The sequence below is a fragment of the Variovorax sp. YR216 genome, assembly GCF_900107745.1.
GTDB lineage: Bacteria > Pseudomonadota > Gammaproteobacteria > Burkholderiales > Burkholderiaceae_C > Variovorax.
On sequence record NZ_FNRO01000001.1, the window covers coordinates 902,216 to 957,227 of the forward strand.

General features: G+C 67.5%; 59 protein-coding genes (2 of these 59 cut by a window edge). 25 read left to right on the forward strand and 34 right to left on the reverse strand.

The annotated features are described in order from the left end of the window. The 3 genes in view from BLW05_RS04225 to BLW05_RS04235 are tightly spaced (at most 15 nt apart) and all read right to left on the reverse strand, a layout consistent with a single transcriptional unit that may run on beyond the window. A protein-coding gene (locus tag BLW05_RS04225) for an efflux RND transporter permease subunit (RefSeq protein ID WP_093160011.1) crosses the window boundary here: on the reverse strand, positions 1-180 show its 5' portion. The gene continues 3,084 nt to the left of window position 1, outside the view; 180 of the gene's 3,264 nt are visible here — the first part of the coding sequence; it begins with the start codon at positions 178-180; the stop codon falls past the left edge of the window. Between the two features lie 13 nt (positions 181-193). Next, a complete protein-coding gene (locus tag BLW05_RS04230; protein ID WP_143044767.1) occupies positions 194-3,352 on the reverse strand; it encodes an efflux RND transporter permease subunit in 3,159 nt (1,052 codons plus the stop codon). 15 nt (positions 3,353-3,367) lie between these two features. Then, on the reverse strand, positions 3,368-4,576 hold the full coding sequence (locus tag BLW05_RS04235) for an efflux RND transporter periplasmic adaptor subunit (RefSeq protein WP_371126911.1): 1,209 nt from the start codon (positions 4,574-4,576) through the stop codon (positions 3,368-3,370). A 301-nt stretch (positions 4,577-4,877) separates the two neighbouring features. Between BLW05_RS04235 and BLW05_RS04240 the strand changes: the two genes are divergently transcribed. Genes BLW05_RS04240 through BLW05_RS04265 form a run of 6 tightly spaced genes read left to right on the forward strand, consistent with a single transcriptional unit; the run spans position 4,878 to position 9,081 of the window. After that, positions 4,878-5,291 (forward strand): DUF2306 domain-containing protein, encoded by a 414-nt coding sequence (locus BLW05_RS04240; protein WP_093160016.1) that lies wholly within the window; start codon positions 4,878-4,880, stop codon positions 5,289-5,291. A gap of 52 nt (positions 5,292-5,343) precedes the next feature. Further along, positions 5,344-5,856, forward strand: a complete 513-nt coding sequence (locus BLW05_RS04245; protein ID WP_093160018.1) for a DUF6622 family protein — start codon at positions 5,344-5,346, stop codon at positions 5,854-5,856. Positions 5,857-5,883: 27 nt separating this feature from the next. After that, positions 5,884-6,168 (forward strand): 2TM domain-containing protein, encoded by a 285-nt coding sequence (locus BLW05_RS04250; protein WP_093160021.1) that lies wholly within the window; start codon positions 5,884-5,886, stop codon positions 6,166-6,168. After that, a complete protein-coding gene (locus tag BLW05_RS04255; RefSeq protein WP_256330017.1) occupies positions 6,165-7,202 on the forward strand; it encodes an alpha/beta hydrolase family protein in 1,038 nt (345 codons plus the stop codon). Before BLW05_RS04250 ends, BLW05_RS04255 begins: the two co-directional genes overlap by 4 nt. Beyond that, entirely contained in the window at positions 7,199-8,260 is a 1,062-nt protein-coding gene (locus BLW05_RS04260; protein WP_093160023.1) for a sensor histidine kinase, read from the forward strand. The genes BLW05_RS04255 and BLW05_RS04260 overlap by 4 nt, the downstream gene beginning before the upstream one ends. Continuing rightward, a complete protein-coding gene (locus tag BLW05_RS04265) occupies positions 8,257-9,081 on the forward strand; it encodes a LytR/AlgR family response regulator transcription factor (RefSeq protein WP_093160026.1) in 825 nt (274 codons plus the stop codon). The genes BLW05_RS04260 and BLW05_RS04265 overlap by 4 nt, the downstream gene beginning before the upstream one ends. A gap of 112 nt (positions 9,082-9,193) precedes the next feature. On the opposite strand, the gene BLW05_RS04270 is transcribed toward BLW05_RS04265, so the two are convergent. Next, positions 9,194-9,547: a hypothetical protein gene (locus tag BLW05_RS04270; protein ID WP_093160028.1), complete on the reverse strand. Its 354-nt coding sequence runs from the start codon at positions 9,545-9,547 to the stop codon at positions 9,194-9,196. Positions 9,548-9,684: 137 nt separating this feature from the next. On the opposite strand from BLW05_RS04270, the gene BLW05_RS04275 reads away from it, so the two are divergent. After that, complete coding sequence (locus BLW05_RS04275) at positions 9,685-11,490, forward strand: glutamine--tRNA ligase/YqeY domain fusion protein (RefSeq protein ID WP_093160031.1); 1,806 nt, start codon at positions 9,685-9,687, stop codon at positions 11,488-11,490. Between the two features lie 143 nt (positions 11,491-11,633). Here the strand turns inward: BLW05_RS04275 and BLW05_RS04280 are convergent, their stop codons facing one another. Beyond that, a complete protein-coding gene (locus tag BLW05_RS04280; protein WP_093160033.1) occupies positions 11,634-12,563 on the reverse strand; it encodes a M14 family metallopeptidase in 930 nt (309 codons plus the stop codon). A gap of 153 nt (positions 12,564-12,716) precedes the next feature. Between BLW05_RS04280 and BLW05_RS04285 the strand changes: the two genes are divergently transcribed. Then, complete coding sequence (locus BLW05_RS04285; protein ID WP_093160036.1) at positions 12,717-14,372, forward strand: HsdM family class I SAM-dependent methyltransferase; 1,656 nt, start codon at positions 12,717-12,719, stop codon at positions 14,370-14,372. After that, positions 14,369-15,547 (forward strand): restriction endonuclease subunit S, encoded by a 1,179-nt coding sequence (locus BLW05_RS04290; RefSeq protein WP_093160038.1) that lies wholly within the window; start codon positions 14,369-14,371, stop codon positions 15,545-15,547. Before BLW05_RS04285 ends, BLW05_RS04290 begins: the two co-directional genes overlap by 4 nt. A gap of 9 nt (positions 15,548-15,556) precedes the next feature. On the opposite strand, the gene BLW05_RS04295 is transcribed toward BLW05_RS04290, so the two are convergent. The 3 genes from BLW05_RS04295 to BLW05_RS04305 form a co-directional block, all read right to left on the reverse strand. Continuing rightward, positions 15,557-16,165 (reverse strand): TetR/AcrR family transcriptional regulator, encoded by a 609-nt coding sequence (locus BLW05_RS04295; protein ID WP_093160041.1) that lies wholly within the window; start codon positions 16,163-16,165, stop codon positions 15,557-15,559. A gap of 120 nt (positions 16,166-16,285) precedes the next feature. Next, positions 16,286-16,705, reverse strand: coding sequence for an ester cyclase (locus tag BLW05_RS04300; protein WP_093160043.1), 420 nt, complete (start codon positions 16,703-16,705; stop codon positions 16,286-16,288). Between the two features lie 93 nt (positions 16,706-16,798). Continuing rightward, positions 16,799-17,854 carry an aldo/keto reductase gene (locus BLW05_RS04305; protein WP_093160046.1) on the reverse strand — a complete coding sequence of 352 codons (1,056 nt, stop codon included), beginning with the start codon at positions 17,852-17,854 and terminating at the stop codon, positions 16,799-16,801. A gap of 144 nt (positions 17,855-17,998) precedes the next feature. Here BLW05_RS04305 and BLW05_RS04310 point away from each other — a divergent pair, with 144 nt between their 5' ends. Together BLW05_RS04310 and BLW05_RS04315 are read left to right on the forward strand one after the other, a co-directional pair. Beyond that, the gene (locus tag BLW05_RS04310; RefSeq protein WP_093160048.1) at positions 17,999-18,304 is read left to right on the forward strand and encodes a hypothetical protein; all 306 of its coding nucleotides are present in this window, start codon (positions 17,999-18,001) and stop codon (positions 18,302-18,304) included. Continuing rightward, on the forward strand, positions 18,285-19,208 hold the full coding sequence (locus BLW05_RS04315) for an RNA polymerase sigma factor (protein WP_093160051.1): 924 nt from the start codon (positions 18,285-18,287) through the stop codon (positions 19,206-19,208). Before BLW05_RS04310 ends, BLW05_RS04315 begins: the two co-directional genes overlap by 20 nt. Before the next feature lie 31 nt (positions 19,209-19,239). Here BLW05_RS04315 and BLW05_RS04320 read toward each other — a convergent pair whose 3' ends face one another. The 4 genes from BLW05_RS04320 to BLW05_RS04335 all read right to left on the reverse strand — a co-directional run bounded on the left by BLW05_RS04320 (position 19,240) and on the right by BLW05_RS04335 (position 23,234). Then, on the reverse strand, positions 19,240-20,193 hold the full coding sequence (locus BLW05_RS04320; RefSeq protein ID WP_093160053.1) for a beta-propeller fold lactonase family protein: 954 nt from the start codon (positions 20,191-20,193) through the stop codon (positions 19,240-19,242). Positions 20,194-20,221: 28 nt separating this feature from the next. Continuing rightward, positions 20,222-20,806: a cytochrome b gene (locus tag BLW05_RS04325; protein WP_093160056.1), complete on the reverse strand. Its 585-nt coding sequence runs from the start codon at positions 20,804-20,806 to the stop codon at positions 20,222-20,224. Between the two features lie 11 nt (positions 20,807-20,817). Beyond that, complete coding sequence (locus BLW05_RS04330) at positions 20,818-21,381, reverse strand: c-type cytochrome (RefSeq protein ID WP_256330018.1); 564 nt, start codon at positions 21,379-21,381, stop codon at positions 20,818-20,820. 116 nt (positions 21,382-21,497) lie between these two features. Beyond that, positions 21,498-23,234: a pyrroloquinoline quinone-dependent dehydrogenase gene (locus BLW05_RS04335; protein WP_093160061.1), complete on the reverse strand. Its 1,737-nt coding sequence runs from the start codon at positions 23,232-23,234 to the stop codon at positions 21,498-21,500. A gap of 230 nt (positions 23,235-23,464) precedes the next feature. Here BLW05_RS04335 and BLW05_RS04340 point away from each other — a divergent pair, with 230 nt between their 5' ends. Next, entirely contained in the window at positions 23,465-24,151 is a 687-nt protein-coding gene (locus tag BLW05_RS04340) for an ankyrin repeat domain-containing protein (protein WP_093160064.1), read from the forward strand. A gap of 202 nt (positions 24,152-24,353) precedes the next feature. Next, positions 24,354-24,554 (forward strand): GNAT family N-acetyltransferase, encoded by a 201-nt coding sequence (locus BLW05_RS36270; RefSeq protein WP_218135138.1) that lies wholly within the window; start codon positions 24,354-24,356, stop codon positions 24,552-24,554. 44 nt (positions 24,555-24,598) lie between these two features. Here BLW05_RS36270 and ylqF read toward each other — a convergent pair whose 3' ends face one another. Both ylqF and BLW05_RS04355 read right to left on the reverse strand, forming a co-directional pair. Next, complete coding sequence (ylqF, locus tag BLW05_RS04350; RefSeq protein ID WP_093160066.1) at positions 24,599-25,555, reverse strand: ribosome biogenesis GTPase YlqF; 957 nt, start codon at positions 25,553-25,555, stop codon at positions 24,599-24,601. Between the two features lie 55 nt (positions 25,556-25,610). Next, on the reverse strand, positions 25,611-26,507 hold the full coding sequence (locus BLW05_RS04355; RefSeq protein WP_093160497.1) for a LytTR family DNA-binding domain-containing protein: 897 nt from the start codon (positions 26,505-26,507) through the stop codon (positions 25,611-25,613). 148 nt (positions 26,508-26,655) lie between these two features. Here BLW05_RS04355 and BLW05_RS04360 point away from each other — a divergent pair, with 148 nt between their 5' ends. The 3 genes from BLW05_RS04360 to BLW05_RS04370 are packed head-to-tail and all read left to right on the forward strand — an operon-like array spanning position 26,656 to position 28,991. Next, positions 26,656-27,843 (forward strand): acyltransferase family protein, encoded by a 1,188-nt coding sequence (locus BLW05_RS04360; RefSeq protein WP_093160069.1) that lies wholly within the window; start codon positions 26,656-26,658, stop codon positions 27,841-27,843. Between the two features lie 60 nt (positions 27,844-27,903). Continuing rightward, positions 27,904-28,278, forward strand: a complete 375-nt coding sequence (locus BLW05_RS04365) for an HPF/RaiA family ribosome-associated protein (RefSeq protein WP_093160071.1) — start codon at positions 27,904-27,906, stop codon at positions 28,276-28,278. Further along, positions 28,275-28,991: a carboxypeptidase regulatory-like domain-containing protein gene (locus BLW05_RS04370; protein ID WP_093160074.1), complete on the forward strand. Its 717-nt coding sequence runs from the start codon at positions 28,275-28,277 to the stop codon at positions 28,989-28,991. The genes BLW05_RS04365 and BLW05_RS04370 overlap by 4 nt, the downstream gene beginning before the upstream one ends. Positions 28,992-29,017: 26 nt before the next feature. Here BLW05_RS04370 and BLW05_RS04375 read toward each other — a convergent pair whose 3' ends face one another. From BLW05_RS04375 to BLW05_RS04410, 8 genes are all read right to left on the reverse strand, one after another. Then, complete coding sequence (locus BLW05_RS04375; RefSeq protein WP_093160076.1) at positions 29,018-29,545, reverse strand: desulfoferrodoxin family protein; 528 nt, start codon at positions 29,543-29,545, stop codon at positions 29,018-29,020. Next, a complete protein-coding gene (locus BLW05_RS04380) occupies positions 29,542-29,916 on the reverse strand; it encodes a response regulator (RefSeq protein WP_093160079.1) in 375 nt (124 codons plus the stop codon). The genes BLW05_RS04375 and BLW05_RS04380 overlap by 4 nt, the downstream gene beginning before the upstream one ends. A 61-nt stretch (positions 29,917-29,977) precedes the next feature. Continuing rightward, positions 29,978-31,546 carry a sensor histidine kinase gene (locus tag BLW05_RS04385; protein WP_143044768.1) on the reverse strand — a complete coding sequence of 523 codons (1,569 nt, stop codon included), beginning with the start codon at positions 31,544-31,546 and terminating at the stop codon, positions 29,978-29,980. A 136-nt stretch (positions 31,547-31,682) separates the two neighbouring features. After that, positions 31,683-32,600 (reverse strand): SDR family oxidoreductase, encoded by a 918-nt coding sequence (locus BLW05_RS04390; RefSeq protein ID WP_093160084.1) that lies wholly within the window; start codon positions 32,598-32,600, stop codon positions 31,683-31,685. Positions 32,601-32,684: 84 nt separating this feature from the next. Next, positions 32,685-33,065, reverse strand: coding sequence for a response regulator (locus tag BLW05_RS04395; RefSeq protein ID WP_093160500.1), 381 nt, complete (start codon positions 33,063-33,065; stop codon positions 32,685-32,687). Positions 33,066-33,206: 141 nt separating this feature from the next. Next, positions 33,207-34,787, reverse strand: coding sequence for a glutamate--cysteine ligase (gene gshA / locus BLW05_RS04400; protein WP_256330020.1), 1,581 nt, complete (start codon positions 34,785-34,787; stop codon positions 33,207-33,209). A gap of 148 nt (positions 34,788-34,935) precedes the next feature. Beyond that, positions 34,936-35,592: an alpha/beta hydrolase gene (locus tag BLW05_RS04405; RefSeq protein ID WP_093160089.1), complete on the reverse strand. Its 657-nt coding sequence runs from the start codon at positions 35,590-35,592 to the stop codon at positions 34,936-34,938. Positions 35,593-35,607: 15 nt separating this feature from the next. After that, positions 35,608-36,501 carry a LysR substrate-binding domain-containing protein gene (locus tag BLW05_RS04410; protein ID WP_093160092.1) on the reverse strand — a complete coding sequence of 298 codons (894 nt, stop codon included), beginning with the start codon at positions 36,499-36,501 and terminating at the stop codon, positions 35,608-35,610. Positions 36,502-36,695: 194 nt separating this feature from the next. Here BLW05_RS04410 and BLW05_RS04415 point away from each other — a divergent pair, with 194 nt between their 5' ends. Both BLW05_RS04415 and BLW05_RS04420 read left to right on the forward strand, forming a co-directional pair. Beyond that, on the forward strand, positions 36,696-37,979 hold the full coding sequence (locus BLW05_RS04415; RefSeq protein ID WP_256330044.1) for an MFS transporter: 1,284 nt from the start codon (positions 36,696-36,698) through the stop codon (positions 37,977-37,979). Between the two features lie 32 nt (positions 37,980-38,011). Continuing rightward, on the forward strand, positions 38,012-39,109 hold the full coding sequence (locus tag BLW05_RS04420; protein WP_093160094.1) for a M14 family metallopeptidase: 1,098 nt from the start codon (positions 38,012-38,014) through the stop codon (positions 39,107-39,109). 163 nt (positions 39,110-39,272) lie between these two features. Here BLW05_RS04420 and BLW05_RS04425 read toward each other — a convergent pair whose 3' ends face one another. Together BLW05_RS04425 and BLW05_RS04430 are read right to left on the reverse strand one after the other, a co-directional pair. Next, on the reverse strand, positions 39,273-39,677 hold the full coding sequence (locus tag BLW05_RS04425) for a hypothetical protein (RefSeq protein WP_093160097.1): 405 nt from the start codon (positions 39,675-39,677) through the stop codon (positions 39,273-39,275). A gap of 85 nt (positions 39,678-39,762) precedes the next feature. Next, a complete protein-coding gene (locus BLW05_RS04430; RefSeq protein WP_093160100.1) occupies positions 39,763-42,525 on the reverse strand; it encodes an autotransporter outer membrane beta-barrel domain-containing protein in 2,763 nt (920 codons plus the stop codon). Between the two features lie 244 nt (positions 42,526-42,769). On the opposite strand from BLW05_RS04430, the gene BLW05_RS04435 reads away from it, so the two are divergent. Beyond that, positions 42,770-42,961 carry a hypothetical protein gene (locus BLW05_RS04435; RefSeq protein ID WP_256330022.1) on the forward strand — a complete coding sequence of 64 codons (192 nt, stop codon included), beginning with the start codon at positions 42,770-42,772 and terminating at the stop codon, positions 42,959-42,961. 16 nt (positions 42,962-42,977) lie between these two features. Here the strand turns inward: BLW05_RS04435 and BLW05_RS04440 are convergent, their stop codons facing one another. Next, positions 42,978-43,859: a DUF808 domain-containing protein gene (locus BLW05_RS04440; RefSeq protein WP_093160106.1), complete on the reverse strand. Its 882-nt coding sequence runs from the start codon at positions 43,857-43,859 to the stop codon at positions 42,978-42,980. A gap of 18 nt (positions 43,860-43,877) precedes the next feature. Continuing rightward, on the reverse strand, positions 43,878-44,393 hold the full coding sequence (locus tag BLW05_RS04445; RefSeq protein ID WP_093160108.1) for a GNAT family N-acetyltransferase: 516 nt from the start codon (positions 44,391-44,393) through the stop codon (positions 43,878-43,880). Between the two features lie 48 nt (positions 44,394-44,441). Between BLW05_RS04445 and BLW05_RS04450 the strand changes: the two genes are divergently transcribed. Next, complete coding sequence (locus tag BLW05_RS04450) at positions 44,442-44,723, forward strand: 2Fe-2S iron-sulfur cluster-binding protein (protein WP_093160505.1); 282 nt, start codon at positions 44,442-44,444, stop codon at positions 44,721-44,723. Here BLW05_RS04450 and BLW05_RS04455 read toward each other — a convergent pair. After that, the gene (locus tag BLW05_RS04455; protein ID WP_371126912.1) at positions 44,720-45,904 is read right to left on the reverse strand and encodes an MFS transporter; all 1,185 of its coding nucleotides are present in this window, start codon (positions 45,902-45,904) and stop codon (positions 44,720-44,722) included. The genes BLW05_RS04450 and BLW05_RS04455 overlap by 4 nt on opposite strands. 110 nt (positions 45,905-46,014) lie before the next feature. On the opposite strand from BLW05_RS04455, the gene BLW05_RS04460 reads away from it, so the two are divergent. Next, entirely contained in the window at positions 46,015-46,662 is a 648-nt protein-coding gene (locus BLW05_RS04460) for an RluA family pseudouridine synthase (RefSeq protein ID WP_093160113.1), read from the forward strand. Here BLW05_RS04460 and BLW05_RS04465 read toward each other — a convergent pair whose 3' ends face one another. From BLW05_RS04465 to BLW05_RS04480, 4 genes are all read right to left on the reverse strand, one after another. After that, positions 46,663-47,106 (reverse strand): universal stress protein, encoded by a 444-nt coding sequence (locus BLW05_RS04465; protein ID WP_093160116.1) that lies wholly within the window; start codon positions 47,104-47,106, stop codon positions 46,663-46,665. Between the two features lie 113 nt (positions 47,107-47,219). Further along, positions 47,220-47,960: a 2OG-Fe dioxygenase family protein gene (locus BLW05_RS04470; RefSeq protein WP_093160118.1), complete on the reverse strand. Its 741-nt coding sequence runs from the start codon at positions 47,958-47,960 to the stop codon at positions 47,220-47,222. Beyond that, the gene (locus tag BLW05_RS04475; RefSeq protein ID WP_093160121.1) at positions 47,957-48,238 is read right to left on the reverse strand and encodes a DUF427 domain-containing protein; all 282 of its coding nucleotides are present in this window, start codon (positions 48,236-48,238) and stop codon (positions 47,957-47,959) included. The genes BLW05_RS04470 and BLW05_RS04475 overlap by 4 nt, the downstream gene beginning before the upstream one ends. A 154-nt stretch (positions 48,239-48,392) precedes the next feature. Next, positions 48,393-49,313 (reverse strand): DMT family transporter, encoded by a 921-nt coding sequence (locus BLW05_RS04480; RefSeq protein WP_177142550.1) that lies wholly within the window; start codon positions 49,311-49,313, stop codon positions 48,393-48,395. A gap of 192 nt (positions 49,314-49,505) precedes the next feature. On the opposite strand from BLW05_RS04480, the gene adhP reads away from it, so the two are divergent. Further along, the gene (gene adhP, locus BLW05_RS04485) at positions 49,506-50,537 is read left to right on the forward strand and encodes an alcohol dehydrogenase AdhP (RefSeq protein ID WP_093160126.1); all 1,032 of its coding nucleotides are present in this window, start codon (positions 49,506-49,508) and stop codon (positions 50,535-50,537) included. 25 nt (positions 50,538-50,562) lie between these two features. After that, positions 50,563-51,984 carry a phenylacetate--CoA ligase family protein gene (locus tag BLW05_RS04490; RefSeq protein ID WP_093160129.1) on the forward strand — a complete coding sequence of 474 codons (1,422 nt, stop codon included), beginning with the start codon at positions 50,563-50,565 and terminating at the stop codon, positions 51,982-51,984. A gap of 12 nt (positions 51,985-51,996) precedes the next feature. Here the strand turns inward: BLW05_RS04490 and BLW05_RS04495 are convergent, their stop codons facing one another. Beyond that, on the reverse strand, positions 51,997-52,476 hold the full coding sequence (locus tag BLW05_RS04495; RefSeq protein ID WP_093160131.1) for a VOC family protein: 480 nt from the start codon (positions 52,474-52,476) through the stop codon (positions 51,997-51,999). Between the two features lie 322 nt (positions 52,477-52,798). Between BLW05_RS04495 and BLW05_RS04500 the strand changes: the two genes are divergently transcribed. Then, entirely contained in the window at positions 52,799-53,053 is a 255-nt protein-coding gene (locus BLW05_RS04500) for a hypothetical protein (RefSeq protein ID WP_256330023.1), read from the forward strand. Between the two features lie 15 nt (positions 53,054-53,068). Beyond that, positions 53,069-53,533: a putative immunity protein gene (locus BLW05_RS04505; RefSeq protein ID WP_256330024.1), complete on the forward strand. Its 465-nt coding sequence runs from the start codon at positions 53,069-53,071 to the stop codon at positions 53,531-53,533. Positions 53,534-53,587: 54 nt separating this feature from the next. On the opposite strand, the gene BLW05_RS04510 is transcribed toward BLW05_RS04505, so the two are convergent. Both BLW05_RS04510 and BLW05_RS04515 read right to left on the reverse strand, forming a co-directional pair. After that, positions 53,588-54,910 (reverse strand): DUF5666 domain-containing protein, encoded by a 1,323-nt coding sequence (locus BLW05_RS04510; RefSeq protein WP_093160139.1) that lies wholly within the window; start codon positions 54,908-54,910, stop codon positions 53,588-53,590. Then, on the reverse strand, positions 54,907-55,012 hold the final stretch of the coding sequence (locus BLW05_RS04515) for a DUF6502 family protein (protein WP_093160142.1). 713 nt of this gene lie beyond the right edge of the window; only the last 106 of its 819 coding nucleotides appear in the window; its start codon lies beyond the right edge, outside the window — the gene reads right to left on this strand; the stop codon is at positions 54,907-54,909. Before BLW05_RS04515 ends, BLW05_RS04510 begins: the two co-directional genes overlap by 4 nt.

Genomic DNA, 55,012 nt, shown 5'->3' on the forward strand with positions numbered 1-55,012 from the left:
GGCCATCGTGTCGGGGCTCGCGCCGGCGAGGCTCGCCTGCACCGAGATGGTCGGATAGTCGACCTGAGGCAGAGGCGACACGGGCAGCACCAGGAAGCCGATGATCCCGGCCAGCGCGATGCCGATGGTCAGCAGGACCGTGGCAACCGGGCGCTCGACGAATGGCCTGGAAAGATTCATGTCCGGCCCCCGCTCACGCGGTCACCCCGTCACTGCCGCTGTCGCCGTGCGTGTCGGTGCCGCCCTTGCGGCCGCCGCCCAACCGGCGGCCCATGCGGTCGAAGGCCAGATAGATCACCGGCGTCGTGAAGAGCGTCAGCACCTGGCTCACCACCAGCCCGCCGAAGATCGCGAGGCCCAACGGCCGCCGCAGCTCGGCACCTTCGCCCCAGCCGAACATCAGCGGCAATGCGGCGAACAGCGCGGCCAAAGTCGTCATCAGGATCGGCCGGAAGCGCAGCAGCGCGGCCTGGTGGATCGCCTCCAGCGGCGACTTGCCCTGGTGCCGCTCGGCATCGATCGCGAAGTCGATCATCATGATCGCGTTCTTCTTGACGATGCCGATCAGCAGGATGATCCCGATGATCCCGATCACGCCGAGGTCGTTGCCGGTCACCATGAGCGCCAGCAGCGCGCCCACGCCGGCCGAAGGCAGCGTCGACAGGATCGTCAGCGGATGGATGTAGCTCTCGTAGAGCACGCCCAGCACGATGTAGACGCACACCACCGCCGCGAGGATCAGCCAGAGCTGGTTGGTGAGCGACTTCTCGTAGGCGCCCGCCGCGCCAAGGAAGGTCATGGTCACGCTGCCGGGCATGCCGATTTCCTTCGCCGCCGTACGGATCGCCGCGACCGACTTGCCGAGCGCCACGTTCGGCGCGGTGTCGAAGCCGATGGTCGCCGCCGGGTACTGCGCCACCCGCGTGACCTGCAGCGGCGCGTACTGCTCGCGCACCGTGGCCAGCGACGACAGCGGCGTCGCCGTGCCGGAGCCGGTGCGCAACTGCAGGTTGCCCAGCGCCTCGGGCGAAGAGAGCGGCTCGCGCTGCGCTTCGAGGATCACGCGGTACTGGTTGGTCTCGGTGAAGATGGTCGAGACGATGCGCTGGCCGAAGGCGCTGTAGAGCGCATCGTCCACCGAGCTTGCCGTGACCGACAGCCGCGACGCGGTGTTGCGATCGATGTCCACGTAAGCCGCGAGACCCTGCGCGCCCGCGTCGGTTGTCGGGTTGCGCACCAGCGGCTCGCTGCGCAGGCGCTCGACCAGCTTGCCGGCCCAGGTGTTCACCGTCGCGGTGTCCACGCCTTCGATCGCCACGCGGAACTCGGTCGGGCCGGTTTCGGCGTCGATGGTCAGGTCCTGCGTCGGCTGCAGGTAGAGCGTGACGCCGGCCACGTTGGCGCGCACGCGCTCGCGCAGGCGCTGCATCACGTCCGCCTGCGAATCGTGCCCCTTGCGGAGGTTGATCAGCATGCTGCCGATGTTCAGCGCGGTGTTGTTGGCAGCATCCACGCCGACCACGGAGCTCAGGCTCTGCACGTCCGGGTCGGCCAGGATCGCGTTCGCGGCGGACTGCTGCAGATCGGCCATGCGCGCGTACGACACTTCCTGCGCCGCTTCGATGCGGGCCTTGAGCTGGCCGGTGTCCTGCGTCGGGAACAGGCCCTTCGGGATGACGACGTAGAGCGCCACCGTGAGCGCGAGCGTCAGCACCGCCACCACGAGCGTGAGCGTCTGGTGGCGGAACACCCATTTCAGTTGGTCGTCATAGCGCGCGATCACGCGCTCGAAGAAGCGCTGCACGCTTGCACCGAAACGGCCGCCCTCTTCCGATGCGGGCTTGAGCCAGCGCGCCGACATCATCGGCACCAGCGTCAGCGACACGACCGCGGAGATCAGGATGGTGATCGCCAGCGTGACCGCGAATTCGCGGAACAGCCGGCCGACCACGTCGCCCATGAACAAGAGCGGAATCAGCACCGCGATCAGCGACACCGTCAGCGAGATGATGGTGAAGCCGATCTGAGTCGCGCCCTTCAGGGCTGCCTGGAACGGCGGCTCGCCCTCTTCGAGATAGCGCGAGATGTTTTCGATCATCACGATCGCGTCGTCCACCACGAAGCCGGTCGCGATGGTCAGCGCCATCAGGCTCAGGTTGTTCAGGCTGTAGCCGAGCAGGTACATCAGGCCGAAGGTGCCGATCAGCGAAATCGGCACCGCGATGCTGGCGATGACCGTCGCCCGCAGGCTGTGCAGGAAGAAGAAGATCACCAGCACCACGAGCACCACCGCGAGCGCCAGCTCGAGCTGGACGTGGCTCACCGATGCGCGGATGCCGGTGGTGCGGTCGCTCAGCACCTCGACCTTGACCGAACCGGGCAGCGAGGATTCGAGTTCGGGCAACTGCTTCTTGATGGCATCGACCGTGCCGATCACGTTCGCGCCCGGCTGGCGCTGCACGTTGAGAATGATCGCCGGATACAGCTTGGCCTCTTCGCCGCCCGCGTTCTGGTCGGACTGCACCGCAGCCCAGGCGCCGAGCTGGGTGTTCTCGGCGCCGTCGATCACGCGGGCGACATCGCTCATGCGCACCGGCCCGCCGTTCTTCCACGCGACGATCAGGTTCTTGTAGTCGGCCGCCGTGACGAGCTGGTCGTTGGCGTTGATGGTGTAGGCCCGCTTCGGGCCGTCGAAGCTGCCCTTGGCGCTGTTGGAATTGGCCGCCGCGATCGCCTGCCGCAGCGTGTCGAGCCCGATGCCCACCGATGCCAGCGCGTTGGTGTTGGCCTGGATCCGCACCGCCGGCCGCTGGCCGCCGTTGAGCGTCACCAACCCGACGCCGCCGACCTGGCTGATCTTCTGCGCGAGCCGCGTGTTCGTGAGGTTCTGCACCTCGGTGAGCGGCATGGTCTCGGAGCTGACCGCCAGCGTGAGGATCGGCGCATCGGCCGGGTTGACCTTGGCGTACACGGGCGGCGCGGGCAGATCGGCCGGCAGCAGAGAGCCGCCCGCGTTGATCGCGGCCTGCACCTGCTGCTCGGCCACGTCCAGCGTCTGGTCGAGCGCGAATTGGAGCGTGATGATCGACACGCCAGTGGCGCTGGTCGAGCTCATGCGATCGAGACCGGCCATCTGGCCGAACTGGCGTTCCAGCGGCGCGGTGACGGTGCGGCTCATGACCTCCGGGCTCGCGCCCGGATAGAGCGTCTGCACCTGGATGGTCGGGTAGTCGACCTGCGGCAAGGCGGCCAGCGGCAGGAACCGGAAGCCCACCAGGCCCGCGAGGACGATCGCGAGCATCAGCAGCGCGGTCGCGACCGGGCGCTCGATGAAGACGCGAGAGGGACTCATCTTCTTTCCTGTCCCTTACTGCGGCGGCGGACGCTGGCGGCGGCCTTGCTGCTGCTGTCCGTCGCTGCGCTGGCCGCGCTGGCCATTCGCACCCTGGCGCGGCGGCGTCGGCTTTTCACCCTGCAACATCACGCGCGCCCCATCCTTGAGGCGGTCGCCGCCTTCGGTGACCACGAGTTCGCCTTCCTTCACGCCGTCGTTGATCGCCACCAGATCGACCGTCGCCTCGCCGCGCTTGACCGCGCGCATCGACACGGTGCGGTCCTCGTTGATCACGTAGACGAAGGTGCCGTTGGGACCTGTGCGCACCGCGGTGACGGGCACCACGACGGCGCTGATCGTGCGCAGCGTCATCTGCACGTTGACGAACTGGTTCGGGAACAGCGGCGCGCCCTGGTTCGCGAAACGCGCCTTGGCCTTGACGGTGCCCGTGCTGGTGTCGACCACGTTGTCGAGCGTCGAGAAGGTACCGGTGTCGAGCACCGAGCTGCGCACCCGGTCCATGGCCTTCACCTGCAGCGACTCGCCCTTGGCGAGCTGGGCCTGGATGTCGGGCACGCGGTCCTGCGGCACCGCGAACTGCACGTCGATCGGGTTCATCTGCGTGATGACCGCGATGCCGGTGGTCGCGTTGGCCGTCACGTTGTTGCCCGGATCGACCGTGCGCAGCCCGATGCGGCCCGCCACCGGCGCGGTGATTCGGGTGTAGTCGAGATTGAGCTTGGCGGCGGCCTCGGCGGCGCGATCGCTGATCACCGCGCCTTCGAGCTGCTTGACCAGTGCGGCCTGCGTATCGACGTCCTGCCGCGCGATCGAGTCCTGCCCGAGCAGCGTGCGGTAGCGCGCCAGCGTGACGCGCGCGGCTTCGAGCTGGGCTTCGTCGCGCACCCGCGTGCCCTGCGCCTGGGCGAGCGCCTGCTCATAAGGACGCGGATCGATCCGCGCAAGCAGTTGCCCCTTGGTGACCGACTGCCCTTCCGTATAGAGCACCTCGGTCAGCACGCCGCCGACCTGGGGCCGCAGCGTGATCGTCGCCAGCGGCGTCACCGTGCCGAGCGCGTCAATGAGGATGGGGAGATCCGTGCGTCGCGCAGCCGCATGGCCGACGGTCTGGCTGATGCCGCCGGCACCGAAGCCCGGACGCCCACCGGCCGGCTCACCGGAGCGCTTGATGAGATACCACCCGCCCGCCGCGAGCCCCACCACCAGGATCAGCGCCAGCAAGGCGCCCAGCCACCGCCGTCCGCGCGAAGGGGGTCGGGGTTCGGGGTGGATGGGAAGGGTTGGCTCTGCGTTGGGTGACGACATTGTTGGAGTCAGGCGTTTGACGTATGCCTTTGAGTGGAGCCGGGAATCGTAGCTCCCAGTTGCTACAAACCGTAAAGCCTCGGTAAAGCCCAGATTGACATCTGCATCTGGCGACAGCGATCTGCAACTGGCGCCGCCGGAATGCGTTTCGTCGCATGGCCATGGCAGGCGATTCGGGCGGGCTGCACAGTGCGCCCCATCGACCCAGGAGCCCGCCATGCAGATGTCCCCGATCATCGCCGTCCACCTCACCGCTGCCGTCAGCGCGCTGGTCCTCGGGCCCGTGGTGCTCTGGGCCCGCCGAGGCCGTACGCAGCGCCCCAGGCTGCATCGCGCGCTCGGCTATGCCTGGGTCACCCTGATGGTGATGACTGCCGTGTCCGCCATCTTCATCCGCGATTTCAGGCTGCCCAACATCTCGGGCTTCACGCTGATCCACCTGTTGGTGCCTGCGGTTTTCTACGGCCTCGGACGCGCCTTCTGGAAGCTCTTCCGGGGCGACATCCGCGGCCACCGCTTCGCGATGCAGGTGACCTACATCAGCGCCTGCATCGTGGCCGGAGGCTTCACGCTGCTGCCCAGCCGGTACCTGGGCCAGGTGCTCTGGGGCCAGTGGCTGGGCCTCGCCTGACGCTTCTTCTTTCGCTTCCCCTCTTTTTCTCCCAACTCCCACGGAGCGCACCATGCTGACGCAGATCCTTCTTCACACCCCCAAGTGGGTCTTCGGCCTCTTCGCACTGCTGCTGTGGCTCGGCGCCCGCCAGCTCATCGCCACCAGCCTGAGCATGACCCGCATGACGCTGATGCCGATCGTGATGGGCGGCCTGTCGATCTACGGCGTCGCGTCGGCCTTCGGCGACTCGATCGTCTCGCTGCTGGCATGGGCGGCCGTGGCCTTCGCGACGCTCGCGCTGGTGCTGCAACGCGGACTGCCCGCGGGCACGCGCTACGACGCGGCGGCGCGCCGCTTCCACGTTGCGGGGACCGCGGTGCCGCTGGCGCTCATGATGGGCATCTTCTTCACCAAGTACATCGTGGGCGTGCTGCTCGCCATGCATCCCGGACTCATGCGCCAGCCGACCTTCGCCATCGGGATCAGCGCGCTCTATGGTGCATTCACCGGCATCTTCATCGGTCGCGCCATCCGGCTCTTGCGCCTCGCGATGCGCACCGAATCCTCGGCGCTCGCCGCCTGATCCGCCACCCGCAGCAGGAGTTTCAACATGACGACTGACGACATCGACCGCCTGGCCCGCAAGCGCGCGAAGGCCAAGATCGGCTGGTTCATCCATGCGGCGATCTATGCGACCGTCAACCTCGGGCTGCTCGCGCTGTCGGCGGCGAACGGCCGGGCCTGGGCTGTCTTTCCGCTGCTCGGCTGGGGCGTCGGCCTCCTGGCCCACGGGATCTCGGTCTGGCTGCTGCCGCCCGGCGGCGCGCTGCTCGAAAGGATGACCGAGCGCGAACGCACCAGGCTGACCGGCGGCGCCAAGGGAGACCCGTGGTGAAGGCCGGCGCACGACGCCTGCTGGCCCTGGCGCTCGCCGGCCTGCTGGGCCATGCCGCATCGGCGGCCACCGGCGTGGCGGTGCTGCCTGCCCCGCCGGACACCGGCCCGGTCACGGTGTTCTACCCGACCGCTGCCGCGCCGGCCCGCTTCACCCGCGGCCCGTTTTCCTTCGATCTGGCCGCCGACGCCATCCCGCTGCGCGGCAACGGCCAGCTGATCGTCATGTCGCACGGCTCCGGCGGCTCGCCCTGGCCGCAGGCCGATCTGGCGATCGCACTGGTGGACGCCGGCTTCACCGTCGCCATGCCGGAGCATGCGGGCGACAACTACCGCGATATGCGCGATGTCGGTCCGCCCACCTGGCGCCATCGCCCTCGCGAGGTGTCCCAAGCCATCGATGCAATGGCGGCCGACCCGCGTTTCGCGCCGCTGCTCGACTTCGGCCATGTCGGCGTCTACGGCATGTCCGCCGGCGGGCTCACTGCCTTGACCCTGGCCGGCGCGCGCTGGTCGCCGGCCTTGCTGAACGCCCATTGCCAGGCGCATCTGGCGGAGGACTTCCCGGCCTGCGTGGGTCTCGCGACGTCGCTCACGGGCGGCATGCTGGATGGCTTGCGCCTCAAGGCCTCCCGCCGGGCGATCGACTGGAAGCTGGGCAGCCAGACCGCGCTCGAATCCTGGACGGATCCAAGGGTCACTGCGGCGGTAGCGGCGGTGCCCATGGCAGCGACCATCGAGATGACCTCGCTCGCGAAGCCCCGCATTCCCCTGGGACTGGTGCGCGCGGGCCATGACGAGTGGCTCGCCCCGCAATGGCACATCGACGCGGTGCGCGCCGCCTGCGGCGCCCACTGCACGCTGATTGCCGACATGCCCACCGCGGGCCACGGCTCGATCCTGTCGCCGCAGGTGCCGGACCTGCCTGAGCGCGCGGCGCGGCTCCTGAACGACCCGCCGGGCTTCGACCGGGCGAGCCTGCCCGGCGTCTACGACGCCATCGCCCGCTTCTTCATCCAGAATCTGGCGCCATGAAGATTCACTGGTTCAGTGCCGGCCGGCACTACCTGCAAGTCATTGCGTTCTGCTGCGTGGTGGCGGTACTGACGACCGCGATCTGGCCGAACAAGACCTACCTGATGCAGGTCGGCTATGCCTTGTCGGTGGGCACCGTCATCTGGGCCGTGATCGAGTTCGGGCGCTATCTCGTCGACGAGCGCCACTGCCATACCGACAGCACCGGCGGCCATGGCTGGCCGAAGGGCTGGCGCGGCCTCCTGCTGACGGTCGTGGGCATCGGCAGCGGCTTCCTGGTCGGGGACCGCGTGGGCGACTACCTGTTCGGCTACACCAATGTCTCTTCGCCGCGCGACAACGCCATCAGCCTGGTCATCACCATCGTCGCCGGCGCTGCCGCCAGCTTCTACTTCCATGCGCGCGGCAGGGCCGCCGCGCTGACCGCCAAGATCGCGACCGCCGAACGCGATGCCGGCGAAGCCAGGCTCAAGCTGCTCGAAGCCCAGCTCGAGCCGCACATGCTCTTCAACACACTGGCCAATCTGCGCGCGCTGATCGCGGTCGATCCACCGCGTGCCATCGAGATGCTCGACCATCTCAACGACTTCCTGCGGGTCACCCTCGCCGGCTCGCGTGCCACTTCTCATCCGCTGGCTTCCGAATTCGATCGCCTCCGCGACTACCTCGAACTCATGTCGGTGCGCATGGGGCCGCGCCTGCGCTACTCGCTCGATCTCCCCGATGCCCTGCGGAACCAGCCCGTTCCACCCCTCTTGCTGCAGCCCCTGGTGGAGAACAGCATTCGCCACGGCCTGGAACCGCGCGTCGAAGGCGGTGAGGTCGTCGTGCGCGCCCGGCGCGACGGCGCAAGCCTGCTGATCGAAGTGACCGACACCGGCGTGGGCATCGATGCCGAGGCAGCCGAGCCGTCCAAGGGCGACGGATTCGGAATCGCACAGGTCCGCGAACGCCTCCAGACCGTCTACGGACCGCAAAGCGCCATGACCATGGCCCCGCTGCCGACCGGCGGAACGCGCGCGGCCATCCGCTTTCCCCTGTCCGTGCAAATCGAATGAATCCGACCGCACTCATCGCTGAAGACGAGCCGCTGCTCGCGCAAGCCCTTCGTGCCGAACTGGCTGCCGCATGGCCTGAACTGCAGGTGATCGCCAGTGTCGGCGACGGCCGCAGCGCAGTGCGCGAGGCGCTCGAACAGCTTCCGCAGGTGCTCTTCCTGGACATCCGCATGCCCGGCCTCGACGGACTGGGCGTGGCCACCGAGCTGGCAGATGCGTGGCCGATCGACGAGGCACCCATGCCGCAGCTCGTCTTCGTCACTGCCTACGACGAATACGCCGCACGCGCCTTCGATGCGCAGGCCATCGACTATGTGCTCAAGCCGGTGCAGTCCGAGCGGCTGCGGCGTACGGTGGCGCGGTTGCAGTCTGTGCTGGAACTGCGCTCGTCCTCTTCAGTGCCTGCCGACGATGCGCTCGCCAGCACGCTCGCGCAATGGAGAAAGGTACTGGGCGCTGCCGAATCCGCACCGGGTGCGGCTGCGCCGCTCAAACTGATCCCGGCGAGCCAGGCCGGCGCATCAGGCAACACGATCCGCATGGTGCCGATCGATGAAGTGCAGTACTTCGAGGCGGCCGACAAGTACGTTCGCGTGATCACCGCACAGAACGAATACCTTATTCGCACACCGCTCAAGCAATTGCTTCCGCAGCTCGATCTGCAGGTCTTCTGGCAGGTCCATCGGGCGGCGGTGGTGCGAGCCGACGCCATCGAAGCGGTTCACCGCGACGAGGCGGGCAAGCAGCACCTGACGCTGCGCGGACGATCCGAAAAGATCCCCGTGAGCCGCCTGTATGCGCACCTCTTCAGGGCCATGTAGTCCCCGACCGACACCGCAAGAACGAGGCCAAACATGAAAAGAAAAGGCCGGCCCTTTTCAAGGGGCCGGCCTTTTCATGTGACAGCAGGCTATTGAGATGTGAAGCTAACGCTCAGCGGTAGTAACCGTGGCCATACCCGTGCCCGTGCCCGCGCCCGTAGTAGTACGGCCCCGGGTAGTACACAGGAGCCGGCCGGTAGTAGCGAGGCGCCGGCGCGTAGTACACGGGGGCTGGGCGGACGTACACCGGGGCCGGGGCCACATAGGCCGCTGGCGGGTAATACACGGGCGCCGGCGCGACGTAATACGGTTGCGGCGATGCGACACCCACGGCCACGCCGGGGACGTTGACACCCACCGACCAGGCAACATTGGCTGCGCTCGCCGACGCTGCGGCAAAGAGCGCACCGGCGGCGACAGCGCCTGCAGCGGCCCATTTGAAGAGTGTGGATCGAGTTGTGCTCATGTCTGGACTCCTGTTGAAATGGGCGTATCGACCGCCCATGTAGGTATTCAACGCGGCGAGTGTCAATGTGGTGTACGACGCTCTGTGAAGAAGGTAGCGAAAGGTAACGGGGCTCTAGCGGCACGTAGAATGCGTGAATGACTTCCGCCGCAGCCGACAACGATACCGCCAAGCCTAGCAATTTCTTGCGCCACGTCATCGAAAACGATCTCCAGCAGGGCACCTATGCCGACCGCAAATGGGGTGGCGACCCAGGCGATGCCGCCCATCACGCCCAGGGCATGCGGGACCCTGCCAAGGTCCGCATGCGCTTTCCGCCCGAACCCAACGGCTACCTGCACATCGGCCACGCCAAGAGCATCTGGCTGAATTTCGAGCTCGCCAAGGAGTACGGCGGCGTGTGCCACCTGCGTTTCGACGACACCAACCCCGAAAAGGAAGAACAGGAATACGTCGACGCGATCCGCGATGCCGTGCAATGGATGGGCTACGAGCCCGTGATGGCCGACGACCCGGCGCACCCGGGCGCGCGCAACGACCACGTCTACTTCGCGAGCAACTATTTCGACTTCATGTACCGCGCGGCCGAATTCCTGATCACCGCCGGTCATGCCTATGTCGACGAACAGAGCGCCGAAGAGATCCGCGCCAATCGCGGCGACTTCAACACGCCAGGGACCGACAGCCCCTTCCGCGCCCGCACGCCCGACGAGAACCTCGCGCGTTTCCGCGAGATGCGTGACGGCAAGCTGCCCGATGGCGCCGCCGTGCTGCGCGCGAAGATCGACATGGCGAGCCCCAACATCAACATGCGCGACCCGGCGCTCTACCGCATCCGCCGCGCGACGCACCACAACACCGGCGACAAGTGGTGCATCTACCCGATGTACACCTTCGCGCATCCGATCGAGGACGCGCTCGAGCAGATCACCCACAGCATCTGCACGCTGGAGTTCGAAGACCAGCGCCCGTTCTACGACTGGCTGCTCGACCGCCTCGCCGAAGGCGGCCTGATCGCCTCGCCGCATCCGCGCCAGTACGAATTCGCGCGGCTCAACGTCACGCATGTCATCACCAGCAAGCGCAAGCTGCGCCAGCTGGTCGAGGACGGCCACGTCGACGGCTGGGACGATCCGCGCATGCCCACGCTCGCCGGCCTGCGCCGCCGCGGCTACACGCCCGAGGCGCTCAAGCTCTTCTGCGAGCGCTCCGGCGTGACAAAGTCCGGCGGATGGATCGACTACGCGAGCCTCGAAGCCGCGCTGCGCGACACGCTCGACCCGATCGCGCCGCGCGCGATGGTGGTGCTCGATCCAGTCAAGCTCGTGATCACCAACTGGGGCGAGCTGATGGGCGGCGACGACGTGCTCGACGAATGCACGGCGCCCGTGCACCCGCACCACGCCGAGATGGGACGGCGCAGCTTCAAGCTCGGCCGCGAAGTGTGGATCGAGCGCACCGACTACGAAGACGTGCAGCCCAAGGGCTTCTTCCGCCTCTTCCCCGGCAACAAGGTGCGCCTCAAGTACGGCCATGTCATCGAATGCACCGGCGCGACGCGCGATGCCGACGGCAAGCTGGTCGAAGTGCAGGCCAGGCTGGTGCCCGACACCAAGAGCGGCACGCCCGGCGCCGATGCGATCAAGGTCAAGGGCAACATCACCTGGGTCGCGGCCGCCGATGCGCTGCCGGCCGAGGTGCGGCTCTACGAGCGCCTCTTCGCGGCAGCGCAGCCCGGCGCCGGCGAATTGCTCGACGAGCTCAACCGCGACAGCCTCGTCGTGACGCAGGGCTACGCCGAGCCGTCACTGGCCACCGCCGCGCAAGGCGCGCCCTACCAGTTCGAGCGACACGGCTACTTCGTGCTCGATTCGCACGTGGGCGCGAACGGCCAGCGCGTGTTCAACCGCGCGGCCGGAATGCGGGACAGCTGGGGCAAATAGGTCGCTACGAACGACCCGCATCCCATGAAACCGGCACGCCCCAAGCCAGAAACCCCGCGGAACCGGCTTGGCCGGGCCGCCGGGGTTGCCCCCTGCAAGGGGGTGCCCGAGCCACACGAAGTGGGCGAGGCTGGGGGTGGGTTCTAAAGCGGTTTTGTCAGGTAGACCGCTTCGCGTCCCACGATCACACGCTGCGCCGGCATGAACACGGTGCAGTCGTCGCACGGCGCGCGGATCTCGTCGGGCCCGTTGTTCGCGATGAGCTCGCCCTTGGCGAAGGTCTCGAAGCCGATCAGCGGCCGCACGAAGCGGAAGTCCTCCGACTGGATGACATGCGTCTGCAGCAGCTCGTAGCGGCGCTGCGGCGCAGGCGGCGAAGTGGGCGCCTTGTCGATCAAACCGAAGTGTGCGAGGAAGCGCAGCGTCACTTCAGTCGCGAGATCGGCCGCCGACTGCTTGAAGTGCTGGCCGCACTCGACCACCACCGCGGCGCCCGGCGCATCCGCGCCCGCATGCAGCCCATGCTGGATCAGCGGCGTGCCCGAGCCCAGTCCGGCCGGCATCACGAGATGAACCGGCGGCAGGCCGATCGCCATCGCGACCTTCGCATTGCGCTCGTACGCCGGGTACACCCAGAAAGGCACGACGTCCTGGCTGGTGGAATGGATGTCGAGGATGTGATCCGCCGCCGCCACCACCGGCCGCAGCTCGCGCGCGCGGCGCAGCTCGGGGCTGTCCTCCGGCCCGTCGAGCCATTCGTCGGACCACACGCGGTTGAGGTTGTGCACGATCTGCCGGTTGTCGAAGGGCTTGGCCGGATCGAAGGCGTTGTAGGCCTCCACATGCGCAAAGCTCACGGTCAGCGTGCCGACAAGGGGCCGGACGCCGGTGTCGAGCAGATGGGTCGCCGCCACCATCCCGCAGATCTCGTTGCCGTGGGTCAGCGCGTTGATCAGGACATGCGGACCGGGCTTGCCGGATTCGAAACGGTGGACGTAGTCGATGCCGGTGTTGCCTTGGCGATAGGCCGAAATGTCGCGCGGGAGCACTTCGAGATCGGGAGTCTGTGTCATTGAGGGGATTTTTCTCCGATGAAGAACCGCAGTGCGGCCGGATCCGCAAGTTTGCTACACCTTGCGACCGCACGCAGGCGGGCGCCGGAGGCCCATCGATTGGGCCGTAGACTCGCGGGCCATCCATGAGAACCCGCGTTCAAGAACCATTCCATGCCTCTGACCGCTGAAATGCGACGGTCGATCGACCAGATTCGCGACTACCTCTTTGGCGGCGGCTATCCCGATCCCGTCAGCAATGCGGAACAGTTGTCTTTCCTCTTTTTCTTCTTCCTGCTGGAGACCATCGACGACGAGAACAGAAAACGCGCCGAGGTCCTGAAAGAGCCGTTTGCGAGCATCTTCGATGGCGAATGGACGCTCCGGAGCACCGAGACTTCCGCGCGCGAAGGCGGTCGCCTCGCCACCGTACTGCGCACCGCGGCGCGGACGATCCCGCGGAGCCGCTTCCGCTGGACTGTCTGGGCCCGGGAGATGGGGGGCCAGGCGCTCGTGGACTTCGTGGGCGATCAGGTCTTCCCGTTCTTCGCCGAGATCGGTGCGGCCGGCGCGCACGACTTCATGCGCGCAGCGCGCCTCGGCATCCACGACCCGACGGTGCTGACGCAGGTCGTCCGGCTCGTGGACGGGCTCGGCCTGGCCGATGCCGACTCCGACACCAAGGGCGATCTCTTCGAGCACGTCCTGCGGCAGATCAGGCAGGCGGGCGAGCTCGGGCAGTTCCGCACGCCGCGCCACATCATCCGGCGCATCGTCGAGATGGTCGACCCGACCATCGGCGAGACCATCTACGACCCGGCCGCAGGCACCGCGGGCTTTCTGGTGGCGGCGTACAACCACATCCGGCTCCGGAATTCATCGCCCGAGACGATCGTCGAGATCGAAGTCGACGGGAAGCCCCAGCCGCGCGGTCTGGGCGATCTGCTCACGCCCGAGGATCTCGACGTGCTGCGCAACAGGACCTTCTACGGCAACGACGTCGACCCGAAGATGGTGCGGCTCGCCACGATGAATCTCCGGCTGCGCGGGCTGGACAAGGTGCGCATCCTCCAGCGCAACGTGCTGACCTCCGTCCTCGACGAAGCCAGCAAGGACGAACTCGGCCTGCCGCCCGACGGCTACGACCTGGTGCTGGCGAACCCGCCCTTCTCCGGCCGTGTCGACAAGGAGCGCATCGTGGATGGGGTGCGCGTGGGCACCACGAGCAGTACCGAGCTGCTGTTCCTCAAATACCTGCAGGACAGCCTGCGCGACGGCGGCCGCGCCGCGGTCGTCGTGCCCGAAGGGGTGCTCTTCGGCTCGACCAGCGCACACCTGGAACTGCGGCGCCAGCTCGTCGAGAGCAACCAGGTCGATGCCGTGCTGAGCCTGCCGGGCGGCGTCTTCCAGCCCTACTCGGGCGTGAAGACCTCGGTGCTGTTCTTCCGCAAGGGCGGGATCACCCGGCGCGTGCTGTTCCTCCATGTGGACGAAGACGGCTACGAATTCGACGCCAACCACGACACGCCCAACGAGGACGATGACCTGCCGCGCGTGGCGGCCGCGTATGCGCAGCGCGAAGCCTCGCTTTCACGCTGGGAGGCTCGCGAGCCCGACGCCGACTGGAGCGAAAAGTGGTGGTTCGCCGATGCAGCCGCGCTGCGCGACAACAGCTACAACCTCACGGCCAGCCGATACCGCCCGTTGAGCAGCAGCGAGGCCGAACACCAGGACTTCCTCGAGCTACTCGACGACGTGATCGCGAGGGAACTCGAACTGGTCAAGGTGATGGAGACACTGCGAGACATGGTCAGGGAGTACAAGGCGTGACAGCGCCCCGGATCGCGCTGCGGCAGGTGGTCGAGGCGAAAACGGGCACGATGAACCCGTCCGCCTGGCCCGACGATCCGATCACCTACATCGACGTCACGGCCGTCGACAACAGAACCAAGACCATCGCCGGCGCGCGGACGATGCGCGGCGCCGAAGCACCAAGCCGCGCGCGCAGGCTGCTGCGCACCGGCGACGTGCTGGTCTCCACCGTTCGGCCCAACCTCAACGCGGTGGCGCTGGTGCCTGATTCGCTCGACGGCGAAGTGGCGAGCACCGCGTTCTGCGTGTTGCGTGCGACGCCGCGCGTGCTGCCCGAATACATCTATTTCTTCGTCCAATCGGCGCGGTTCATCCGGGGTCTGGAGCGCCTCGCGAAAGGCGCGCTGTACCCGGCCGTTTCCGAGTCATGCGTGTTCGACCAGGAGATTCCCCTGCCGTCGCTCGAGAAGCAGCGCCGCATCGTCGACATGCTGCTGTGCGCGCAACGGGCGCTGCGCCTGCGCCGCGAAATACGGGAACGAACGGTACGACTGCTGCCGGCGCTCTATACCCACGCCTTTGGCGACTCCGTTGCCAATCCGAAGAGTTGGCCGGTGGTGCCGCTCGAAAGCCTGCTGAAGATGTCGCCGCAGAACGGGCTGTACAAGCACAGGTCGACCTATGGCGACGGCACGCCGATCGTGCGGATCGACAGCTTCCGTGACGGCGACCTCTGCGAACCGGTGCGCCTGAAGCGGCTTCGCCTCGACGACAACGAAGGCCGGCAGTACGCGCTCGCCGAAGGTGACATCCTGGTCAACCGCGTCAACAGCACGGAGCACCTGGGCAAGAGCGTGTTGATCCGTGCGCTGCCGGAGCCGACGGTGTTCGAGTCGAACATGATGCGACTGGTCGTCGATCCGGAACGGGCGCTTCCGCAGTACGTTGCCTCCGCGCTGCAGACGACGCGTACGCGGCAGCACTTCCTGCGGAACGCGAAGCGCGCAATCAACCAGGCGAGCCTGAACCAGAAGGACTTGAGGACGGTGCCGATCATGCTGCCGCCCCTGGACAAGCAAGCCCCCTTCGCGCGCTACGCCGACTTCACCGCATCGGCGAGAGGGACCGAGGCGCAGATGATCTCGAACGCGGAAGCGACGCTGGCATCGCTGCTGGCGAAGGTCTTCGGCTGATCGTCCGGATCACCCGGACTTCTTCGCCGCTTCCACCAGCGCACGGATCGCCCAGCGCCGGACCTTCTGGGCCTCCGCGTCGTCGAGTTGAAGCACATCCTTGAAGACGACCATCGCCTCGGTGCCGATGACGAGCGCGAGCGCGCGGCTGAGATTCCTGAAAGCCGCGGGCTTGAATTGATCCCGAGCCGGCTCGAGCGCCGCCTCGATCAGCGGCGTGCGGCGGTTCTGCCGCGCCGGCAGTCCGTCCGGCTCGCCCCGCACCGCGCTTTCCACCGAACGCGCCAGCAGCAACCGCAGCGCCGCCTCGTTGGCGCGGATCATGCCGTGAAGCGCGCCGTCGACACGCTCCAGTCGCTGAACCGGGTCGTGCGCCGGCGCATCGCGAAGCACATCGGAGGGCTCCGGCACCGCCACATCGAGCGAAGCCTCGTGATGCAGCGCATCGACATTGGGGAAGTAACGGTACGCGGTCGCGCGCGACACCGCGGCCTCTTCGGCGATCTCCTCCAGGCTGGGCTTGCGCCCCTGCTTCATGAGGCGCGCCGCGGCCTGGAGCAAGTCCTTGCGGGTGCGGCGTCGCTGGTTGGGACGGCCGACCGTTTCGGTGTCGCTCATCAGAGAACCTCCGCGCTACGCGCTGCGGTGCGAGCGCCTTCGGGCGGCCGTGCGTCGCTCATCAGACAACCTCCGCGCTACGCGCTGCGGTGCGAGCGCCTTCGGGCGGCCGTGCGTCGCTCATTGAGGCAGCTGGCGAATGATCGCCGCAAGGTCGAGCCACACGTTCTCGCGCCGGATGTCGCCGGCATCGGTGAACTCGACGACATGCAGCAGTCGGAATTCGAGTGGACGGTCGCGGCCTTCGAGGCCGAAGGGACGACCCGGCGCCCTGCCCCGCCACATCGATTCGTCGACCATGAAGTTGTCGCCGTAGAGGCGGCGGGTGCATTCGACGCTGCTGTCGGACAGGTCGTTGAAGAGCGCCTCGTAGAACGGACGGGCCCCCGCATGGCCGCGCGTCGGCCCTGTGGGCGCGCCGACGATGTCGTGTTCCACGTCAGGCGACAGGGTGGCGAGCACGCCCTCGACGTCGTCCCGGGCCTCGAAACCGAAGTGCTCGTCCATCTTGCGATCCATCTGCGCGCGCGTGAGTGCCATGGCGGTTCTCCTGTGGGTTGTTGAGTTTGCCGCCAACTCTAATGAGACAAAAATCTCATTACAAGAAAACAATCTTGATTCGCGAATCCGGTCTCATTGCGAAAATCTATGCTTCCCGTCGCCGAGCTGCTTGCGCCGGTACTCGCCCTGCCGCGCGAACATCCAGCCGGGGTATTCGGCCGGAAGCTGGCTTGCCGCGCCGAGCCTTTCGAGTTCGGCTGCGCTCAACGCGACCTTGGTCGCAGCGATGTTGTCGGCAAGCTGGTCGGGCCGCTTCGCGCCGATGATCACGCTCGTCACCTGCGGTTGATGGAGCAGCCACGCGAGCGCGATCTGCGCGACCGACACGCCATGCGCCTCGGCAATCGGGCGCATCGCATCGATGCAGTCAAACGCGCGATCCTTGTTCACTGGCGGGAAGTCGAAGGTCGTTCGGCGGCTGCCCTGCTCCGCCTGCTGCTCGCGTCCGTACTTGCCGCTGAGCAGGCCGCCCGCCAGCGGGCTCCACACCATCAGGCCGACGCCTTCGCTCGCGAGCATTGGCACCAGTTCGCGCTCGAGATCGCGGCCCGCGATCGTGTAGTAGGCCTGCAGCGATTCGAAGCGCGAGAGGCCGAACCGCTCGGCCACGCCCAGCGCCTTCACGATCTGCCACGCGGCCCAGTTGGAAACGCCCACGTAGCGCACATGGCCCTGTCGCACGAGCTGATCGAGCGCACGCACGGTCTCCTCGATCGGCGTGGCCGGGTCGAATCCGTGGATCTGGTAGAGGTCGATGTGGTCGAGCTGCAAGCGCGCGAGGCTCGCCTTCACGCCGTCCATGATGTGCCCGCGCGAAGCGCCGCGCGCGTTCGGGCCGGACCCCATCTCGCTGAAGACCTTGGTCGCCACGATCACGTTCTCGCGCGGCACCTTGAGGTTCTTCAATGCCTGCCCGGTGATCTGCTCCGACAGGCCGCCCGAATAGACGTCGGCGGTGTCGATGAAATTGATGCCGGCATCGAGCGCCGATCCGACCAGCCGCTCGGCATCCGCCTGCTGCAGGTCGCCGATCTGGGACCAGATGCCCTCGCCGCCGCCGAAAGTCATGGTGCCCAGGCAAAGCTCGGACACGAAGAGGCCGGTGCGGCCCAGTGGTAGGTAACGCATGGAAAGGATCTCCTTGAAGCGAATCCCCCAGCATAGGCGGGCGCACGGAATCCTGCAGGCTGCGCGACCGCATCCTTTCGGGCGGCTGGATCGTCATGGAGATGTCACATGCAACCATCCGGCGCCGCGGAGAAAGGAATCCCCATGAAGCGCATGATCCGATACCGCCTCAAGGCCGACTGCGTGGCTGAGAACGAGCGTCTCGCCGCCGCCGTGTACGAGGAGCTTCGCCGCGTCAGGCCCGCCGGCCTGCGCTACGCCACCTTCCGGCTCGACGATGGGGTGAGCTTCGTCCATCTCGTGTCCTACGAGGAGAACACTGCGACCGATACCCTGACCTCGCTCGCCTCGTTCAAGGCCTTCACGGCAGGCGTGCGCGATCGCTGCGAAGATCCGCCGGTCACGACCGAATTGAAGGAGATCGGCTCCTATGGCTTCTTCGACCGATGAACCGGATTCGATCATCGCGGCGCTCGAAGAGGGCCGCCGGCGGTTCCTGGCGCTGGTCGGCGACATCCGGCCGGAGCTGCATCGCTACTGCACCCGGATGACCGGCTCGGTCGCCGACGGCGAGGACGTGGTGCAGGACACGCTCGCGCGCGCCTACTACCAGCTGCCCGAGCTCAAGGAGCTGCCGCCGCTGCGGCCCTGGCTCTTCCGCATCGCGCACAACCGCGCCATCGACCACATTCGGCATGAAGCGCATCGGGTTTCGGAGCCGATCGACCTCGCGCTGGATGTGGCCGATCGCGAAGACCACGCACCCGACCAGGCACTCGCACGCAGCCAGGCAGTGCATGCTGCCCTCTCCTGCTTCCTTCAGCTCGCGCCCGCGCAGCGCGGCTGCGTGATCCTCAAGGACGTGCTCGACCACTCGCTGGAGGAGATCGCCGACGAACTCCAGCTGAGCGTGCAGGCGGTCAAGGCCGCGCTGCACCGCGGCCGGCAGCTCCTGCGCGCGCTGCCTCCATCCGCAACCGAAACACGACCTCCACAGAAGCCGGTCTCGCCGGAATTGGCGCGCTACGCGACGCTCTTCAACGCGCGCGACTGGGACGGCGTGCGCGCGATGCTGGCGGACGACGTGCGTCTCGATCTGGTCTCACGGCGCAAGGCTGCGGGGCGGCGCGAGGTCAGCCTCTATTTCGGCAACTACGGGCGCGTGAGCGACTGGCATCTGGTGCCGGCCCACCTCGACGGCCACGAGGTGCTGGCGGTGATGCGCGAACCCGCGGCGGCGCGGCCCGGCTACTTCGTCGAGCTCCAATGGCGCGATGGCCTGCTGATCGCCATCCGCGACTATCGCTACGTGCCTTACATCGCGCGGGAGGCGGCGTTGGTCCTGGCGCGCTGAACTGCGTGCGCGCAGTCGCGGTCGGCGCCGGTCAGCGGACTGCCACGCCCCAGGGCAGCTTGCCGACAGGCACGTCCGCGACCTTGGTGTTCGTGCCCGTATCGATGACCGACACGCTGCCCGAGCGACCGCACGCCACATAGAGCTTGCCGCCGTCCGGCGTGAGCGCCATGTTCCAGGGCCGCTGCCCCACCGGGATGGTCGCGACGACCGTGTCGGTGGCTGTGTCGATCACCGACACACTGGCGTCGCCGCCGTTCGACACGAAGACGCGCTTGCCGTTCGGGTGCACCGCAATGCCGTTGCTTCGCAGGCCGGCGCTGATCCTCTTCAGCACGCCGAACGTGATGGCGTCGATGACGAAGACCTCGTTCGAATTCTCCGCAGCGACGTAGGCGCGCCGCCCGTCTGGCGAGAAGCCGATGCCGCGGGGCCGTGCACCCACGGGCACCTGCGCGACCTGCTGGCGTTTCTGCACGTCGATGATGTCGACCGCGCCCCCGTCTTCCGCACTGACGAACAAGATCTTGCCGTCCGGCGAGAAGACGGCGTGCTCGGGGTTCTTGCCACGCACCTTGACGACGAAAGCCTTGCGGTTGTCGCGCGTGTCGACGAAGGCCACGTCGTTCGACTCCTCCACCGCCGCCGCGACCCAGCGGCCGTCCGGCGAGATGCCGACCCCCTCTGGTGATTCGCCCAGATCGATGCTGCCGGTCATGCGCCGGCCGGCAAGGTCGATCAGCACCAGCCGGTTGTTCGGCTGGTCGCTCACGTAGGCGGTGCGCCCGTCCGCGCTGATGGCCGTGCCGCGCGGCTTCTTGCCCGCGGCGATGTCGGCGACCACCTTGTCGGTGGCCGTGTCGATCACGCTCAGCGTGCCCGATCCCTCGTTGGGCACATAGGCGAACGGAGCGGCCGCAGCCAGAAGCGGTGCGGCGAAAACCCAGGCGAGCCACGGGTGCCATGAGAGAAACCTGAACGTCATGCGACCTCCTCCCTTGAATAAGCGGACGCTAGTTCAGCATACGCGCGAAGACGCCATCGCGGTCCAGCACCGCATGCTTGAGCGCCGCGAGCACGTGTCCCGCGATGAGCGCGCTGAACACCAGGGCCGTCGTCACATGCACGCCGTTGAAGAACGCATACACCGAAGGCAGCGGCGGCCCCCACGGCGGCCATGCGATGCCAAAGAAGGTGATGCCGAATCGGCTGAAGTTCGACGCGATGTAGCCCGACAGCGGCATCACCGCCATGCAGACGTAGAGCGCCGCGTGCACCGCTCGCGCGGCCCGGCGCTCGGCCTCCCCCATCGTGGCAGGCCAGGGAGGCGGCGCATGCAAAAGCCGCCAGCACAGGCGCGCGGCGATCAGCAGGCCCAGCACGATCCCGAACGACTTGTGCAGGTTGACCACGCCGGATCGCGCCGGCGTGGCGCGCGGCGCGATCTCGTCCAGAAGGAAGCCGAAGGCAATCTGACCAAGCAGCGCCACACCCAGCAGCCAATGCAGCCAAACGGCGGTGCGCGTGTAGCGCACGGAGGCCGGCACCTGCGGACTCTTGATCGATATTGATGATATACCGTGCGTTTGAATTGACATTCCTCAGCATCTCAGAGACCCGTCAGGAAGTGCCCGAGGTTCTCGATGTCCTGCGCGCTCAGCGTGTTCGCCACGCTGGTCATGTTGCCGGCATCGTTGGTGCGCCTCCTGGCCTTGAAATCGCTGAGCTGCTTGATGATGTAGTCGTAGTTCTGCCCCGCCACGCGCGGAATCTCGTTCTGCCCGGCGAAGCCGCCGAGGTGGCACATGGTGCAGAGCGTCTCTTCGGCCTTGAGCTTGCCGAGCTTCACCTTGTCGGGATTGGGAAGGAACTTCTGGCGGGGCGGCTTCTGCGTCGAGAAGTAGCTGGCGAGCTCATGCATGTCGTCCCGGGTCATGGCGGTGTGCGACATGACCTCGTTGGTCCGTCGCCCTTCCTGGAAGTCGCGCAACTGCAGATAGATGTAGCGCGAGGACTGCCCCGCAATGATCGGGTAGACCGGCATGATCGGCTGCCCATCGGCCCCATGGCATGCCGCGCATGCCGCCGCCTTCGCGGGCACCGCCGGTTGCTGCGCCGCCGATTGCTGCGCCCAGGCCAGACCGCTCGCGAAGACCATCCACCCCCCGAACACCAGCGCCCTTCCACAACCGATGGCACCCGCGGAACCGGCTTCGCCGGCCCGCCGGGTGCGCCCCCTCGAGGGGGTGTCCGAGTCACACGAAGTGGACAAGGCTGGGGGTGCTCTCATCACAACGCGAATACGACCACGGAGTTGCCGCGCTTGAAATCGAGCTGCGTGTTGCCACCCGCTGCCACGGCGATGTACTGCTTGCCATTCACGGTGTACGACACCGCCGGTGCATTCACGCCTGCGCCGCACTGATACTCCCAGAGCTTCTTGCCGGTCTTCGCGTCGAAGGCGCGGAAGAGGCCGTTTCCTTCGCCGTTGAAGACCAGGTTGCCGCCCGTCGCGAGCACGCCGCCGATGAGGGGCTCTGCCGTGTCGAACTTCCACGCCAGCTTGCCGGTGTCGAGGTTCACCGCGGCGAGCCGCCCCCATTGCTTCTCGGAAGGGATCACCTTGAACGCGCCGCCGAGCCACAGCTTGCTCCCGCCGGGGTATTTGGCTTCCTCGACGTGATAGGTCATCGGCTGATGCAGGTTGGCCGCGTAGGCGATGCGCAGGTTCGGGTTGATCGCCATCGGGCTCCACTCGACGCCGCCGTTGGCACCGGGCAGCATGCGCGCGCCGTCCTTGGTCGGCAGCACCCACATGTTCTCCTGCGGCACCATCGCTTCGCTGTAGCGAATCAGCTCGCCGGTGGCGCGGTCGTGCACATAGACGTGCCCGGTCTTGCCGCCATGGATCGCGACCTTGCGCACCTTGCCGTCCTTGCCCTTCGCCTCCGTCAGGATCACGGGCGATGCCGCGTCGAGATCCCACACGTCGTGCGGCACGTACTGGTAGTGCCACTTGTAGGCACCGGAGTTGAGATCGATCGCCACGATCGAGTCGGTATAGAGGTTGTCCCCGGGCCGCTCGGCGCCATAGAGGTCAGGACTCGGGTTGCCCACCACGAAGATCACCGAGTTGGTTTCCTTGTCGATCGCGGGCGCCATCCACACGCCGCCGCCCAGCGTCTTGTAGAAATCGCCGCCCGCCTTCTCGAACTGAGCCTTCTCGGCCGCGATGTCCCGGAGCATGTTGCGCTGTGTCGCGTCGTTCTGCGCCCACACGCCCTCGTGTCCCTTCTCGGGGATGGTGTTGAATGTCCACAGCAGCTTGCCGTCGTTTGCGTCGAAGGCTTTCACGAAACCGCGCACGCCGTACTCGCCGCCGTTGGTGCCGATGAGTACCTTGCCGTCCACCGCCACGGGCGCCATGGTCTCCGAGTAGCCTTGCTCGGGATCCGCGATCTGCGAGGACCAGAGCAGCTTGCCCGTCTTCGCATCGAGGGCGATCAGCCTGGAATCGAGCGTGCCCATGTAGAGCTTGTCGCCCATGACCGCGACACCGCGGTTGTTCGGGCCGCAGCAGAAGGTCGTGACCGGCCCCATCTTGTGCTTGTAGTGCCAGAACTCCTTGCCCGTAACCGCGTCGACCGCATAGACATGGTTGTACGAGGTGGAGAGGAACATCACGCCGTCGACCACGATCGGCGCGGTTTCCATCGACTCGACCACTTCGGTCTGGAAGGTGAAGACGGGGCGCAGCTTCGAGACATTGGCCGTATTGATCTGCTTCGCCGGATAGAACCGGGTCTGCGCATAGCTCATGTTCGAGTGCAGGAAGTTGTTCGCATCCTTGTCGGCGGCGTCGAGCTTCTGCTGCGGCACCGAGATCGTCTTGGGCACCGGCGAGCCGGTCGTGCCCTGATTCGGCACTTCACCCTGACCGAAGGCACCGAGGGAAACGAGGCCGAGCACAGGCCCGGCAACGAGCGTACGGCGCAGGAGGTGATGCGGGAACCTGGTCTTCTTCATCGCGGGTCTCCTCAGGCTTGTTGTAAGCCTCTCTTGCCACCGCGGCGACCCGGGAACCGGCGTCGCAAGGCGCATGCGGGGCGACGGTGGTTGCGCGCCCGCGACAGGCTGAAACCGCTCTGAAGATGGCGGTCCTGCCTCGCCTCGCTTGCAAGCGTAGCCACATTCAGGTCCACTGAATAGTGGATTCTTTCGGTGCACCGCAGCATTCGACGACTGGAGAATCGGCCATGAATCGATCCGCCTCACTGCTCCGCCACGGACTGCATTCGCTGATGCCCTGGGCCTTCGCGATCGCGCTCTGCGCATCGCCCGGCGATGCCGCCGCGCAGGCCGAGTCCGACCCCAGTCCCCATGCCCAACTCCTCGTCGCGGCCCGCCAAGGCAAGGTCGAGCGCGTCAAGGAACTGCTCGCCAACGGCGCTTCGGTCAACGCCCGCAACCCCGTGGGCAAGACACCCCTCTTCATCGCCTGCGAGAAAGGCAACACCGCGCTCGGCATGGTGCTGATCGATGCCAAGGCCGACGTCAATCTCGCATCGACCGCCCAAGTCACGCCATTGATGGCCGCCAGCTACAGCGGCGAAGCCGAACTCGTGAAGCGCCTGCTCGCCGCCGGCGCGCGCACCGATCCGGTGGACCGCATGAACAAGTCAGCGCCGGTGTACGCAGCCGCCCAGGGCAACACGGCCGCGCTCGATGCGCTGCTCGGCGCGGGCGTCGACGTGAATGCAACCTACGAGCACAACCTCACACTCCTGATGTGGGCCGCCGGGCAAGGGCACGCGGACACGGTGCGCCTGCTGCTCACGCGCGGCGCGAAGGCCGACATGCGCGACGATCGCGGCCTGACTGCCTTCGACATTGCGCGCGGTGCCGGGCAGAGCGAGGCGGTGCAGGCGGCCGGGCTGCACTAGCATCACGGCCTCGACGCTTTCGCTCCCGACAGCCAGCCCCTATGGCGGAAAAAATTTCGACTCCCTCAACCCCCGACTACTGCATCCGCCCTTGGCAGGACGAGGACGTCGTCTCCCTGACGCACCACGCCGACAACCGAAAGATCTGGCGCAATCTGACGGACCTGTTCCCGCATCCCTATACCGAGGCCGATGCGGCACGATGGATCGCGACAGCACGGGACGCAAGCCCCAGCATTCATCTCGCGAAGCATCGGTATTCGAGTGGAATCCGGCCTCGATGCGGGTGCTCGAGAAGGTGGGCTTCACACGCGAAGGCGTGCTCCGGCGCAGCGTTTTCAAGGATGGCCGGCGGATCGACAGCGTGATGTACGCGATGCTCCGGGGCGATCGTGCAGGCTGATTGACCCCTTCGGCGCCGAGCCGCAACTGCGTCGCCCTGGCCGGCTACGGCGCCTCGGAAGGGGCCTTCTCCCCATCCGGCTTCGAGCCCTTCTTGCGCGCAGCGCGGGCATCCTTCTTCGCCTGCCGCTCCGCATCCAGCCGCTGCCCTTCCGCAAGCCATTGCGCGAACTCCTCGGGCGTCTCGAGCGTGATGCGACCCATGTTGCCGCTTCGGAACTCAAGCATCACGATCTCGGCGGCCTTCTGCGTGTTGACCTTGCCCTTGCCCAGCAGCGCGCCGCGCTTGCGGCCGATCGCGTCGAGCACCTCGTCGTCGGTGAGCCCCGCGATCGGTTCGATCTTGAAGCGCGCCTCGACCAGCGCCGCGTAGTGCTGCTTCAGGTACGAAAGCAGCTCCAGCGCCACCAGCTCCTCGTCGAAGGCATTGCGTCCGACCGCGCCGCTGGCGGCGAGGTTGTAGCCGCTCTTGGCGACGATGATGCGCGGCCACAGCATGCCGGGCGTGTCCCACAGGTAGAAGTCGTCGGCCAGCACGATGCGCTGTTCGAGCTTGGTGATGCCGGCCTCGTCGCCGGTCTTGGCCTTGCGCGTGCCGGTCAGCGTATTGATGAGCGTCGACTTGCCGACGTTGGGGATCCCGCAGATCAGAACGCGCATCGGCTTGGCCATGCCGCCGCGATTCGGCGCGAGCGCGTGGCAAGCATCGATGAGCTGGCGCGCCGGCGCGGTCTGGCTCGCGTCGAGGCCGATGGCGCGCGTGGCGGGCTGGGCGTTGTAGTGCGCGAGCCAGGCTTCCGTTTGCGCCGGATCGGCGAGGTCCTGCTTGTTGAGCAGCTTCAGGCCCGGCTTGTGTCCGGTGAGGTCGGCCAGCATCGGGTTCGCGCTGGAGCCGGGCAACCGCGCATCGAGCAGCTCGATGACGACGTCGATGTCCTTGATGCGCTCGACGATGGCTTTCTTGGTCAGGTGCATGTGACCGGGGAACCACTGGATGGCCATCGCGAATGTCTTTCTCTCTTGTCGGTGAACGGACCGCGGATTGTCGCGCGCCCGGTCAGGCCCTGAGCGCAGACCGGTAGCGCCGGCTGCACGGGATGCGGGTGCCGTCGCGCATGTGCAGCCGGGCCTCGCCGCCGTCCAGCGGCTCGATCTCCGCGATGCGGTCGAGGTTGGCCGCGTAGCTCCGGTGCACGCGCACGAAGCGCGCCGGGTCGAGTTGGGTGAGGAAGTCGGTCAGCGTGGCGCGCAACAGGTAGTCGTGGCCGTTGACGCGCAGGCCGACGTAGTTGCCCTGCGCCTGCAGCCAGTCGATATCGGCGGCCGCGATGAGGAATTCGCGGCGCAGCTTGCGCACGAGGAAGCGGTCGGGCCGCTGGGACGGCGAGCCGGGCGCGTCGGGCGACGGCCCGGCGGCCGGCCCGGGCTCCGGCGCGCCTTCGGGCGCATCGAGCACCCGCGCCTCGCCCTGCAGCCGCAGCACGAAGACCCGGTAACTCCACAGCGCAATGAGGATCAGCACATAGGTCCGCGCGTCCTTCAGGTACTCGTAGGGCCACTTCGAAAGCCAGTCGCCGAAGTCGTAGCGGCTGCCGGCCCAGAGATAGACAAGCTGCCGCAGGCCGACCATCAGCGCCACGTGGAGCAGGCTGAACGCGACGCTGCCCAGCACATGCCAGCCAAGGTTGCGCCGCCAGGCACCCCGCCTGAGCGGAAAGCGCCGCTCGAAGGCGACCACTGCCGGCACCAGGGCCAGCAGCGCGAGGTGGCTGGTCAGCTCCCAGGCCACCGGCTGCCAGGTGGCGATGTCGCGGCCGGACTGGCGCACGTCGATCACCGCGATCACGGTGCTGATCGCCGCCTGTACGGCCATGACCACCACCCAGAAGCCACCTTCGGCCCATCGCCGGTAGGGCTGGTAGCGCTCGAAGAGGTTCTGCCCGGATTCAGTCATCGCCCGGATTCTCACGAATCCGGCTGCGTGGCGGCCCATTTCGTCCCTCCGGGCCGCCGCTCGTCACAAAGCGGCCGCGGGTCGTCCCCTCGATCCGCCCCTGTCCGGTGCGCGCTCGCACCATCCGGTCCAACCAAGGAGCGATCCCATGACCACCGAACGGCGACACGACATCGACGCACTGCGGGCGCTGGCCTTCGCATTGCTCATCCTCTACCACGTGGGCATGTACTACGTGGCCGGCTGGCCCTGGCACATCAAGAGCCCGCACGCGGCGGAATGGCTGCGGTGGCCGATGGTGGTCGTCAATGTCTGGCGGATGGACCTGGTGTTCCTGATCTCGGGCGTCGCCTTCGGCTTCCTGAGCCGCGGCCGCGGACCGATGTCGCTGATCGGCCATCGCACCGTCCGGCTTTTGCTGCCGCTCGTCTTCGGGATGGCCGTTGTCGTGCCCTACCAGGCCTACGCCCAAGGCGTTGCGAACGGATTGGTGGCGCCGGGCTTCGCAGCCTTCATGCTGCGCTACCTGTCGGGCGGGCCGTGGCCGAAGGGCGCCTTCGACGGGTCGGACTTTCCGATGACCTGGAACCATCTCTGGTACCTGGCCTACCTCTTCGTCTACACGGCGATCCTGGCCTTGCTGCTGCCGGTGCTGCGCTCTGCGGCCGGCCGTCGGCTGCGCTCGGCGTTCCTGCGCCTTCGCGGCTGGCGACTGATCGCGGTGCCGACGGTGCCGCTGCTGCTGTTCACGCTCTGGCTGTCCCCGTGCTTCCCGGCGACGCACGACATGGTCCATGACTGGTACCTGCACGCGCTGTACTTCACCGTGTTCCTCTACGGGTACTGGATGGGCGTCCACGAAGACATCTGGCGCGAACTGGAGCGGCTGCGCCGTCCGGCGCTGGCGCTCGCGGCGGCGTGCATCGCCATCTATCTCTCGCTCCGCTTCTTCGCCTTCGGTGCGACTGCAGCCGCCTGGATCGCCCATGCCCTGCGCGCCGCGTACCTCTGGACGGCCATCATGGCGATCCTCGGATTCGCGCACCGCCACCTCAATCGGCCCTGGCCCTGGCTGCGCTGGGCCAATGAGTCGGTCTATCCGTGGCACATGCTGCACCAGACGCTGATCATTGCGGCGGCCGTCGCACTGGCGCCGCTTCGGCTGGGGCCGGTGCTCGAACCCGCCGCCATCGTCGGCCTGACGGCTGGCGGGTGCTGGGTGCTGACCGATGCGTTGATCCGGCGCCTGCGCTGGCTGCGCCCGCTCTTCGGGCTGCCGCGCCGAACGCCGCCGCGGGCATCGCGGAATGGAAGCACCGCCATTGTGGGCATTTGAACCCCGGCGCCGCAACACGCATGCTAGAGGCCTGCCCACCGGCAGCGAAAGGCGCACACCATGCAGATCCAGGTCAACACGAGCAACGGCGTCGAAAACAAGGAAAAACTGGAACGATGGGCCGACGGCCAGCTACGGCAGGACCTCAGCCGCTTCATCGATACGGTGACGCGCGTAGAAGTCCATCTCAGCGACGAGAACCACACCAAGGGCGGCGCCATGGACAAGCGCTGCGTCATGGAAGCCCGGCTTGTCCACCATGAGCCCCTGGCCGTGACCCAGCACGCTGCGAGCCTCGACGAGGCCTTCCGCGGCGCGTCGGACAAGCTCAGGCGATCGCTCGACAGCGCGCTCGGCCGGCTCTACAACCATCGCGACCGCGATTCGATCCGAACGAGTGCCGAAGAGATGGGCGACGAGGGGAATGCCCCTTGAGCCTCGCCAGGCACGCGCCGCGCGGTGCATTCCGCGCGTCGGCGGCGCTGACATGCCTGCTGCTGGGCTGCGGCCTGGCAGGCGGCGCGTCCGCGGGCAGCATCAGGGGCAAGGTGATGTTCGCAGGCACCGCGCCCGCCGCCGCGAAGGTCCCGGTGACCATCGACCAATACCTCTGCGGCAACGAGAAGCCCGCGGACGACCTGCAGATTTCGTCCGCGCGCGAGATCCGGAACGCGGTCGTGTGGATCGAGAACGCGCCGGCCGAAGCCGCGCCCGCGGCCATGCAGAAGGTGGAGGTGGACCAGAAGGGCTGCAGCTTCGTGCCGCGCGTCGTCGTGGTGCCGGCGGGCGGCACGGTCGATTTCCTCAACAGCGACCGGCTGCTCCACAACATCCACGCGACGCCGAAGACCAACGTGTCGTTCAACCGCACCCAGCCGATGGGCCGCACGATCCCGATCACCTTCGCGCAGCCGGAGATCGTCCGCATCAACTGCGACCTGCATTCGTGGATGACCGCGTGGGTGGTGGTCGCGGCGCACCGCTTCTATGCGGTCACCGGGCCGGACGGCGGCTTCTCCTTCGACGATCTGCCGCCGGGACAGTACAGACTGCAGGTCTGGCACGAGCGGCTCGGCACCGTGCCGGCGAGCGTCACTGTGGGCGAACGACAGCCGGCGCAGGTCAGCGTCGAGATGAAGACGCGCTGAAGCGCTGCGACATCGCGCGAACAGGCTCAAGGAACGACGGTGATCTTCTTCGACGCCTCCCAGGCGGCTGAATGCGTCGGCTCGACGATCGCGCGGAGCAAGCCGCCCTCGTCCAGCGCCACGGTGAAGGTCACCGTCGGCGCCGAATACACGGGATGCAGGTAGGTGCGCGCGATCTCCACCGAGTCCTTGTACAGCGCGATGTAGCGCACGAAGTGCTCCTGCAGCGACGGATGCATCGATTCCGCCCCGACGCTGACGGTCACCGTGAACCACGCGCCGCGCTTCACGCTGTCCGGCGCGGTGATCTTCGGCGTGTGCTTGCCGTCGAAGCCCTTGTGCAGTTCGCGGAACTCGGGCGTGAACTGCTGGGCTTGGTCTTCCTCGGCGTGGGCGGCGACCACCATGCCGAGGCCCATGGCAACGGCCACCGCCGCCACCAGGGACGGACGAAGGCTGGAAATCCCGCGGAACCGGCTTGGCCGGGCCGCTGGGATTGCCCCCTGGAAGGGGGTGCAGAGCCACACGAAGTGGGCGAGGCTGGGGGTGTTCATAGGTCCGGAAGGAACTGCTTGACCATCTTCAACAGTTCGCTCGGGCTGTAGGGCTTGGCGATATAGCTCGAAGCCCCCGCCTGCATGGCCTTGTCGCGATCGCCGCTCAGCGCATACGAGGTGATGACGATCACCGGGATGTGACGCGTGTCGGCCTCGGTGGTCAGCAGCTTCGTCGCATCGAGACCCGACATCTTCGGCAGCTGCACGTCCATCAGGATCAGGTCCGGCAGCTCGGTGCGCGCGAGCGCCACACCGGTCTCGCCATCGGCTGCCTCGTACAGCTTGCAGGCCGACCGGCTGAGCAGTTGCCGGACGATCTTGCGGTTGTAGGCGTTGTCCTCGACGTAGAGGATCTTGCGTTCGCTCATTTGGCGACCTCCGTGCTTTGCACTGCGGTGCGAGCCCCCTTCGGAACGGCCGGGCGGGGGCTCATTGCGATACTCCGCCCGCGTGCAGGGGCACGGAAAACCGGAAGGTCGAGCCCTTCCCCAGTTCGCTCTCGACCCAGATGCGGCCGCCGAGGCGTTCCACGAACTTCTTCGAAATGCTCAGGCCGAGCCCGGTTCCGCCGAACTCGCGCGTGATGGTGGTGTCCACCTGCCGGAACTCGGTGAAGATGTTGTCGAGCTCTTCCTCCGCGATGCCGATGCCTGTGTCGGAAACGCTGTAGATGAGCTCGTCGCCCACGAGCGCCACCGCGATGTCCACCCGGCCCTTGCGCGTGAACTTCAGCGCATTGCCCGCGAGATTGGTGAGGCACTGGGTGAGCCGGCCGCTGTCGCCGTAGGCCGTGGGCAGGTCGTCCGGCACGTGCGCGTCGAACACCAGCCCCTTCTCGGCGGCGATCGATCGCAATGCGGTTCGCACCGTATGGACCACGTCGCTGACAACGTATTCCTCGAGTGCGAGCTCCATGCGCCCGGCTTCGATCTTCGAGAGATCGAGCACATCGTTGATGAGGCGCAGCAGGTTGCGTCCGTTCACCTGGATGTCCGCCAGCGGCTCCTTCAGCTCGAAGGGCACGTCGCCGTAGATGCCGTCCATCATCATCTCGCTGAACCCGAGGATCGCGTTCATCGGGGTGCGCAGTTCGTGGCTCATGTTCGCGAGGAACTCCGACTTGGCCTTGCTCGCGCTGGACAACTGCTCGTTGAGATCGACGAGCTCCGCGGCAGCCTGCCGCTGCGACTGGTCGAAGCGTTGCAGTTGCTGGCTCACGTGATTCATCCGGTCGGCGAGCGCGCCGAACTCGTCACGGTTGGGCACCGAGATTTTGCGCCCGAAGTTGCCGGCCGCGACATCGTCCAGGAACACGTGCGCGGCGCGCACCGGCAGGATGAAGGACCACGAAATCACGAACCCGCACAACCATGCGAGCAGGACCGCGGTCACCGCGAAGGCCGAGGTCAGGATCAGCGAGCGGCGGTTCGCCGCGCTCACGCTCTCGCGCAGACGGGCCATGCGGTCCTGCTCCGCTTCCACGAGCTGGCCCATGTAGAGCGCAATCTGCTCGTCGAGCCGCTCCTGCCGCTGGAGAAGATCGGACGTGATGCGCTCCAGGTTGCCGTCGCGGATCGCATTCGCGATGTCGGCGACCACGCCCATGGCGTCGTCCTGCGAGGCGCGGATGCGGTCGATCAGGCCCTTCTGCCCCGAACCGGTCGCCGTGTCGAGCTTGGCCAGCGATTCATTGAAGCGGTTGTTTTCCCGCAGGATGCGTTCGATCGCGGCCTCGTCCTTCGAGAGCATCGCGAGCGCGGTGAAGTGCATCTGCCGGTCCAGCGCATGCTGGCTCTGCTGCGACCAGTTGACCCGCTCGTGCGCCTCGTCGAGCAGACGGCTCTGTTCGGTGGTGTTGACCAGCATCATCAGGCTGGCCACCGCCATCGCGATGAACAGCAGCGTGATGATCAGGAAAGCGAACAGCAGCTTGGTGTGCACCGAGGCGCGAACACCCGCCACCCTTTGCACCAGCCCGGAGAAGGGTGAGCGCTTCAATACCCGCGTGACAAGCTGCTCGAGTTGGATGCCGGGCTCCCTCAATCGGTCGAAGGCCCCTCCCTGCGCAGCGGATAGTCGGCGACATCCCGGCCAGCGTCAAGATTGCGCCGGCCGTGCCACCGAGGGCGCGGTGTCAGCCCCCGCGCGCGTTCGCCATCGCCTTGCCGACTTCGTTGCTGCCCTGCGCAGCGCCGCTTTGCGGGACGATCTCGCCGTTGCGGTCCGTCACTTCGGCGAGACGCTCGGCGAGCTGCTCGGGCGCATCGGCGCCGAAGCCGATCCACGCACCCTGGGTGAGCGTGATGTGCGCAGCCTCGAAGACGCCGGCGCCTGCGCAAAGGATCTGGCGGGTGGGCGCGTCCTGCGCCGCGAGCACCAGCATCGCCGGCACCACCGCTTCGGGCTTGAGCGCATCGAGCACTTCCTGCGGCATCAGGTCCTCGGTCATGCGCGTGGCCGCGGTCGGCGCCAGGCAGTTCACGCGGATGTCGTTCTTCGCACCTTCGAGGCTCAGGGTCTGCATCAGGCCCACCAGCGCGAGCTTGGCGGCGCCGTAGTTGCTCTGGCCGAAGTTGCCGTACAGGCCCGAGGACGACGTCGTCATCACGATGCGGCCGTACTTCTGCTCGTTCATGATCGGCCAGACGGCCTTCGTGCAATGCACCGCGCCCATGAGGTGGACGTCCATTACCAGTCGGAAATCGGCGAGATCCATCTTGGCGAAGCTCTTGTCGCGCAGGATGCCGGCGTTGTTCACCAGGATGTCGATGCGACCCCAGGCGTCGAGCGCCTGGCGCACCATCGCCTGCACCGCCTCGAAGTCGGTCACCGAGGCGCCATTGGCGATCGCCTCGCCGCCCGCGGCCTTGATCTCGTCGACCACGGCCTGCGCTGCACTCGTGGAGCCGCCGGAACCATCGCGCGCACCGCCGAGGTCGTTGACCAGAACCTTGGCACCGCGCGCCGCGAGGGCCAGCGCGTGCTGGCGGCCCAGACCATTGCCCGCGCCGGTGACGATGGCGACGCGGCCCTTGAAATCGAGATTGCTCATGCTGGAAATGCTTTCGGAGGAAATCGTTGACGCCGTGCGTTTTACCCCAGAAAGCGGATGCCCCGGCCCGGTGACATCCCCGGCTCAGTCGTGTGCGTGACTCAGCCGCTCGCAGTAGTCCAGCAGCAGTTCGATCTCGGCCGACTTGTCGAAGAACGCGTCGGCACCCAGCGCCTTGGAGCGGGCGCGCATGTCGGGCGTGGCGTAGTTGCTCAAGACCACCACTTTCTGGTCTGCGCGCCGCTGCCGGCAGGCGTCGATCACGCCGAGCCCGTTGCCCTGGTCCAGGAACAGATCGACGATCGCCACGTCCCAGGCGTCCCGGTGCTTCTTGAGCCACCTGACCGCCTCGTCCTCGCCGCTCGCGTGGGCGACCACCACCGCGTCGGCGATGTCCTCGAGAAACCCTGTCAGGTTCTCGCGGATGACGGGGTTGTCTTCGACCAGATAGGTCTTGAAGGGCATGGCGTGCATGGGCAATCGTTCTGGAGGGTGGCGGTTTGACCGCCTTGATCCCCATCTTCGCTCCCGCTCACCTCGCCCGGGTGGGCCTTGGCGGCCAATTCGGGTAGGCAGGAACCTACCCACACATGACGGCAGCGCCGCTCAGAGCGCCGCGCTCTGGCTCACGGGCCCGGCCGCGAGTTCCGGCCAATGGTTCTTGAAGCCGAGTCGGGCAGGCGACACGTACTGTTCGCGGTAGATCTCGAACGGCATGGTGTCGCTGGCCTCGATGCGCTTCTGCTCGTCCAGCGATTCGCGCGTGAGGCGCTCGAATCCGGCACGCTGTTCGGCGGAGAACGGCAGAGCCAGCAGGGTTTCGCGCGTCTGCGCCGACTGGGCGCGCACGAAGCTCACGAACGAATCGTTGTGCGACGCCTTCATCGCCGCCAGCACGCGGGCGGACGGCAGGCTCGACGGGTCCTTCAGCGCGGCGGCGGCCGCCTGGACCGCCTCGGCGTGCTTGGAACCACCGTGTGCCGCATCGAGCGCGTCGGCGACCGGCACGAACTCCTGAAGCAGCTCGGCGCCCCATTCGGTGAGCAGTACCGGCTGGCCGGCGCGGCGCAGTTGCAGACCGGGCTCGCGGCCGCGCGCGGCGGCGAGGTGCTGGTTGTGCGCGAGATCGGCGATCTCCTCGCGCGTATCCGGCGGGCTGTCGATCAGCAGGCAGTGGAGCAGGAACACATCGAGGAAGCGCATCGTCTGCGCATTGATGCCGACCGGCTCGAACGGATCGAGGTCCATGAGACGCACTTCGACGTACTCCACGCCACGCTCGCGGAGAGCGTGCAGCGGACGCTCGCCCGGGTAGATCACGCGCTTGGGGCGGATCGTGCCGTAGAACTCGTTCTCGATCTGCAGCAGCGTGGTGGCGAGCTGGTTGTAGTCGCCGCCGAGGTTGCGGATGCCGATGGCCTCGTAGGCAGGCCAGGGGCGAGTCAGGGCGTCCTGCAGCGACGCGGCATAGCCGTCGAGGCTGTTGTAGCTCACCGCGAGCGATGCCTGCGCCTCGCTCTGGTAGCCCAGGCGGCCCATGCGCAGCGACGTGCCGTGGGGCATGTGCATGCTGCCTTCGCCGAGCGGCAGCAGCTCGTGCGGCCGGCCGTCGACGAAGCTCGAACACAAGGCCGGCGAAGCGCCGAACAGGTACAGCAGCAGGAACGCGTGGCGCCGGAAGTTGCGGATCAGCGCGAAGTACTGTTCGCTCGACACTTCCGGCAGCGACCAGTTGTAGTGGATGCCCGAGATGGTCTGCATGCGCCGGCCGTAGCGATGGCTCAGGCCCATGCGGTAGACGCTCTTGGCACGGCCCACGTTGGACGAGCCGTAGCGCCCGATCGGGATGGTTTCGTCGGTGGGCAGGCCACAGGGCATGCTCGACACCCAGAGGCGCTCGTCGCCGGCTTCGTCCAGCACGTGATAGGTGAACTGGTGGATCTGCACCAGCTCCTGGAGCACGGCTTCGACGTCCTTGTGCGCGCCGGTGATCAGCTCGACCTGCGACTCGCTGAAATCGGTGGTGATGTGCGGATGGGTCAACGCCGACCCCAAGGCGCCGGGATGCGGCGTCAGCGCGAGCTTGCCGTCCGGCTGGGCACGCAGGCTTTCCTTCTCGACCCCCCGCCGCACGCCCCTCAGCCGCGCAGCCGAGAGCGCTTCAATGCGCTCCTTCAAATTATTCATATGGATATAACCCATCTTTTTTCGTGGGGCTGGAAGGTAGCACGCCAAAAAGACTGTTGCTGGCCGAGGACCGTTGTCCCCGGTGCCGGCGGCTCATTCCGCCGGCAACCCACATGAATGGATGGCCCAATGCTAGGGCGTGTTCACCCTAGGCGAGCACCTTCAGCAGGTAGCGGTTGAGTTCGGCGATTTCCTCCATGCAGACGGAATGTTCCATGGGGTAGTCATGCCATTCGACCTGGTAGCCCAGGGCCGCCAGCGCATCGCGGCTCTGGGCGGCGCGGGCGATCGTGATCACGCCGTCGCGCGTGCCGTGGGCCTGGAAGATCGGCGTCGCCTGGTTGGCGGGATGGCGCTCGGCGGCCACCGTATGCGCCACCGGCAGATAACCCGAGAGGCCCACGATGCCCGCGAGCCGCTCCGGATGGCGCAGCGCGGTCATGAATGTCATCGCGCAGCCCTGTGAAAAGCCGGCGATCACGATGCGATTGGCCGGAATGCCGCGCGCCTTTTCATTGGCGATCAGCGCCTCGATGGCGGCCTGCGAGCGCCGCAGCCCCGCCTCGTCTTCCGGGTTGCCCGGACCGAGGATGTCGTACCACGCCGGCATGCGGTAGCCGCCGTTGATGGTGACCGGCATCACCGGCGCGTTGGGGAACACGAAGCGCACCGGGCCCACCGGCGAAAGGTCGAGTTCGTTGGCGATCGGCACGAAGTCGTTGCCGTCGGCGCCGAGGCCGTGCATGAGGATGATGGCGGCCTTCGGATTTGGGCCGGTTTCGATTTCGATCGGTGGGAGTGACATGGCCCCGACGTTACCCTAGAACGGCGCGCCGGCACGCTGTACACACTCCACGAACTGCTGCGCGGCCGGCGTGAGCTTATGGCCCCGGCGCTTGATGACGCACATGCTGAGCGTCGGCAGCGCTTCCTCGACCTCGATGCGGCGCACGCCGTAGCGCTTGAAGGCGACGTCGACCAGCGGCTCGACGAACAGTCCGACCAGGTCCATTTCACCGACCAGCCCCAACGCCACGGTGACCGAATTGCCGAAGACGATGCGCGCCGGCGGCGCAAGCCCGATCGGAGAAAAGATCGGGATGACCGATTCACGCGCCAGTTCGCCGTCGCCCGGCAGGATCCACTCCGCCCCGTGCAGCTGCATCAGCGAGCGGCAGTGACGCAGCGGATGGCCCACCCGCAGACCGACCGCCAGATGCACCGGAAACAGTTCGATGCCTTCGAATTCCGCATCGAGCGTCTGCCGCGCCACATGCGCGACCGCGAAATCCAGGCTGCCGTCGCGCATGCGCATCAGCATCCATGGCAGCACCGCCTCCGAGAAATGAACGTCGACAGCGGGCATGCGCGCATGAAACTCCTTGAACGCCGCCGGAAGCACCGTGAGCGCGGCCGAGGTGCTGACCGCCACCGCGATCCTGCCGGTCGCGCCATCGCGGATCTGCGCGATCTCCTCGCGCGCCCGCCGCATGTCCGCCAGCAGCAGGCGCGCGCGGGGCGCGAAAGCGTGCCCGTAGGCGGTGAGCTGCACGCCCTTGACGCTTCGCTCGACCAGTGGCGCGCCAAGCGCACGCTCCAGCTCGCGCACGATTTTCGTGACCGCCGGCTGCGAGACGCCCAGCACACGCGCAGCGCCACGGATGCTCAGTTGCTCGGCGACCGCGACGAAGGCCTGGAGCTGATTGATCTTCATGAAAACCAGAAGTTATCGTTTGATCTCAATTATTGTCTTTTCATGATCAAGACGTTTCCCTAGCATCCCGGCGCGACAACCCGATTACCAACAGCAATCCCACTCCCATGACCCAGCTCTCAGGCCGCATTCCCATGAGCCACCCAGCCGCGCCGAAGGCAGATGGCGAAGCCCTGCCGCGCGAACGTGCCCGCATGTCCCGGCGCCGGACCATCGTTGCCACGACCATCGGCAACGCGCTCGAGTTCTTCGATTTCACCGTCTACGGCTTCCTGGCCCTGGTGATCGGCAAGCTCTTCTTTCCGACCTTCAGTTCCTACGGGCAACTGCTGCTGACGGTGGCGAGCTTCGGCGTCGGGTTCATCGTGCGGCCGCTCGGCGGCATCGTGATCGGCAGCTACGCCGATCGCGCCGGCCGCAAGAAGGCGATGACGCTCACCATCTTCCTCATGGCGCTGGGCTGCGCCATGATCGCCTTCGCGCCCACCTACGCACAGATCGGCGTTGCGGCGCCCATCCTGATCGTGCTGGCGCGGCTGATCCAGGGCTTCTCGGCCGGCGGCGAGGTCGGCGCGTCCACCACGCTGCTGGTGGAACACGCCACGCCGAAGAACCGCGGCTACATGGCGAGCTGGCAGTTCGCCAGCCAGGGCCTGGGCATCCTGCTGGGCGCCGTGGTGGTCGGCGTGCTGCTGACCGCGCTGCCCGCGCAGGCGATGGAAAGCTGGGGATGGCGCGTACCCTTCTTGCTCGGCATGCTGATCGCACCGGTCGGCATGTACATCCGCCGGCATCTGGAGGAATCCCTCGACGTGCACGAAGCGCCGGCGACCACCGACGCGCCGCGCCCCCACGGCAGCCTGTCGGCCGTCTGCCGCGAGCACGGCAAGACGGTTCTGGCCGCCATCCTGAGCATCATCGGCGGCACCGCCGCAGCCTACGTGGTCACCTTCTACATGCCGACCTACGCGATCCGCGAACTCGGCCTGCCGCCGCCGGTCGCGCTGTTCGGCGCGGCGCTCACCGGACTGCTGTCGTTCGCACTCGCGCCGCTGGTGGGCGTGTGGTCCGACCGCATCGGACGCAAGCGGCTGATCGTCGCGAGCCGCGTGCTGCTGGCGCTCCTCATCTATCCGGGATTCCTGTGGCTCAACGCGTCGCCGACGCCCACCGCGCTGTACACGGTGGTCGGGCTGCTGAGCATCACGCTGGTGATGCAGACGGTGCCGGGCATCACGATGCTGCCCGAGATGTTCCCCAAGCATGTGCGAGCGACCGGCATGTCGCTGGTCTACAGCGTGGGCGTGGCGCTGTTCGGCGGCTTCTCGCCCTTCATCAGCACCTGGCTGCTGAACGCCACCGGCAACAAGCTCGCACCGGCCTGGTATCTGCTCACTGTGTCGATGGTGTCGCTGCTCGGCCTGCTCTGGATGCGGGACTTCACCGGCAAGGACATCGACGCGGCCGACGCCCATTGATCTGACCAAACGCACTTTCCAAGGACCTCACGATGTACAACACCGCAGCCACCCGCCACTTCTCGGGCACCTACGCCGAGGCGCGGCGGAAATTCCTCGATGCGGCGGCCCAGCGGGGCGCAGCCATCGAAAGCTTCGAGCTCGAAGCGCATCGCGGTGCGCTGGGCGAAGCCCTGGCCACCGACGTGGCCTATCTCGGCAAGCCCGGCGCGGCCAGGCTGCTGATCGTCAGCTCCGGCACGCACGGCCCCGAAGGCTTCTGCGGCTCCGGTTGCCAGGTCGCGACGCTGAACGACGCCGACCTGCTCTCGCGCGCCGAGCAGGCCGGCATCGGGCTCTTGCTGATCCACGCGGTCAACCCGCATGGCTTCTCCCACCTGCACCGGACCAACGAGGACAACATCGACCTCAACCGCAACCACATCGACTTCAATGCGCCGCTGCCGGTGAATGCGGCCTACGCCGAGGTCGAGCCCTTCGTGCTGCCAGCCAACTGGCCGCCGACTGCCGCGGACATGACGAAGATGGCGGCCTACATCGAGAAGAACGGCATGTGGGCCTTCCGCACCGCCGTGACCTCGGGCCAGTACACCTCGCCGCTGGGCGTTTTCTACGGCGGCACCGCGCCCTCCTGGAGCAATCGCACGATGCGGGGCATCCTGCGCAAGTACGGCTCGGCGGCCACGCACATCGGCTGGATCGATGTGCACACCGGCCTCGGCCCCTACGGCCATGGGGAGAAGATCTACGCGGGCCGCAACGCCCCGGCCGACCTCGCGCGAGCGCGCGCATGGTGGGGCGCGGACGTGTTCGCGCCGTTCGAAGGGCAATCGGCGTCGGCCGATGTGTCAGGCCCGGTGGTCTCGGCGGTGTACGACGAGTGCCCGCAGGCCAGCGCTGCCGTGATGGGCCTGGAATTCGGCACCCTGCCCGACCAGGAAGTCATGAATCGCCTGCGCGCCGACACCTGGCTGCGCCGCCATCCCGAAGCACCGGAAGAACAGCAGCGCACCATCCGCCAGGAACTGCGCGATGCCTTCTACTGCGACAACGACGAGTGGAAAGGCATGGTCCTCGGCCAGTCCCGCGTCGTTCTGCTGCAAACGGTGCAGGGCCTGAAAACCGCCTGACCCGTCCGTCACCCCATGCGGAAGACCCCGTAGAACCGGCTCCGCCGGGCTACCGGGGTCGCCCCCGGCGAGGGGGTGCAGAGCCACACGAAGTGGGTGAGGCTGGGGGAGAACCTGCTGCGGGGTGCAGAGCCACACGAAGTGGGCGAGGCTGGGGGAGAGCCTACTGCGCCTCGCGGCACTTCTGCAGATTCGTGTTGAAGCGCTGCTGCATTCCCGGCTCGCAGGTGTCGGCCGTGGTCATGATGCGGCACATGCCGACCACGAGGAAATCCGACACCGCCTCGGTGCACATCGGGTAGCGCGCGAGCTGCGGGTTGTCGCGCACCTTGAAACCCCACTGGTCCGAGAAATCGAGCATGCGCGACATCGCGTTCTCGAAGTAGTCGCGGTCGCGCTCCTTGATCGCGTTTTCCATCTGCGGCAGCTCGACGTTCAGGAAACGCATCGCGGCACCGGGGAACTCGCGCGCGTCCTGCGCAAGCGCGCCGGAAGCGGACAAGGCCAGCAGCAGCGGCGCGATGGCGCGCGCGATGAACGGAAGAACACGGTGGCGGGCAAGTTCCATGGGCTTTCGGTATGTGACGTCGGGTGGCAATTGCCGCGCCCTTCCGGGCCCCGGCAACCCCCTATTTGAACCGAAAGCCGGCCGCCTACCAGCTCATGCGCACGCCGACCGAGCCCTGCACCGACGACCTCACCCGCGCGTCGCCGCCGACATCGAAGACATGCCCGACTTCGCCGTACAGCGTGGTCGACGACGACAGTGCGAGCGTGGCGCCGCCCGCCACTTCGGCCGACGTGTAGCCCGTGGCGCTGGCGATCGGCGTGCTCGCCGCGGGGGCGATGAAGGTCGCCACGTCGGTGCCGGAACCTGCGCGGTACAGGTTCACGCGGCCGTAGGGCTGCAGGCGGCCGGCGCTGGTCGCGAAGTCGCCCTTGACGCGGACGCCGAGGCGGCCGATCCAGCCGCTGTCGGCATCCTGGCGCACCGACGCGCCGCTGATGAGCACGTTGTCGAAGCTGCTGCGCTGCCAGGCGAGTTGGGCCTGCGGCTCGATGGTCCAGCGCTCGGTCAGCGCGAAGGCCTTGCCGGTTTCGATCGAGGCGGTGAGGCTGTCGGCCTTGCCGGAAACGCTCGGGTTCAGGTCCGGGCGCACCGTGTAGCGATGGCTGCCGCCCTGGAGCACCGCGTCGGCGTACCAGCCGCTGCCGTCCATCCAGGTCGCGTAGCCGCCGAGGTAGCGCGACTGCAGTTCGTTGCTGCCCACGCGACCGATGGTGCCGCGCGCATTGCCGCTCACGTCGGCGCCGCCGTCGAGGTAGCCCACGTAGATGCCGCCGCGCCAGTGGCCCGCCGCGAACAGGTCGGTTCCCGCCTGCAGGCCGCTGACATGGCCCTTGCTGCCGGCACCGGCCACGCCATCCTGGTGGATGTCGAGGTCGGCGTAGACCGCGCGCGCCCAGGCCTGGCGGCCCGCGTCGCCCGAGCCCGCCACCGCGGCGGACGGTGCGGCTTCGTCGCCCACGCGGCGATGCAGGTTGCCGAGCATCGCGAGGTCCGCCTGGCGCAGCTGCGCGGGCAGCGCGGCGAAGAGCGGCACCTCCGCGCGATAGGTGGGCACCGTCGGGACGGGCGTCGTCACCGTCGGCGGCTTCGGGATCGTGTCGGGGTTGACTTCGGGCGTGACTGGCGGAGTGACCGGCGGCGTGACCGGCGCATCGGTGCGCAGATACCAGTTCTCGCCCGCGCCCTGGGCATCGGCCGCATACAGGCGGTACTCGAAGGCGCCCGCGTCGACGTGGCCGTTGGCCAGCGTGAAGGCGCTCTTCGTGGTCTGCGCGGTGGTGGTGGCGCCGCCCTGCGCGCTCACCACTTCGATGCCGTTGCCCGTGGTCTGCGCGCCGAGCCCGCCGAGATTGGTGATACGGATCGCGGTGGTGCCGCTCGCGCTCGCCGCGGGGCCGTTCAGCACCAGCCGGTCGCTCAGGCTGCCGCTGCCGCCCAGCACCGTGCCGAGGCTGAGCACGCCGTTCTGGCCGACATAGGCGCCGTTGACCGTCAGCGTGCTGCCGGGAACGGCGCTCAACAGGCTCACCGTGCCCGCGTTCTGGAGCGACGCGACGGTCTGGTTGAAACCGGCGGTGTCGAGCGTCGCGCCCGCCGCGACCACATGCGCGGAGCCCGCGCTGAAGGTGTCGGCCGCGCCGGCCTTCAACGTGCCGGCGCTGACCGTGGTCGTGCCGGTGATCGCCTGCGCCTTCGCGAGGGTCAGCGTGCCGGCGCCGGTCTTTTCCAGGCCGCCGGTGCCGCTCAGAAGCCCGTTGTAGGTCGCGTCCGTCGGCTGCGCGAAACGCACGAGGCCGTTGTCCGTGACGGCCAGCGGCGCGAACTCGGCAGGCGTCTGCAATGTGCCGGCCGGGTCGACCGTCATGCTGCCGGTGTAGTTGCTCGCGTCCGTCGCGAGCACCAGCGTGCCGCCGGCGACGCGCGCACTGGTAAAGCCCGAATCCTGCAGCGAGACGCCGAGGTTCCAGGTGCCGCTGTCGTTCTTCACCAGCGACTGGAAGTTCGAGATCGCGTGGTTGAAGGTGCCGGTGCCGGTGCCATTGAGCGTCAGCAGGTTGTTGCCGCCGCCGCCGTTGATGGCGCCGGAAATCGTGCCGTGCTCATACAGGTTGAGCGTGTCGTCGCCATCGGCGAAGTTCAGCGAACCGAGGATCTGCCCCTTGTTCGTGAAGTTGATCGCCATCGTCCCGGCAACGCCGATGATGTTGCCGTTGGTTCCGTCCTTGTAGCGGATCACGCCGGTCTCGCCGTTCACGACGGTGTTGCTGCCGCTGGTCGACTGGAACCAGATCGCGGCGCCCCCGGCCTGCGAGTCGATGGTGCCGTTGTTGATGATGGTGTTGCCGGTGCCGATCGGGTTGACCGCCTCGGCGTCGCCCGCCGTGCCCTTGGAGAGCACCCGTGCGCCCTGCTCGATCGTCAGCGTGTTGTTGTGCAGGAACTCCACCGTGTTGGCGCCGGTGCCGTACAGGCCGTTGGTCAGGCCGACCGCGTTGTTCTCGACCGTCGCGCCGCTGCGCACGGTGATGCTGCCGTTGCTCAGGAGACTGATCGCCGTGTCGCCGTCCGTGCTGATGACTGCGTTCTGCTGCACATCGACCGTGGTTCCCGGGGCGGTGCCGTAGCCCGAGCCGACCGTGGTGGTCTGGGCCCCGCCGGCGCTCGTGCAGACGTAGTCGGTACCGGTCAACGTGCACGCGGCCGACGCCGCGCCGGAGAGGACAAGCAGCGCCGCGCCGGTGGAAACGGCCCGGCAGGTCGATTTGCCGGCGGTCGCGGCCAGTTCGGAGGCCACTGCCCAGGTTTGTTGCGACGAGTTCCAAACGACCCTGAAAACGCGATTCACGACCTTGTGTTCCCTTCAACGGACTGGAAAGATGAAAATGAATACTTACGACTGTAATGCTCTGGTATTCATTTCCGTTGGAAGAAAGTCACGGAATCGGTGCGCAATCGCGTTCTTGCAACGAAATAGTTACAAAAATAAGCTAGATCTCAGTGCCGGCGGCCCGGATTGGTGCATGTCCGGCCCAGGCATCGGCGGGCCGTAAACTCGCCCGATGCCCTCCCGACCGAACCGAGCGCCGCGAATGATCGAGCGCGGCATCCTGTGCATCCTGATCGGCGCGGCCGTGCTGATCTCGCCTCAATACCTGGAATCGCCCACCTGGCGCGAGACGATCGGCGGTGCCTACCTGGTCGGCTGGTTCGCCCTGGTGCTGGGAATTGCCCTGGTGGGGGTGGGTCTGGTCGGGCGCGCCCGTTCCGGCGGACGACGCTGAACCTGGCGGCGGCGCCTCAGCGCCGTGTGCGAAGCCGCTTCAAGCCCTCGACCGCCGCCAGCACGATGGCGCCCGCGATCACGCCGACGACCGCGTTGCCGAGCAGCGAGGCCAGCGGGCCCCAGGCCTGGATCGCGTGGCCGAGCGCCGGCGCGCCATGCACGAGGATGCCCCCGCCCACGAGGAACATCGCGACCGTGCCGAGGACGGAAAGCGCCTTCATGAGCCAGGGCGCCGCGCCGACCAGCGCGCGGCCCACCGCCTGCACGGCGGCGTTGCCCTGCTGGGCGAGGTAGAAGCCCATGTCGTCGAGCCGCACGATGCCGGCGACCAAGCCGTAGACGCCGATGGTCATGACGATCGCGATGCCCGCCAGGACGGTGAGTTGCGTGAGGAACGGCTGGCCCTGCACCGTGCCCAGCGTGATCGCGATGATCTCGGCGGACAGGATGAAATCGGTGCGCACCGCGCCTTTGACCTTGGTCTTCTCGGCCGCGACCAGGTCGATCGCCTCGTTGGCGACCGCCTGCTCGTGCCGCTGCGTCTCGATCGCGTGCTCGGTCTTGTGCAGGAAGCGGTGCGCGAGCTTCTCGAAGCCTTCGAAGCACAGGAATGCGCCGCCCACCATCAGGAGCGGCGTGACCAGCCAGGGCAGCCAGGTGCCGATGAGCAGGGCCGCCGGCACCAGGATCGCCTTGTTGACGAACGACCCCTTGCACACCGCCCAGACCACCGGCAGCTCGCGGCTGGCCCGCACGCCCGCGACCTGCTGCGCGTTCAGCGCGAGATCGTCGCCGAGCACCCCCGCCGTCTTCTTGGCCGCCACCTTGGTGAGCACCGAGACATCGTCGAGCACCGTCGCGATGTCATCGAGGAGCAGCAGCAGGCTGGTGGCCATCGGTGGTTGATCGGGGTATCAGACGTTCCGCTTGAGGCGGATTTCCTCGATCTTCACCGTACCGATCGCGGTGGTCTTGGCGGTCTTCATCTCGCGCTTGAAGCCGGCGAGTTCGCAGAAGCGGATCGCACGGTCGTTGCGCAGCGGCACCCAGATGGTGACGACGGTGCAGCCTTCTTCCTCGAGGCCCTCGCGCGCGGCATCCCACAGCGCGACGCCGAGGCCCTTGTCCCAGTGTTCGGGCTTGACGTAAAGCGACCAGATCTCGCCGGTGGTCGACGGCGTCTTGGGGTCGCGCGAACGGTCGAAGCCGACGAAGCCGACCACTTCGCCGCCGAGCTCGACCACATGCACCTGCGGCTCGGCGTACTCGATCGCCTCGCGCCACTTGGCCTCGCGGGTGGCGGGCGTCAGTGCGCGCAACTGGTCTTCGGGGAGGATGCCCGCGTAGGCGGCCTGTGCGGAGGCGGCATGGACTTCAGCGACGGCCTTGGCGTCGCGCAGGGTGGCGGGGCGAACTTCGAAATCGGACATGAATGCGGGGACAGAAACGAACGGTAAAGGGGCGTATTGTCGCTGCCGATGAAAGCGATCGTTCAACCCGGCGGTTTCCATTTCGACCTCGAACCCGACCGCACCCTCCTTCAGTCCGCCGAAGCCGGCGGGATCGAGCTGCCGAGCTCGTGCCGCAACGGCACCTGCCGCACCTGCCTGTGCAGGCTGGTGTCGGGCCGGATCCGCTATCGGATCGAATGGCCCGGCGTGAGCGCCGAGGAAAAGGCCGAGGGCTGGATCCTGCCCTGCGTGGCGGAGCCGGAAGGCGACGTCACGATCGACGTGCCCTACGCATTCGCGGTGTTCTAGGCCTCGTGGGTCTTCGCGAGCCGGTCGCGCTGCGCCAGCGACGGGAAGAGGCGGAACCAGCAGGCCGCCACCAGCACCGTGCCGATCCCGCCGGCCACCACCGAGCCGACCGGCCCGAGCAACGCGGCGGTCGCGCCGGACTCGAATTCGCCCAACTGGTTGCTCGCGCCGATGAAGATCGAGTTCACCGCGCTCACGCGGCCGCGCATCGCGTCGGGTGTCTCGAGTTGCACCAGCGTCTGCCGGATCACCACGTTGACCATGTCCGCGCCGCCCGAGACCGCCAGCGCGACCAGCGAAACGGCGAAAGTGCGCGAGAGGCCGAAGACGATCATGCACACGCCGAACATCGCCACGGCCAGCAGCAGCGTGCGGCCGATGCCGCGCTCCACCGGGTGGCGCGTGAGGTAGATCGACATGACCAGGGCGCCCACCGCCGGCGCACCACGCAGCAGCCCGAGGCCCCACGGACCGGTATGGAGGATGTCCTTGGCGTAGATCGGCAGCAGCGCCACCGCGCCGCCGAGCAGCACCGCGAACAGATCGAGCGTCACCGCGCCGAGCACCGGCTTGCGCGTCCAGATGAACTCGACGCCGGCCAGCAGCGTCTTCACGGTTACCGGCTCGCGCGGCGTGACCGTGTAGCTGTACTTCAGCTGCATCACCAGCGCGGACGCGAGCACGAAGAACAGCAGCGCCGCACCGTACACCACGCCCATGCCGGCCACGAACAGCATGCCGCCAAGCGCCGGCCCGCCGATGATCGCGCCCTGCATGCCGGCGGAACTGAAGGCCATCGCGCGCGGCAGCATCATGGGCGACACCAGAAGCGGCGTCAGCGCCTGCTGCGCCGGCATCTGGAACGCACGCACCCCGCCGAGCACCAGCGAGAGCCCCAGCAGCAGCGCACGCGAATCCTTGCCGCCGTAGACCGACAGCACAAGGATGAGCGCGACCGCGCCCTGCACCGCGAAACATGCCGCCACGATGCGGCCGCGATGGTGGTTGTCGACCACATGCCCCGCCCACAGCGCGAGCAGCAGCGCCGGCACGAACTGGTAGAGGCCGACCAGCCCGAGGTCCCACGCGCTGTGCGTGAGGTCGTACATGTGCCAGCCGATCGCGACCAGGAGCATCTGGCTCGCCGCCGTGCCGCACAGGCGCGCGGACCACAGTCGCATGAAGGGCCGCTCGCGTGTCAAGTCTGAAAAACTGGAACTTCGATCGGGAGCGGCGGCGACGGACATCCGGACGAGGATAGCCGAGCGAGGTCTTCTAGACTTGGCCCCCGATGAATGACCTCCAAGTGGTTCACGAAGACCCTCACCTCGTCGTGCTCGACAAGCCCGCGGGCCTGCTGTGCGTGCCCGGGCGCGGCGAGGACAAGCAGGACTGCCTGAGCGCGCGCGCCCAGCGGCACTGGCCCGATGCGCTTGTCGTGCACCGGCTCGACATGGCGACCAGCGGCCTCGTGCTGATGGCGCGCAGTCTGGAGATGCAGCGCGCGCTGGGCGATCTGTTCGCCAGCCGGCAGGTGAACAAGCGCTACGAGGCCATCGTCGATGGATCAATGCCCGTGCGCGAAGCGTGGTCCCTGATCGACGCGCCGCTGATGGCCGACTGGCCGCGCAGGCCGCTGCAGAAGATCGATGCCGCCGGCAAGCCGAGCCAGACGCGCTGGCGCGTGAAGGCGCTGCTGCCCGAGCGCAACGCCACGCATGTGTGGCTGGAGCCGCTCACCGGTCGCAGCCATCAGCTGCGGGTGCATCTGCTGTCGATCGGGCACCCGATCCTCGGCGATGCGCTCTATGGCACCGACGACGTGCGCGAACGCGCACCGAGGCTGCTGCTGCACGCGACGATGCTCGAGTTCGCGCACCCGGCCGACGGGCGCGTGTGCCGCTTCGAGAGTGCGCCGCCCTTCGTCCCGGACTTCTGACTAGAGCGCGCCCTTCACCACGAGCACGGGGCACTTCGCGTCCTGCAGCACGCGCTGCGTGACGCTGCCGAGCAGGAGCTTCTCGATGCCGGTGCGGCCGTGCGAGCCCATCACGATCAGGTCTGCGCCGATGGCGATCGCGGTGTCGACGATGCCTTCGTGCACCACATGGCCGTCGATCACGCGCTGGTCGCTGTGCAGGCCCTCGGCCGCAAGCGCGGCGACGCCGCGCGCGAGCGCCGCATTGGCGCTGCTGGTGGCGGCGGCAAGGTATTCGTTCTGGCCGAGCGCGTAGTCCGCGCCCACACCGATGAAGGGATAGTTATCCACCACGTGGATGAGCGTGATGCGACTGCCGAAGGCAAGCGCCAGCCCGCTGGCCTTGCTGACCGCCAGCATCGAGGTTTCGGAACCGTCGATGGGCACCAGGATGTGATTGAACATGGCAGACCTCTTGATCGAAGAGAACAGATTCCAGGTTCGCGGGCGAACCGGACCCGAATGTACATCCAAGGCAAGGCGCGCGGATGTAGGACGTCTACGGTCTGCCCCGAGGTTCAGTCACCCTGGAATTCGCCTGCGCGGCAGGTCAAGACCAGCGTGTCGCGCCAGCCTGCTTCGCCTTCGATCAGCGGCTGGATCGGCGTCGATTCGTGAATCACGCGCGCGTCGTCGAGCAGCAGCAGCGACCACGGCTCCGTCAGCGTGAAGCGCTCGCCGCGCCGGCCCGCGGCCTCGAAGACGCGCGTCTCGCCGCCCTTGATGTTGTGCCGGCCGACAAGCGCGACCGCCACGAGATCCACACCGTCGCGATGCGCGCCTTCGGGCGTCGGGCGACCGATGCCGTCGGCGGTGTCGATGCGGAACTGGTGCGCCTCGACATACCAGCGCTGCGCACCGCGCAGACCGCTCGCCGCATCCGCGAGCGCATGCATCAGCCGCTGCCAGACGGGCTGCGCCACGGTGGCTTCCTGCATCGGTGCGAACCAGCGCTGCATGCCCCCGTGCAGTGCGTTGTATTCGACCGGCTGCCAGTGCGCGCGATGCGGCACCTGCACCACTTCGGCGCCATCGACGGTGAAGCAGGCATGCCGCCGCGTGCGGTAGCGGCCGCCGTCCTTGAGGTACTCGTCCGGCGGCAGGTTGAACCAGTCGGCGTGCAGTGCATCGAGCGCCGAGAGCGGCACGCCGAGCCACTCGGACACGCCCTCGGGGCTCAGCACGGCATAGCCGTCCTGGCGCAGGGTGGGGACGAGCCGGTCGGGGGGTGTGAAGGGTGGGCTGAAGGCCGCGCTCACTCGGTCACCTTCACGCCCTTCCAGAAGGCGACGCGGTCGCGCACCATCTCGGCTTCGGGCTTCGGGTCGGCGTAGTACCACACCGCATCGGGATTGAGCTCGCCGTTGACCAGCAGCGAGTAGTAGCTCGCAGTCCCCTTCCACGGGCACGTGGTCTTGTGGTTGCTGAAGCTCACGTGCTCGCGGTTGAGCGATGCGGCCGGAAAGTAGTGATTGCCTTCGACGAGCACGGTGTCGTCGCTTTCGGCGAGGGTGACGCCGTTCCAGGTTGCTTTCATTGGGTGACTCCAAGGCGCGATGCGCGCCACTCACATGGACGAAAGTAGCACATCGCGGGAAGGCCAAGTCGGCGAAGGGTTCGAGGGCGACAGGCGTTGGGCGACACCCCGGCCCTGGCGTCACTGGGGCGATGCCGTCGGTTTCGCCCGACGCTCACTCCGGCTGCGCATCGAGCACCGCCGTGCGGCGGCGCCCGCGTTCGTCGTGCAGCATGTACAGCCCGGAGCCGACGAGCAGCGCGATTCCGACCCATGCCGATCCGCCGGGTATCTCGTCCCAGATCGCGTAGCCCAGGAGCGTGGCAAAGAGAACCGCGCTGTAGCGGAACGGCGCCGTGAGCGACACCTCCCCGGCGCGCATGCATTGCACCAGCAGGAAGTAGCCCGACGCCAGGAAGGCGGCCGCGACGCCCAGCAGGGCGAGCTCGCGCAGTGCGAACGGTTTCCAGCCGCTCGCCAGCGTCAGCGCACCGGACAGCAAGGTCACCGCCAATGCGGTCGCGAGCGTGATGATGATCGACGGGATCGCCGGATCGATGCGCCGAGTCATCAGGTCGCGCGCGGCGTGGAAGAGCGTGCCGAGCAGGCACAGCAGCGCCCACGCGTTGAAGCCGTCGCCGCTGGGCCGCACGATGCACAACACGCCCGCGAAGCCCAGCAGCACGGCGATCCAGCGCGCCCTGCCCGCGCGCTCGCCGAGGAAGAGCACCGCGAACACCGTCATGAACAGCGGCGCCGCGAGGTTGATGGCGGTCGCGTTGGCGATCGGCAGCTGGAACAGCGACAGCAGGTACAGCATCGTCGCGCAGGCATCGACCGCACCGCGAAGCGCCACGCGCGGATGCAGCACCGCACTCGCCTGCCGCAACGCGCCCAATCGGTGCGCGACCAGCAACACCAGCACCGTGGCGATCACGCCGCGCACGAAGATGAGCTGGGCCGAAGGCATCGACTGGCTCACATGCTTGACCGTCGCGTCGTTGAACACGAAGCAACCCATGGCGCCGATCATCGTGGCGATGGCGCGGCCGTTGGCGTGGGACGACGGCCGGGAAGCGAGAGGCTGCGAAGTCATGTGAGCTGAAGGTGTCGAGGCGTGCGCGCGAACCGCGTCGGAATCGCCGATCATGCCTCGCCGCGAAGCGGCTCCAGGCGAGCGGCGGCGTGCCGGGCCATGCCTGAGCAGTCTGTATCGGCATGAAACGCTCCTTTCAGGACGGGCGTGCGCGTCCCCACAATGGCCTCCCCTCGCGACGATGGAGCGACCATGAAGACGATGAAGGCTGCGGTGGTGCACGAATTCGGCGCGCCGCTGAAGATCGAGGAAGTGCCGGTACCTGAAGTCACGCCTGGCCAGGTCCTGGTGAAGGTGGCCGCCTCGGGCGTCTGCCACACCGACCTGCATGCCGCCGAAGGCGACTGGCCGGTCAAGCCGTCGCTGCCCTTCATTCCCGGCCACGAAGGCGTCGGCCACGTGGCCGCCGTGGGCGCCGGGGTCAAGCATGTGAAGGAAGGCGACCGCGTCGGCGTCCCCTGGCTGCACACTTCCTGCGGGCACTGCGAGCACTGCATCACCGGCTGGGAAACACTGTGCGATTCGCAGCAGATGACCGGCTACACGGTCAACGGCGCCTATGCGGAATACGTGCTGGCCGACCCGGGCTACGTGGGCCACCTGCCCGCCAACATCGGCTTCTCCGCGATCGCGCCGATCCTGTGCGCAGGGGTCACCGTCTACAAGGGACTCAAGGTGCTCGACTGCGCGCCGGGCAACTGGGTGGCAATCTCCGGCGTCGGTGGCCTCGGGCACCTGGCGGTGCAATACGCCAAGGCCATGGGCTTCCACGTGGCGGCGGTGGATGTGGACGACGCCAAGCTCCAGCTGGCGAAGGAAGTCGGCGCCGACATGGTGGTCAACGCCGCCAAGGACGATCCGGTGAAGACGCTGCAGCGCGAGTTCAAGGGCGCGCACGGCGTGCTGGTGACGGCCGTCGCGCGCAGCGCCTTCGCGCAGGGCCTGGGCATGCTTCACAAACGCGGCACCATGTCGATGGTCGGCCTGCCGCCGGGCGATTTCGGGCTGCCGATCTTCGATGTGGTGCTCAATGCCAAGACCGTGCGCGGATCGATCGTCGGGACGCGCAAGGACCTGCAGGAGGCGCTGGCCTTTGCCGGCGAAGGCAAGGTGCACACCGTGTTCACCGAAGACCGGATCGAGAACATCAACCCGATCCTCGACCGGATGCGCAAGGGCGGCATCGAAGGCCGGGTGGTGATGCGCCTGACCGACGAGTCCTGACAGTTCCACCACCGAGGCTCCCACCATGCCGCCCGCCAGCCCCCCGCAGATCGATGGCTGGCTTTGGGGAACGGTTGCCACGGATGTAGCCGCGGCCACCTACGCCGATGGCGACGCGCTGGCGTCGCGCCAGAGGCAGCGCCTTGCGCGACTGCTGGCCTCCGCCAAAGAGCGCTCGCCGTTCTACCGCCGCGTGCTTCACGACTGCGATTGCGACAGCGTTCACCTCTGCGAGCTGCCGGTCGCCCACAAGGCCGAGCTGATGCACCACTTCGACGAGTGGGTCGCCGATCCGGCGATTCGCCTCGACGAATTGCGCCGCTTCGTGGCGGACCCGCGCCGCATCGCCGAGCCCTACCTCGGCAGCTACCTGGTCTGGGAAAGCTCCGGCAGCAGCGGCGAGCCCGGCATCTTCGTCCAGGACGACCTCTCGCTGGCCGTCTTCGACGCGCTCGAGGCAATCCGCAGGCCGATGCTGCGCCCCGCGCGGCGCATGTTCGACCCGTGGGGCTGGGGCGAACAGATCGCCTTCGTCGGCGCGACCGGGGGGCACTTCGCGAGCACCGTATCGATCGAGCGGCTTCGGCGGCTCAATCCCGCGCTGGCGCAACGCGTGCGCTGCATCTCGTTCATGCAGCCGGCAGCAGCGATCGTCAGTGCGATCGACGCGATGGGCCCGAGCGTCATCGCGACCTATCCCAGCGCCGCGGTACTCCTGGCCGAAGAACGCCTGCATGGACGAATGCGCACGCTGCCCCGCGAGATATGGACCGGCGGCGAAAACCTGTGCGCCGCAAAGCGCGCGTTCATCCAGCGCGCCTTCCATTGCACAGTGGCCGACAGTTACGGCGCCTCCGAGTTCCTGTCCCTTGCATTCGAATGCGAGCGAGGCTCCCTGCACCTCAACAGCGACTGGGCCATCCTTGAAACGGTGGACGAGCACCAGCGGCCGGTGCCGAGCGGCGAGACCGGCGCGACGGTGCTGCTGACCAACCTGGCCAACCACCTGCAGCCGCTGATCCGCTACGACCTCGGCGACCGGGTGACCTTGCACGCCCACGGCTGCGCCTGCGGATCACGACTTCCGGTCATCGAAGTGGAAGGCCGCTGCGAAGACACGCTCTGCATCGAGGGCGACGGCGCCGCCTCCGTCCAGCTGCTTCCGCTCGCACTGAGCACGGCGATCGAGGATGGCGCGGGCCTCTTCGATTTCCAGCTGGTCCAGCAGGGACCGCGCGATCTGCTGATGCGCACCGGACTGCAGGGCGGCGAGGGGGAGCAGGCGCTGCGCAGGGCGCACCGCGCGCTCTGCGACTTCCTGCGCTCGCAAGGCATCACGGGCGTGCAGATCGAATGCCGCGCGGGCGAGCCCGGCCTTGCCGGTCGCAGCGGCAAGGTGCCCCGCGTGGTCGCTGCGGGCGCCGCCTCCGCGCTCATCGCGCCGTGAGAAGCGCGGGGTTCAACCCCGGCGCGCCGCCTCGATGGTCGCGATGTCGATCTTCCGCATCTGCATCATCGCGTCGAACGCACGCTTGGCCGCCGCAGGATCAGGGTCGGAGACCGCATCGATCAGCGCACGAGGCGTGATCTGCCACGACAGGCCCCATTTGTCCTTGCACCAGCCGCAGGCGCTTTCCTGGCCGCCGTTGCCGACGATCGCATTCCACAGCCGATCGGTCTCGGCCTGGTCGTCGGTCGCGACCTGGAACGAGAAAGCCTCGCTGTGCTTGAACGCCGGCCCGCCGTTCAGGCCGAGGCACGGAATGCCCATGACGGTGAACTCCACCGTCAGCACATTGCCCTGCTTGCCGGAGGGATAGTCGCCCGGCGCATGGTGCACGGCCTTCACAGCACTGTCCGGAAGCGTCTTTGCGTAGAACTGGGCGGCTTCCAGCGCGGTGCCGTCGTACCAGAGGCAGATCGTGTTCTTGCTGACCAATTGGGTTCTCCTGTTCAGATTCGAAGCATCCAGTGACAAAGGCCCTCCGACGACTTGCGTCCGATCGGAGGGCCTTCGCGGTCTCGGATTACCTTTGGGGTCTTGCCGAATCCGTGCAGGCAAGGTAACCCGGCCTGCTCGCCCGGCCACTCGGCAAGCGACGGAATTCTCTGCCGGAAAGCGCCTACCCAGACCTGATTGCCACTTGCCTGCCATGGTGCTTGAATAGCGGCCCCGCCCCTTCATCACGCAGGAGGATGTCATGGCATACGAGGCCCGATATGTCTTCAGACCGAATCCGGGCGCCGATCTTGGCGCCGTCATGGAAGCAATACAGCAGGGCGCGGCGCTCTGGAAACGGCATGGCGCAACCAATGCGCGCCTGTGGGTCGTCGCCGCCGGCGAGCTGGGCAACTACGTTCTCGAACTGCGCTTCGACAACGCCACCGAATACGCCAAGGTGACCGATCCGCTTTCCGCCGACCCCGATTTCAGGAAATGGCAGGCCGCGAATGTGCAGGCGGGTGCATTCACATGGGTGCGCAGCAACCTCATGCGTGAACTGCCGCTGGCGTAGCCAGCCATCCGTCTCTTGGCTTCGACCCTGGCGGCCTACGAAGAGCGCCTGGCGCAGTCCGGCGCGCTGAGGTTTGCTTTTGCCCACGCCTGCGTCGAGCGGGTTCGCCACCTGCTTGAGGAAGAACCTGTGATTCGATGCCTCGACACACTTGCCGCCTACGTCACGGGTCGGGCCGACGGAACCGCGCTTGATCGCGCCGCATCCGACGCAGCCGCGCTGGCCAATCGGCACCAGGGCTCCCGTTCACTGGATGGCGTCGGCCATGCGGCGGTGTCTGCAAGCTATGCAGTGGCCAACGCCCTGGCCGGCCGTGCGGTTCAGGCTGCCGACTACGCGGCCTATGCGATCGTGTACGGAGAAGGCGGCTATGGCGCCGTCTGCGAGCCGGAATCGTTTGTGCCGGAGAGGTCCTGGCAGCTCGCGACGCTGGAGCGGCTGGCGAGCGCTCAGGAGAATCGAAGTGATCAAGGCGAATGAGTCCGCCGACCCCGCGATGCGCTGCCGGCGGCGGATCACTCGCTGAAAGCGAAGCTACTGGAACGAAAGCTGTGTCGCCAACAGCACGCCGCCCACCACTTGCGAGCCCTGCACCGACACCTTGACGCCATTGGCCAGTTGTCCGGTGCCGACGATGGTGGCCGCACTCGCATCGACCCGCTGGCCCTTGACCGTCATGTCCGCCAGCGAGTTGAAGTTGGTGATCGGCCCGATCAGGCTGAACGACGGCAGCGCGCCACCCCCGGGGATATGCCGGATCTTGAGCTTGGTTGCCACCAGCACGCCCGCGTCGGAAAGCGTGCCGCTGGCGACCACCGTGACGCCGTTGCCCAGGTTTTGCGCCTGCCCGCCGGTGACCTGCGCGGCCGAGGCGTCGATGGGCGTACCCATCAGGCTGAAGCTCGCTGTCGACGCAAAGCTGCGGATCACACCTTCGAGCTGGACCGGCGCGCCCTTCACGCTGGAGAGGGCGTACCAGCCCTCGACCTGGCTCGCGTCCAGGCGGCCTGCCGCGGGCGGCAGGGCGCTGGACACGCGCACGATGCGGCCATTGGCGAGCCCGCCCGCCGGCAAGGTGGCGACGCGGTAGTCGACCACGAGGCTGCCGAGCTGGAAGGTGCTGCTGCCGACGTCGAGCTGCGATACCTCGCCCGTGACCACCGGCGTCGCGGCAACGGCCTGGGACTCGATGCGCGTGGCGCGCAGCGAGCCGGGACCGATCGGCAGCGCCCACACTTGCACCTGCATGCCCGCCGAGAGGGCCGGCAGGCCGGCAAGGTCGGCCCAGGCCGTATTGGCGTCCACGCTGACCGTGCTGCCGAGCATCTGGAAACTGCTTGCGGCGACATCGACCGAATCCACCGCGCCGCGCATCTGAGCCATCGAGGTCACCTGCCGCGCGGTGCCGCTCGTGAAGGCCGCATCCACCGGGCCGGTGACCACGACGGTCGTGCCGATCTGCAACTGCGTCGTATCGCGCAGGTCGAGTTGCGCCTGGTCGGTGTCGTAGCGCAGGTCGCCCACGAAGATGCTGCCGATGCCGTCCACGCTGCCCACGCTGGTCCCGGCGTCGGCGGTGCTCACGCCGGTGCCGCCCGAGCCCACGCCGGAATCGCCATTGCCGTTGGCCGCCGTGCTCGTCGAGCCGTCGCCGCCGCTGGAAGAGGTGCTCGTGGAACCGTCCCCTGCGGGGGAGCCGTCGGCGCTGTATCCCGAACCGGCCGCGCCGTTGCTGCTGATGCCGGAACCGCCCGCATCGGAAACGCCGCCCGGGGAGCTGCTGCCGCCGCCGCAGGAAAGAAGAAGCGCCAGCGAAACCGGCAGGAGGCCCAGGCGCAAAAGCTTGTTGATGATCATCGTGGGGACGGTTCGCCGGCACTCGCGCCGGCGTCCTCGAAATAGGTGTAGATGCCCACGCGGATGCGACCGGGAGCGGCGCCGTCAGCGGCCTTGACCGCG

Bases quoted from the DNA above. Each gene is read 5' to 3' on its own strand.
- BLW05_RS04230 (WP_143044767.1), bottom strand. From the start codon at position 3,352: ATGAGTCCCTCTCGCGTCTTCATCGAGCGCCCGGTCGCGACCGCGCTG.
- BLW05_RS04240 (WP_093160016.1), top strand. From the start codon at position 4,878: ATGCAGATGTCCCCGATCATCGCCGTCCACCTCACCGCTGCCGTCAGC.
- BLW05_RS04245 (WP_093160018.1), top strand. From the start codon at position 5,344: ATGCTGACGCAGATCCTTCTTCACACCCCCAAGTGGGTCTTCGGCCTC.
- BLW05_RS04250 (WP_093160021.1), top strand. From the start codon at position 5,884: ATGACGACTGACGACATCGACCGCCTGGCCCGCAAGCGCGCGAAGGCC.
- BLW05_RS04260 (WP_093160023.1), top strand. From the start codon at position 7,199: ATGAAGATTCACTGGTTCAGTGCCGGCCGGCACTACCTGCAAGTCATT.
- BLW05_RS04265 (WP_093160026.1), top strand. From the start codon at position 8,257: ATGAATCCGACCGCACTCATCGCTGAAGACGAGCCGCTGCTCGCGCAA.
- BLW05_RS04270 (WP_093160028.1), bottom strand. From the start codon at position 9,547: ATGAGCACAACTCGATCCACACTCTTCAAATGGGCCGCTGCAGGCGCT.
- BLW05_RS04275 (WP_093160031.1), top strand. From the start codon at position 9,685: ATGACTTCCGCCGCAGCCGACAACGATACCGCCAAGCCTAGCAATTTC.
- BLW05_RS04280 (WP_093160033.1), bottom strand. From the start codon at position 12,563: ATGACACAGACTCCCGATCTCGAAGTGCTCCCGCGCGACATTTCGGCC.
- BLW05_RS04285 (WP_093160036.1), top strand. From the start codon at position 12,717: ATGCCTCTGACCGCTGAAATGCGACGGTCGATCGACCAGATTCGCGAC.
- BLW05_RS04295 (WP_093160041.1), bottom strand. From the start codon at position 16,165: ATGAGCGACACCGAAACGGTCGGCCGTCCCAACCAGCGACGCCGCACC.
- BLW05_RS04300 (WP_093160043.1), bottom strand. From the start codon at position 16,705: ATGGCACTCACGCGCGCGCAGATGGATCGCAAGATGGACGAGCACTTC.
- BLW05_RS04305 (WP_093160046.1), bottom strand. From the start codon at position 17,854: ATGCGTTACCTACCACTGGGCCGCACCGGCCTCTTCGTGTCCGAGCTT.
- BLW05_RS04310 (WP_093160048.1), top strand. From the start codon at position 17,999: ATGAAGCGCATGATCCGATACCGCCTCAAGGCCGACTGCGTGGCTGAG.
- BLW05_RS04315 (WP_093160051.1), top strand. From the start codon at position 18,285: ATGGCTTCTTCGACCGATGAACCGGATTCGATCATCGCGGCGCTCGAA.
- BLW05_RS04320 (WP_093160053.1), bottom strand. From the start codon at position 20,193: ATGACGTTCAGGTTTCTCTCATGGCACCCGTGGCTCGCCTGGGTTTTC.
- BLW05_RS04325 (WP_093160056.1), bottom strand. From the start codon at position 20,806: ATGTCAATTCAAACGCACGGTATATCATCAATATCGATCAAGAGTCCG.
- BLW05_RS04335 (WP_093160061.1), bottom strand. From the start codon at position 23,234: ATGAAGAAGACCAGGTTCCCGCATCACCTCCTGCGCCGTACGCTCGTT.
- BLW05_RS04340 (WP_093160064.1), top strand. From the start codon at position 23,465: ATGAATCGATCCGCCTCACTGCTCCGCCACGGACTGCATTCGCTGATG.
- BLW05_RS36270 (WP_218135138.1), top strand. From the start codon at position 24,354: ATGGATCGCGACAGCACGGGACGCAAGCCCCAGCATTCATCTCGCGAA.
- ylqF (WP_093160066.1), bottom strand. From the start codon at position 25,555: ATGGCCATCCAGTGGTTCCCCGGTCACATGCACCTGACCAAGAAAGCC.
- BLW05_RS04355 (WP_093160497.1), bottom strand. From the start codon at position 26,507: ATGACTGAATCCGGGCAGAACCTCTTCGAGCGCTACCAGCCCTACCGG.
- BLW05_RS04360 (WP_093160069.1), top strand. From the start codon at position 26,656: ATGACCACCGAACGGCGACACGACATCGACGCACTGCGGGCGCTGGCC.
- BLW05_RS04365 (WP_093160071.1), top strand. From the start codon at position 27,904: ATGCAGATCCAGGTCAACACGAGCAACGGCGTCGAAAACAAGGAAAAA.
- BLW05_RS04375 (WP_093160076.1), bottom strand. From the start codon at position 29,545: ATGAACACCCCCAGCCTCGCCCACTTCGTGTGGCTCTGCACCCCCTTC.
- BLW05_RS04380 (WP_093160079.1), bottom strand. From the start codon at position 29,916: ATGAGCGAACGCAAGATCCTCTACGTCGAGGACAACGCCTACAACCGC.
- BLW05_RS04390 (WP_093160084.1), bottom strand. From the start codon at position 32,600: ATGAGCAATCTCGATTTCAAGGGCCGCGTCGCCATCGTCACCGGCGCG.
- BLW05_RS04395 (WP_093160500.1), bottom strand. From the start codon at position 33,065: ATGCCCTTCAAGACCTATCTGGTCGAAGACAACCCCGTCATCCGCGAG.
- gshA (WP_256330020.1), bottom strand. From the start codon at position 34,787: ATGAATAATTTGAAGGAGCGCATTGAAGCGCTCTCGGCTGCGCGGCTG.
- BLW05_RS04405 (WP_093160089.1), bottom strand. From the start codon at position 35,592: ATGTCACTCCCACCGATCGAAATCGAAACCGGCCCAAATCCGAAGGCC.
- BLW05_RS04410 (WP_093160092.1), bottom strand. From the start codon at position 36,501: ATGAAGATCAATCAGCTCCAGGCCTTCGTCGCGGTCGCCGAGCAACTG.
- BLW05_RS04415 (WP_256330044.1), top strand. From the start codon at position 36,696: ATGTCCCGGCGCCGGACCATCGTTGCCACGACCATCGGCAACGCGCTC.
- BLW05_RS04420 (WP_093160094.1), top strand. From the start codon at position 38,012: ATGTACAACACCGCAGCCACCCGCCACTTCTCGGGCACCTACGCCGAG.
- BLW05_RS04425 (WP_093160097.1), bottom strand. From the start codon at position 39,677: ATGGAACTTGCCCGCCACCGTGTTCTTCCGTTCATCGCGCGCGCCATC.
- BLW05_RS04435 (WP_256330022.1), top strand. From the start codon at position 42,770: ATGATCGAGCGCGGCATCCTGTGCATCCTGATCGGCGCGGCCGTGCTG.
- BLW05_RS04440 (WP_093160106.1), bottom strand. From the start codon at position 43,859: ATGGCCACCAGCCTGCTGCTGCTCCTCGATGACATCGCGACGGTGCTC.
- BLW05_RS04445 (WP_093160108.1), bottom strand. From the start codon at position 44,393: ATGTCCGATTTCGAAGTTCGCCCCGCCACCCTGCGCGACGCCAAGGCC.
- BLW05_RS04450 (WP_093160505.1), top strand. From the start codon at position 44,442: ATGAAAGCGATCGTTCAACCCGGCGGTTTCCATTTCGACCTCGAACCC.
- BLW05_RS04455 (WP_371126912.1), bottom strand. From the start codon at position 45,904: ATGCGACTGTGGTCCGCGCGCCTGTGCGGCACGGCGGCGAGCCAGATG.
- BLW05_RS04460 (WP_093160113.1), top strand. From the start codon at position 46,015: ATGAATGACCTCCAAGTGGTTCACGAAGACCCTCACCTCGTCGTGCTC.
- BLW05_RS04465 (WP_093160116.1), bottom strand. From the start codon at position 47,106: ATGTTCAATCACATCCTGGTGCCCATCGACGGTTCCGAAACCTCGATG.
- BLW05_RS04475 (WP_093160121.1), bottom strand. From the start codon at position 48,238: ATGAAAGCAACCTGGAACGGCGTCACCCTCGCCGAAAGCGACGACACC.
- BLW05_RS04480 (WP_177142550.1), bottom strand. From the start codon at position 49,313: ATGACTTCGCAGCCTCTCGCTTCCCGGCCGTCGTCCCACGCCAACGGC.
- adhP (WP_093160126.1), top strand. From the start codon at position 49,506: ATGAAGACGATGAAGGCTGCGGTGGTGCACGAATTCGGCGCGCCGCTG.
- BLW05_RS04490 (WP_093160129.1), top strand. From the start codon at position 50,563: ATGCCGCCCGCCAGCCCCCCGCAGATCGATGGCTGGCTTTGGGGAACG.
- BLW05_RS04500 (WP_256330023.1), top strand. From the start codon at position 52,799: ATGGAAGCAATACAGCAGGGCGCGGCGCTCTGGAAACGGCATGGCGCA.
- BLW05_RS04510 (WP_093160139.1), bottom strand. From the start codon at position 54,910: ATGATCATCAACAAGCTTTTGCGCCTGGGCCTCCTGCCGGTTTCGCTG.